Source organism: Acinetobacter sp. WCHAc060033 (assembly GCF_004209125.1).
Classification (GTDB): Bacteria; Pseudomonadota; Gammaproteobacteria; order Pseudomonadales; family Moraxellaceae; genus Acinetobacter; species Acinetobacter wuhouensis.
Genome location: NZ_SGSW01000030.1, coordinates 1 through 53,694 on the forward strand (window position 1 = coordinate 1; position 53,694 = coordinate 53,694).

37 protein-coding genes and 1 pseudogene are annotated in these 53,694 nt (G+C 38.4%); 28 read left to right on the forward strand and 10 right to left on the reverse strand.

Annotated elements, in window-relative coordinates:
- Positions 1-213: 213 nt before the first annotated feature.
- Positions 214-1,199, reverse strand: a pseudogene (locus tag EXE10_RS13620) (IS3 family transposase).
- 148 nt (positions 1,200-1,347) lie between these two features.
- On the opposite strand from EXE10_RS13620, the gene EXE10_RS13625 reads away from it, so the two are divergent.
- Positions 1,348-3,732 (forward strand): hypothetical protein, encoded by a 2,385-nt coding sequence (locus tag EXE10_RS13625; protein ID WP_130113732.1) that lies wholly within the window; start codon positions 1,348-1,350, stop codon positions 3,730-3,732.
- A gap of 138 nt (positions 3,733-3,870) precedes the next feature.
- On the opposite strand, the gene EXE10_RS13630 is transcribed toward EXE10_RS13625, so the two are convergent.
- The 3 genes from EXE10_RS13630 to EXE10_RS13640 all read right to left on the reverse strand — a co-directional run bounded on the left by EXE10_RS13630 (position 3,871) and on the right by EXE10_RS13640 (position 8,411).
- A complete protein-coding gene (locus EXE10_RS13630) occupies positions 3,871-5,154 on the reverse strand; it encodes a ribonucleotide-diphosphate reductase subunit beta (RefSeq protein ID WP_068974064.1) in 1,284 nt (427 codons plus the stop codon).
- A 142-nt stretch (positions 5,155-5,296) separates the two neighbouring features.
- On the reverse strand, positions 5,297-5,428 hold the full coding sequence (locus EXE10_RS13635; RefSeq protein ID WP_086322764.1) for a preprotein translocase subunit YajC: 132 nt from the start codon (positions 5,426-5,428) through the stop codon (positions 5,297-5,299).
- A 124-nt stretch (positions 5,429-5,552) separates the two neighbouring features.
- Positions 5,553-8,411: a ribonucleoside-diphosphate reductase subunit alpha gene (locus tag EXE10_RS13640; RefSeq protein WP_130113733.1), complete on the reverse strand. Its 2,859-nt coding sequence runs from the start codon at positions 8,409-8,411 to the stop codon at positions 5,553-5,555.
- A 557-nt stretch (positions 8,412-8,968) separates the two neighbouring features.
- Between EXE10_RS13640 and bfmR the strand changes: the two genes are divergently transcribed.
- A complete protein-coding gene (bfmR, locus tag EXE10_RS13645; RefSeq protein WP_068974062.1) occupies positions 8,969-9,682 on the forward strand; it encodes a response regulator transcription factor BfmR in 714 nt (237 codons plus the stop codon).
- A gap of 77 nt (positions 9,683-9,759) precedes the next feature.
- Positions 9,760-11,409 carry a sensor histidine kinase BfmS gene (gene bfmS, locus EXE10_RS13650; protein ID WP_068974061.1) on the forward strand — a complete coding sequence of 550 codons (1,650 nt, stop codon included), beginning with the start codon at positions 9,760-9,762 and terminating at the stop codon, positions 11,407-11,409.
- A 99-nt stretch (positions 11,410-11,508) separates the two neighbouring features.
- Here the strand turns inward: bfmS and EXE10_RS13655 are convergent, their stop codons facing one another.
- Positions 11,509-11,859 carry a hypothetical protein gene (locus EXE10_RS13655; protein WP_068974060.1) on the reverse strand — a complete coding sequence of 117 codons (351 nt, stop codon included), beginning with the start codon at positions 11,857-11,859 and terminating at the stop codon, positions 11,509-11,511.
- Positions 11,860-12,595: 736 nt separating this feature from the next.
- On the opposite strand from EXE10_RS13655, the gene EXE10_RS13660 reads away from it, so the two are divergent.
- The 17 genes from EXE10_RS13660 to EXE10_RS13740 all read left to right on the forward strand — a co-directional run bounded on the left by EXE10_RS13660 (position 12,596) and on the right by EXE10_RS13740 (position 30,821).
- The gene (locus tag EXE10_RS13660; RefSeq protein ID WP_068974059.1) at positions 12,596-13,144 is read left to right on the forward strand and encodes an NADH-quinone oxidoreductase subunit A; all 549 of its coding nucleotides are present in this window, start codon (positions 12,596-12,598) and stop codon (positions 13,142-13,144) included.
- 7 nt (positions 13,145-13,151) lie between these two features.
- On the forward strand, positions 13,152-13,829 hold the full coding sequence (locus tag EXE10_RS13665) for a NuoB/complex I 20 kDa subunit family protein (protein ID WP_010115110.1): 678 nt from the start codon (positions 13,152-13,154) through the stop codon (positions 13,827-13,829).
- Positions 13,830-13,915: 86 nt separating this feature from the next.
- A complete protein-coding gene (gene nuoC, locus EXE10_RS13670) occupies positions 13,916-15,703 on the forward strand; it encodes an NADH-quinone oxidoreductase subunit C/D (RefSeq protein ID WP_068974058.1) in 1,788 nt (595 codons plus the stop codon).
- A gap of 12 nt (positions 15,704-15,715) precedes the next feature.
- Positions 15,716-16,225: an NADH-quinone oxidoreductase subunit NuoE gene (gene nuoE, locus EXE10_RS13675; protein WP_068974057.1), complete on the forward strand. Its 510-nt coding sequence runs from the start codon at positions 15,716-15,718 to the stop codon at positions 16,223-16,225.
- The gene (nuoF, locus tag EXE10_RS13680; protein ID WP_068974056.1) at positions 16,222-17,553 is read left to right on the forward strand and encodes an NADH-quinone oxidoreductase subunit NuoF; all 1,332 of its coding nucleotides are present in this window, start codon (positions 16,222-16,224) and stop codon (positions 17,551-17,553) included. The genes nuoE and nuoF overlap by 4 nt, the downstream gene beginning before the upstream one ends.
- 11 nt (positions 17,554-17,564) lie before the next feature.
- Positions 17,565-20,246: an NADH-quinone oxidoreductase subunit NuoG gene (gene nuoG / locus EXE10_RS13685; RefSeq protein WP_130113734.1), complete on the forward strand. Its 2,682-nt coding sequence runs from the start codon at positions 17,565-17,567 to the stop codon at positions 20,244-20,246.
- A 2-nt stretch (positions 20,247-20,248) separates the two neighbouring features.
- A complete protein-coding gene (nuoH, locus tag EXE10_RS13690) occupies positions 20,249-21,262 on the forward strand; it encodes an NADH-quinone oxidoreductase subunit NuoH (RefSeq protein ID WP_068974054.1) in 1,014 nt (337 codons plus the stop codon).
- 18 nt (positions 21,263-21,280) lie between these two features.
- Entirely contained in the window at positions 21,281-21,823 is a 543-nt protein-coding gene (gene nuoI, locus EXE10_RS13695; RefSeq protein ID WP_068974053.1) for an NADH-quinone oxidoreductase subunit NuoI, read from the forward strand.
- Positions 21,823-22,341 carry an NADH-quinone oxidoreductase subunit J gene (gene nuoJ, locus EXE10_RS13700; RefSeq protein ID WP_171405010.1) on the forward strand — a complete coding sequence of 173 codons (519 nt, stop codon included), beginning with the start codon at positions 21,823-21,825 and terminating at the stop codon, positions 22,339-22,341. The genes nuoI and nuoJ overlap by 1 nt, the downstream gene beginning before the upstream one ends.
- On the forward strand, positions 22,341-22,649 hold the full coding sequence (gene nuoK, locus EXE10_RS13705) for an NADH-quinone oxidoreductase subunit NuoK (RefSeq protein WP_068974051.1): 309 nt from the start codon (positions 22,341-22,343) through the stop codon (positions 22,647-22,649). Before nuoJ ends, nuoK begins: the two co-directional genes overlap by 1 nt.
- Complete coding sequence (nuoL, locus tag EXE10_RS13710; protein ID WP_130113735.1) at positions 22,646-24,535, forward strand: NADH-quinone oxidoreductase subunit L; 1,890 nt, start codon at positions 22,646-22,648, stop codon at positions 24,533-24,535. The genes nuoK and nuoL overlap by 4 nt, the downstream gene beginning before the upstream one ends.
- 7 nt (positions 24,536-24,542) lie before the next feature.
- A complete protein-coding gene (nuoM, locus tag EXE10_RS13715) occupies positions 24,543-26,147 on the forward strand; it encodes an NADH-quinone oxidoreductase subunit M (RefSeq protein ID WP_171478475.1) in 1,605 nt (534 codons plus the stop codon).
- Positions 26,148-26,149: 2 nt separating this feature from the next.
- Entirely contained in the window at positions 26,150-27,652 is a 1,503-nt protein-coding gene (nuoN, locus tag EXE10_RS13720; protein WP_068974048.1) for an NADH-quinone oxidoreductase subunit NuoN, read from the forward strand.
- A 121-nt stretch (positions 27,653-27,773) separates the two neighbouring features.
- Positions 27,774-28,409 (forward strand): uracil phosphoribosyltransferase, encoded by a 636-nt coding sequence (gene upp, locus EXE10_RS13725; protein WP_130113737.1) that lies wholly within the window; start codon positions 27,774-27,776, stop codon positions 28,407-28,409.
- A gap of 68 nt (positions 28,410-28,477) precedes the next feature.
- A complete protein-coding gene (locus tag EXE10_RS13730; RefSeq protein WP_130113738.1) occupies positions 28,478-29,629 on the forward strand; it encodes a hypothetical protein in 1,152 nt (383 codons plus the stop codon).
- Between the two features lie 50 nt (positions 29,630-29,679).
- On the forward strand, positions 29,680-30,420 hold the full coding sequence (locus EXE10_RS13735; RefSeq protein ID WP_130113749.1) for an excalibur calcium-binding domain-containing protein: 741 nt from the start codon (positions 29,680-29,682) through the stop codon (positions 30,418-30,420).
- 107 nt (positions 30,421-30,527) lie between these two features.
- Positions 30,528-30,821 (forward strand): cold shock domain-containing protein, encoded by a 294-nt coding sequence (locus tag EXE10_RS13740; RefSeq protein ID WP_130113739.1) that lies wholly within the window; start codon positions 30,528-30,530, stop codon positions 30,819-30,821.
- Positions 30,822-31,203: 382 nt separating this feature from the next.
- Here EXE10_RS13740 and gigC read toward each other — a convergent pair whose 3' ends face one another.
- Positions 31,204-32,085 (reverse strand): LysR family transcriptional regulator GigC, encoded by an 882-nt coding sequence (gigC, locus tag EXE10_RS13745; protein ID WP_130113740.1) that lies wholly within the window; start codon positions 32,083-32,085, stop codon positions 31,204-31,206.
- An 82-nt stretch (positions 32,086-32,167) separates the two neighbouring features.
- Between gigC and EXE10_RS13750 the strand changes: the two genes are divergently transcribed.
- Both EXE10_RS13750 and EXE10_RS13755 read left to right on the forward strand, forming a co-directional pair.
- Positions 32,168-32,929 (forward strand): ferredoxin--NADP reductase, encoded by a 762-nt coding sequence (locus EXE10_RS13750; protein ID WP_087552351.1) that lies wholly within the window; start codon positions 32,168-32,170, stop codon positions 32,927-32,929.
- 55 nt (positions 32,930-32,984) lie between these two features.
- Entirely contained in the window at positions 32,985-33,302 is a 318-nt protein-coding gene (locus EXE10_RS13755) for a hypothetical protein (protein WP_130113741.1), read from the forward strand.
- Between the two features lie 30 nt (positions 33,303-33,332).
- Here EXE10_RS13755 and EXE10_RS13760 read toward each other — a convergent pair whose 3' ends face one another.
- Positions 33,333-33,755 (reverse strand): hypothetical protein, encoded by a 423-nt coding sequence (locus EXE10_RS13760; protein WP_068974069.1) that lies wholly within the window; start codon positions 33,753-33,755, stop codon positions 33,333-33,335.
- Positions 33,756-34,312: 557 nt separating this feature from the next.
- Between EXE10_RS13760 and EXE10_RS13765 the strand changes: the two genes are divergently transcribed.
- The 3 genes from EXE10_RS13765 to EXE10_RS21520 all read left to right on the forward strand — a co-directional run bounded on the left by EXE10_RS13765 (position 34,313) and on the right by EXE10_RS21520 (position 36,504).
- Entirely contained in the window at positions 34,313-35,929 is a 1,617-nt protein-coding gene (locus EXE10_RS13765) for a mechanosensitive ion channel (protein ID WP_130113742.1), read from the forward strand.
- Positions 35,930-36,011: 82 nt separating this feature from the next.
- The gene (locus tag EXE10_RS21515; RefSeq protein ID WP_162994950.1) at positions 36,012-36,170 is read left to right on the forward strand and encodes a hypothetical protein; all 159 of its coding nucleotides are present in this window, start codon (positions 36,012-36,014) and stop codon (positions 36,168-36,170) included.
- A gap of 190 nt (positions 36,171-36,360) precedes the next feature.
- A complete protein-coding gene (locus tag EXE10_RS21520) occupies positions 36,361-36,504 on the forward strand; it encodes a hypothetical protein (protein WP_165383021.1) in 144 nt (47 codons plus the stop codon).
- 13 nt (positions 36,505-36,517) lie between these two features.
- Here EXE10_RS21520 and EXE10_RS13770 read toward each other — a convergent pair whose 3' ends face one another.
- The gene (locus EXE10_RS13770; protein ID WP_130113743.1) at positions 36,518-37,717 is read right to left on the reverse strand and encodes an NAD(P)/FAD-dependent oxidoreductase; all 1,200 of its coding nucleotides are present in this window, start codon (positions 37,715-37,717) and stop codon (positions 36,518-36,520) included.
- Between the two features lie 403 nt (positions 37,718-38,120).
- On the opposite strand from EXE10_RS13770, the gene EXE10_RS13775 reads away from it, so the two are divergent.
- Genes EXE10_RS13775 through EXE10_RS13785 form a run of 3 tightly spaced genes read left to right on the forward strand, consistent with a single transcriptional unit; the run spans position 38,121 to position 51,453 of the window.
- Entirely contained in the window at positions 38,121-38,576 is a 456-nt protein-coding gene (locus EXE10_RS13775; RefSeq protein ID WP_165383022.1) for a ShlB/FhaC/HecB family hemolysin secretion/activation protein, read from the forward strand.
- Entirely contained in the window at positions 38,554-39,831 is a 1,278-nt protein-coding gene (locus EXE10_RS13780; protein ID WP_165383023.1) for a ShlB/FhaC/HecB family hemolysin secretion/activation protein, read from the forward strand. Before EXE10_RS13775 ends, EXE10_RS13780 begins: the two co-directional genes overlap by 23 nt.
- 12 nt (positions 39,832-39,843) lie before the next feature.
- Positions 39,844-51,453, forward strand: coding sequence for a hemagglutinin repeat-containing protein (locus tag EXE10_RS13785; protein WP_130113746.1), 11,610 nt, complete (start codon positions 39,844-39,846; stop codon positions 51,451-51,453).
- Positions 51,454-51,523: 70 nt separating this feature from the next.
- Here EXE10_RS13785 and EXE10_RS13790 read toward each other — a convergent pair whose 3' ends face one another.
- Both EXE10_RS13790 and EXE10_RS13795 read right to left on the reverse strand, forming a co-directional pair.
- The gene (locus EXE10_RS13790; RefSeq protein ID WP_130113747.1) at positions 51,524-52,393 is read right to left on the reverse strand and encodes a 1-aminocyclopropane-1-carboxylate deaminase/D-cysteine desulfhydrase; all 870 of its coding nucleotides are present in this window, start codon (positions 52,391-52,393) and stop codon (positions 51,524-51,526) included.
- A 103-nt stretch (positions 52,394-52,496) separates the two neighbouring features.
- The gene (locus tag EXE10_RS13795; protein ID WP_130113748.1) at positions 52,497-53,615 is read right to left on the reverse strand and encodes an HlyD family secretion protein; all 1,119 of its coding nucleotides are present in this window, start codon (positions 53,613-53,615) and stop codon (positions 52,497-52,499) included.
- Positions 53,616-53,694 lie beyond the last annotated feature (79 nt).

The window sequence follows — 53,694 nt, forward strand, 5'->3', positions numbered from 1 at the left end:
AAAACATATGTTTTATCTGCAATCGGTAAACAGTTTTTTGAGGAGCTTAAAGATTTGTATTGTGTGGATGAGTCTATAATTATTTAGTAAATTTTATAAAAATTACTGTAATGAAAGGTTTTTATAATGATAAGAAGCTTAAGGAAATGAATGTTTTGATTATGGAAATTATGATGTGTGCTGAAATAACAGGAGACTTCCACTTGGGAGATTTTAGGCAGCCAACTTGTAAAAGTCCTCTGCCATTTGATTTGGTGTCTTAAAATCCAGTCCTTTCTGAATCCTTTGTTGATTATAAAATAGCTCTATGTATTTTATAATATCTGCTTTAGCATCTTCCCTTGTTTTGTAGTTGCGATGGTGAACCAACTCATTTTTGAGTATGCCCCAGAAGCTCTCAATAGGTGCATTATCGTAACAGTCTCCTTTTTTGCTCATTGAACCCTGAAATCCATATTTTTCAATCATATTACGATATTCATGACTGCAATATTGACTACCTCTGTCCGAATGAACAATTAAGCCTTGAGATGGCTTATGATTGCGAATCGCCATACTCAGTGCATTGCAAACGAGATCTGCTGTCATACGTTCACTTAAGCTATAGCCAACCACTTGTTTGCTATAAAGGTCTTTTAAAGCAGCTAAATATAGCCATCCTTCATTTGTCCAAATGTAGGTAATGTCACTTACCCATGCAACATTTGGAGCAGTTACTGCAAAGTTTTGTTCTAACAAATTATTGTAAACTGAACGATTATGATCGCTATTTATTGTCCTTTTAAAACGCTTATGACGCTTACAGTACAACTGATTTAGTTTTTTAATACAACGGACTGCATACTCACTGATTTGAATGCCTTGTGACTGTAGATACTTCGCTAGACGAACATAACCATAGCTTTCATGGGTTTCCTGATATGCTATTTTGACTAGGATTGTCTGCTGGTTTCTTAGAACAACTCTTTTACTCATGCCTCGTTTCAACCAGTCATAAAATCGCGAAACTGACACTTTTAACAGCTTTGCCATCATAGTAATTGGATATGTATCTTTATACTGTTTCATACAGGCGTACCTCACTGACTTTCCTTGGCAAAGTACGCTGCTGTTTCCGAAACATTGCCTTTATTTTCTTCAATTTGTTTTATTGCTTCAGCTTTAAATTCTGCTGTATAAATCTTTTGCTTTTTGCTCATGGTAAACTCCTGATAAGTACGTTTAGTTTACCAAGTTAAAGTCTCCGCTTTTATCAGCACACATCAAATAGTTGTAGGTGTAGAAGCATTACCTCGTTCTCAAGTTGCTATATTTGAGAAATATTTTAAAAATGCAATTGACCGTATTGTGGCTTTATCTTCATCAAATCAAAGGCTATACCATGAGGATATTGAAGATGCTTTATTGAATATTGCTGAAGTGTTATGGAAAGAAAATTGTAGAACTTTAGAGTTTAGACAGGCTCGTAGAATTGCTAATGATATTGTTGATTGGGGGAGTAGTTTAATAAAAAGTCTTGAATCTGAAGGTGTTCTATTAAGATATAGATCGCAGAGTGGAAGGCAAGAGATTGGTTTTACTTATGATCTAATGGCGGGCTTTAAAATAGCTGAATACTTATTGAAAGGAGATTTTAATAGTTGGATAATGCAAAATAGTAATAAAATTCAGTATAACCAATCACATTCAAATACTTTAGCTTATGATGTTTTTAACTCATTGGTTGGCTTATATCCTAAATCTAATTCTAGAAAACAATTTTGGCAATTGTTGGATGGCGATTACAGGGAGCAGGCTCTTTTAAAAACTACGCAAGAGCAAGCGGCTCTTATCAATAGAGAAACAATAGAGCAATTTCAGACGTATTTATTATCCTCAGAAAAATTTGCTTCTAAAGCATTTGCAAAGCTGAAAACTACTCGTTCTGCATATGCCTATCCATTTGATGCAAATTTCTTAGATAAATCTTTAAGAAATATGAGCAATACATACCGTGATTTAACATGGTCTGAATGGATAAGAAAAAATTCTAGAGAACTTAAAAATGACCTAGAAGTCCTTGAAAAAAGATGGTCTGAAATACAAATTGGTTCTAATGAAAAAGGTCGAGCTATATGGGTCCAATGGTTATTAACAACTAACCATAGAGATTTAAGAGATCAAGCTACAAAAGTACTTTCTATATATGCGAAAAAAGATCCAAAAACATTTTTTGAGATGGCAATTAATTCATTAGATATTACGGATCCATATGTGCCTGAAAGAACTTTTGCTGCGGCGTATGGAGCTATTTTAAGTGCTGATTTTACTGATGGAAAAGAAATAAATAGTAATGTCTGTAATTTTGCGATACGAATAATTGAATCTTGTTTTTTGCCAAATGCCCGACACTTTACGACTCATACAATTTTGAGAGAATATTTCTTAGGTATTATTAATCATGCTTTAACTGTAGATCAAAATTTTGTCAGTCAAGAATATTTAAATTATTGTCAAAAGCCTTATAAGCATTTACCAAACTTGTTTGAGAGTCTTCCTGATGTTAGTGAAGAGAGAATAATTGAAGTCAAGAAAGTAGCTCTTCGTATGGACTTTAATAATTACACTATTGGAAGGCTAACTACTAATAGAGCTAATTATGATGATTCACATCCTGATTATATTCAAACAAGAAGAACTATTTTAAAGAGGATGATTCAGCTTGGATATGAACCTGAAAAATTTCAAGAGATTGATAGAGGTATTGGTTCAAGTTCTTATTATGATCGTGATGTAAAAATAGATAGATATGGGAAAAAATATAGTTGGATTGCTTTCTATGAAATGTATGGGTGGAAAGCTGATAGAGAGCTTTTAGATGATTGGCGTAGTAATGAAAGATGTAGCGATGTTAGCATCGATCCAACATTCCCTAACGTTACTAATTCTTGGAATCCAGCACTTACAGATATATTTACCGATGCTCCAAATGATATTGGTGAGTGGATTGTAAATGGACCAACCCCGAATTATTTGGATTTATTAGAGACTCAGCAGTTTACCCAAACGGATAGTTGGATTTTACTGAATGGATTTCTGGAAGAGGGCTCGAAAGCGGATTATCGCGAAATATTTACATTCATGAGAGGTTTTTTTATTTCTAATGAACACATTTCCACAATAAGTGATTTTATTTTAAATGAAGATGATATTAGTGGTATTACTTTGCCACAAATTCCTGAAAACCATTACAAATACGCAGGTGAAATGGTTTTGGGAAATACATTTTTGAAACTGAATTACAATGTAAGTAGTCGAATGAATTTTGATTCATGGGATGAATCTAGCTTTTTAATAGAAGTTCCTGTGCAATCTTATTCTTGGGAGTCTTATCATAGTACTTTAAATCAAGCTGGAGGAATAGATTTTCCAACCCCTGAACTATGCGAGAGACTAGGTTTAAAATATCATAATGGTGATCCAGACTTATATGATCCTGATGGGGTAGCATCTATTTTTAGAACTTTTAAATCTGATAATGATATTTTGCAAGGCAATTTATCATATTTAAGAAAAGATCTTTTTCAAAAATATCTTGCGGAAACTGAACAAACTTTTATGTGGGTATTGTGGGGGGAGAGGAGACAAAACTATAACGGTGGTGTAGAGGTATATGAATATTTCAGAACTAACCAATATCGGCATAAACAAGTTTATATTTGGAAGAATGATCAAATAGTTAGATTAGATTAACTTATGTGATTAAAATTCAATTTGGATTAAAGAAAAAACCGCCATTAATGGCGGTTTCTCAATGACAACTTATGTGTCGCGCAATGACATTTTATGCGTCGCAAATGACAACTTATGTGTCGCGTGACGATCAACATATTACCAGCTTAACGCACCACCAGTCTGATAGTCTGTTACGCGCGTTTCAAAGAAATTCTTCTCTTTACGCAAGTCCATCATTTCAGACATCCATTGGAATGGGTTGTTCACACCTGCAAATTGTTCAGGTAAGCCCAACTGAGCCAAACGACGGTTTGCAATGAATTTCAAATATTCTTCCATCATCGCTGCATTCATACCCAATACACCACGTGGCATTGTGTCACGCGCATATTCGATCTCAAGCATAGTACCTTCAAGAATCATCTGAACGATTTCTTCTTGGAATTCAGCAGTCCACAGGTTTGGATTTTCGATCTTGATTTGGTTAATCATGTCGATACCAAAGTTCAAGTGCATAGACTCATCACGTAAGATGTATTGGAATTGCTCAGCAACACCGTTCATCTTGTTACGACGACCCATTGACAAGATTTGGCTGAAACCACAGTAGAAGAAGATCCCTTCAAGTACACAATAGAAAGCGATCAAGTTACGTAGTAAGATTTGATCGTTTTCAGGTGTACCAGTTTTGAAAGTAGGATCACTTAAAGACTGCGTATATTTCAAGCCCCAAGCTGCTTTACGCGCTACTGATGGAACTTCACGGTACATGTTGAAGACTTCGCCTTCATCCATACCTAAAGATTCGATGCAGTATTGGTAAGCATGTGTGTGAATCGCTTCTTCAAATGCTTGACGTAAAATGTACTGACGGCATTCAGGGTTGGTAATGTGACGGTAAATCGCAAGTACCAAGTTATTTGCAACCAAGGAATCGGCAGTCGAGAAGAAACCTAAAGAACGCATTACAATCGTACGCTCATCTTCGGTTAAGCCATTTTCAGACTTCCAAAGTGCGATGTCATGGTTCATGTTGACTTCTTGTGGCATCCAGTGGTTTGCACATCCATCTAGGTATTTTTGCCAAGCCCATTCATATTTGAATGGTACAAGTTGGTTCAAGTCAGCGCGACAGTTGATCATTGCTTTATCATCAACTTGTACACGTTGTGCACCCATTTCAAGCTCTTCTAAGCCAGGTGCAACATCCAATGTTTCTAAGGCTGCAGATGCTCTTGCCAAGGAATCGGTTGAATGTTTTGTGGTTCTTTGATTGGTTCCAGCGGGTTGTGCAGTTGCCAAATTCTGCGATGATTGCTGTGCATCAGATACCACTTGCGAATCAGTCGTTTTCTTCGGTTCGACGGGCGCAGGCTGGTGAGCTTGTGCAGCTTGTTTCGGTTCATCATCTTCGAAATCGTCCCAACTTAGGATAGACATGTTTGTTCTCTCTTCGTTGCTTTATATCTGTTATGGACATCTTACAAACGAAGATGTCACTACTATACGCTCATTCTGTGTAAGCAAAATTAAGTTTTGCCGATAGTTGTCTTAATCTTGTTCGAAAGAACAGATACCCACACTACTTATTTTGCTTACGCTTTTGTTGCTTACGAATGGCAAAGAATGCGTATGCCATTGGTATATAAAAAATTAAAAAGGCTAAGATCAGTGCGATTACGCCTAACTCGTAGTTATGACTTAAATGGAACATTTCTTAGCCTCTGTTTAGATCCTCTCCCTAACCCTCTCCTTAAAAAGGAGAGGGAACTTGTCACTTGATTTGATTCAAAGGAAATCCCCCTCCTTTCAGGAGGGGTTAGGGGAGGTGGATTAAATTACTGACAAGCTTCGCAATCAGGATTGTCGATTGAACATGCTTGAGGAACTGGTGCTGCATTTGCAAAACCATCTTCTTCAGCAGGCACTGCAGGTTTAGTTTCAGTAACTGGAGCTGCAACAGTCGTTGGTTTAACCGCGTTCAATGCACCTGTATTGATTGTCGATTTCTCAGCAGAAGTCGCACCCAATGCACGGAGGTAATAAGTCGTTTTAAGACCACGTAACCAAGCCATCTTATAGGTGATGTCCAATTTCTTACCATTTGCACCAGAGATGTAAAGGTTAAGCGATTGCGCTTGGTCGATCCATTTTTGACGACGTGATGCAGCATCTACGATCCAACGAGTATCGACTTCAAACGCAGTGGCAAAGATTGCTTTTAATTCTTCAGGAATACGGGCAATTTTCTGTACTGAACCTTCGAAGTGTTTCAAGTCATTGACCATCACAGAGTCCCAAAGACCACGATCTTTTAACGCACGTACTAAGTACGGGTTGATCACTGTGAATTCACCAGAAAGGTTAGATTTCACATATAGGTTTTGGAATGTAGGCTCGATAGACTGAGAAACACCACAAATATTTGAAATGGTTGCAGTTGGTGCAATTGCCATCACGTTTGAGTTACGCATACCGTCTTTTTGAACTTTGGTACGTAAAGTATCCCAGTCCAAACGTTGTGTACGATCAACTTCGAACATACGTTCAGGACGTGATTTCGCCACGATTTCTAAAGAGTCGATTGGAAGAATACCTTGATCCCACAATGAACCTTTAAATGTTGAATAAACACCACGTTCAACAGCCAAGTTGCTTGACGTTTCAATCGCGTAGTAGCTGATCACTTCCATAGATTCATCAGCGAAGTCTACTGCTTCATCCGAACCATAACCCATGCCCAATTCATATAAAGCATCTTGGAAGCCCATGATACCCATACCGACTGGACGGTGTTTCAAGTTTGAATTACGTGCTTGTTCAACAGCATAGTAGTTAATGTCAATCACGTTATCGAGCATACGAACAGCAGTTTTCACTGTGCGAGCTAGTTTTTCACGATCTAACTTGCCACCTTGAACGTGTTGTACAAGGTTGATCGAACCTAAGTTACATACAGCGATTTCATCTTTATTGGTATTTAAAGTGATTTCTGTACATAAGTTAGAAGAATGAACTACGCCAACGTGTTGTTGTGGTGAACGTAAGTTACATACGTCTTTGAATGTGATCCAAGGATGACCCGTTTCAAACAACATTGACAACATTTTGCGCCATAAGTCTTTCGCACGGATTTTCTTATGCAGCATGTTTTGTTCTTTGGCAATGCCTTCGTAATACGCATAGCGTTCAGCGAATTCTGCACCAGTCAAATCATGTAGATCAGGTGTCTCTGATGGTGTGAATAAAGTCCATTCAGCATCTTCAAATACACGTTGCATGAACAAATCTGGAACCCAGTTTGCCGTGTTCATGTCATGGGTACGACGACGGTCATCACCTGTGTTTTTACGAAGCTCTAGGAATTCTTCAATATCCAAGTGCCAAGTTTCTAAGTATGCACACACCGCACCTTTACGTTTACCACCTTGGTTGACCGCAACAGCAGTATCATTGGCAACTTTAAGGAAAGGTACAACACCTTGAGATTTACCGTTTGTTCCTTTGATGTATGAATTCAAAGCACGAACTGGTGTCCAATCATTACCTAAACCGCCCGCCCATTTAGAAAGTAGGGCATTGTCACGCATCGCACCATAGATGTCATAAAGGTCATCTTGGATGGTGGTTAAATAACAGCTAGACAATTGTGGACGTAGAGTCCCTGAGTTAAACAATGTTGGTGTAGAAGCCATGTAGTCGAAGCTAGACAATAAGTCATAGAATTCAATTGCACGCTGTTCTTTATTATCTTCGTTTAACGCAAGACCCATCGAAACACGCATGAAGAACAATTGCGGAAGCTCGAAACGGACATCATTTGAATGAATAAAATAACGGTCAAATAATGTTTGTAGACCTAAATAAGTAAATTGGTTAGAACGTTCAGGTTTGATCGCTGCTGCCAATTGTGCAAGGTCAAAGTTTAAAAGCTCTGGTGAAAGTAACTCTAACTCGATCCCTTTTTTCAAATAGGTTTCAAGTGCGTCATTTTCTAAAGTATCTGATGCTAAACCTAAGAATTTAAGACCAGTTGCAACCAAGTCATCACGAAGTAAACGCGCGGTGACATAAGTATAGTTAGGTTCTTGCTCAATACGGGTACGTGTCGCCATCATCATGGTGGTTGAGATGTCTGACTGTTTTACACCGTTATATAAGTTTTTAACTGTTTCATCGACAATGGCTTGAACTTCAATGCCTTCTAAGCCTTCGCTGGCTTTTTGAATCGTGGCTTGAATTTTACCCAAATCAAGAGGCTGAAGCTGACCGTTCGCATCTGTGATTTGTAAGGTAGGGTGATGATGAGCACCTGTTTGTTTACGTGCTTCAGAACGTTGATCACGATAAATTACATAAGCACGTGCAACTTTTTGTTCGCCTGTACGCATCAAAGCCAATTCAACTTGGTCTTGAATCTCTTCAATATGAATTGTTCCGCCAGATGGTAAACGACGATTAAAAGTATTCATCACCATCTCAGTGAGCTGAGTGATGCGATCGTGAATACGGCTTGAATCAGCACTTTGTTGACCTTCTACAGCCAAAAAAGCTTTACCAATTGCTACAGAAATTTTATCTGCATCAAAAGCGGCAACATCACCAGTGCGTTTAATCACTTGAAGTAGACCGGGGGTTGTAATGGCGTTCATTGTCAGCGTAGCTCCATTGTCTTCATTGTTATGTTTATGGACCATTTGAATCGGACATACTGAAAAGGATAGTTGTCACGATATTTGAGGACTAAAACACAATACTTAGTGGTTTAATTTAATTTAGAACACAAGATACGGGAATTTTATGTGCATATCAATATTGACATTTTAAGAATGTTTTATCCCTAAACAGTAAATTTTTATGCCTGTCTTTTTTCCTAAAAGAACCGTTTTTGTTATATGCCTTATATGACAAGGGCATAGCATAGCAAAGACTGCAAAGAGTGCTTATAGATAACTGTGTGGATAACTCAAAAAGCGATGAACTGATGAGACAGAATATGTACAATGAAATATTTTGTATAGAAAATCACGTCTATATTGATTGTTATAAAGAAAAATTTTTAATCAAAGTTTTAAAAATTCAAAAGTGTCGACAATTCAACAGTTAATAAAAATATTACAAATTGATACGCTCATGTATCAGTTTGGTGAATAGGGTCTTGTTTACAATGTAAACGTGTGTATATTGCAAATCATAGTGTGTTGAATCTACGAGATTTGTAGCAGTCACCCAATTAAATATAGGGGCAAATTAAATGAGCCAAGAAGAAAAGTTACCAAAAATTCTGATTGTTGAAGATGATGAGCGTCTCGCTCGTTTAACTCAAGAATATTTAATCCGTAATGGACTTGAAGTTGGGGTAGAACCAGATGGCAACCGTGCCATTCGTCGTATTATTGCAGAACAACCTGATTTGGTTGTTCTAGACGTGATGTTACCAGGTGCAGACGGCTTAACGGTATGCCGTGAAGTGCGTCCACATTATCATCAACCGATTTTAATGTTGACAGCTCGTACCGAAGATATGGATCAAGTGCTTGGTTTGGAAATGGGTGCAGATGACTATGTCGCTAAACCTGTTCAGCCACGTGTTTTACTTGCACGTATTCGTGCTTTATTACGTCGTACAGATAAAGCGCCTGAAGATGAAGTTGCACAACGTATCGAGTTTGATGATCTTGTGATTGATAACGGTGGTCGTTCAGTTACCTTGAATAACGAATTGGTTGATTTCACTAGTGCTGAATATGACTTGCTCTGGTTACTTGCATCAAATGCGGGTCGTATCCTTTCTCGTGAAGATATTTTTGAACGCTTACGTGGTATCGAATACGACGGTCAAGACCGTTCAATTGATGTGCGTATTTCACGTATTCGTCCAAAAATTGGTGATGACCCTGAAAATCCAAAACGCATCAAAACCGTACGTAGTAAAGGTTATTTATTCGTAAAAGAAACAGGTTTATAAGCAATTCATTCTTTATCTAAGCTACTTATTTTTATCCTTGTAATAAAGATAAGTAGCAAGCAAGAAGGTTAGTTTGCGTGTCTAAACACAGCATATTCTTACGTATCTACGCGGGATTGGTCATTCTTGTCGTTTTGGTAGCATTATTTGGATATTTATTGGTTCAAATTATTAACTACCAACGTGCACAAGAATACCGTGAGTCTTTGACTGATGGAATTTCCTATGTCATCAGTGAGGGTGTGGCACGCCAACAAACTGAGCAACAGCGCTTAGATTGGATTTCAGATGCATCAGATTTACTTGAACTTCCAATTTATTATTTAGATTCAGCAAAAGTAGATTTATCTCGTACAGAAGAAAAACGGATCTCTGAGCAAAAAGCAGTTGTACGCTATGATGCAGAACAGGGGATTGCCTATTTGGTGTTGGGAATTCGTAGTGATCCCAAACATTATCTTTATATTAAAGTAGATCAAATTGGTGAGCGCCAAATGAAAGCGCTTCCAGTATTTATTTTAGATTATCTGGTCTATTATCCAGGTCAAGAGCAAGAATATCTCAAAAAAATTCAGCAACACTTTTCTTATAAAGTGGGTGTTGAAAAAATATCACAACTCAATTTAGATTCCGAACAAATTGGTCGATTGCGTTCAGATCAAAGTGTGATCTTATGGCGAGATAGTGCGACAGCACGTGGGACAACGATTTCTATTGTTTCACCCTTGCCAAACTCTCCAACTGATGTTCTGACCCTCGGTCCTGTCCCAATGTTTAATTGGATGCCTGTAAAACTTGCTGCGGGTATTACTTTATTGAGTATGTTTTTACTGTGCTTGGGCGTATACGGTTTGATTGTGCCAATGCAACGTAAATTACGTCAAGTCAATCAAGCTTTAGACGTGATGAAAACAGGGGATATGTCACAACGTGTACCTGTTGAAGGCTATGATGAAATGGCAAGTTTGGCATCTAGTTATAACAATATGTCTGATCATATTCAGCGTTTGATCGAAGCACAGCGTGAGCTAATGCGTGCAGTTTCACACGAATTACGTACGCCAGTGGCGCGAATCCGTTTTGGTATGGAAATGCTCGCAGATGAAGAAGATCATGAGTATCGTCTACAACAGGTTGAAATGATTGATAAAGATATTGAGGCTTTAAATACCTTGATTGATGAGATCATGACTTATGCGAAATTGGAGCAGGGCACACCATCACTCGATTTTGAGCAGATTGTATTGGTTGAATTGTTGCAACAGGTTGCAGTAGAAACTGAGGCATTGAAAACGCAGAAAACGATTCATTTAAATCCTTTGTCATCAGATGTCATGGTAGAGGCAGAGCGTCGTTATCTACACCGTGTTGTACAAAATTTAGTGGGCAATGCTGTGCGTTATTGTGATCAGCAAATTAATATTAGTGGTGGAATTAATTATCAGACAAAAATGGCTTATGTCTGTGTAGAAGATGATGGTCCTGGTATTCCTGAAGAGGATCGTAAGCGTGTTTTTGAGGCTTTTGCACGTTTAGATGATAGTCGTACTCGTGCATCAGGTGGTTATGGGCTTGGACTGTCTATTGTCAGTCGTATTGCTTATTGGTTTGGTGGAACGATTGAGGTTGATGAAAGCCCAGATTTGGGCGGTGCGCGTTTTACGATGTCATGGCCAATGGAGCGTTTTAAAAAGAAAAAAATCGGGACATTAAAAGACCAAGCTTAAATCATTATGCTGTCTTGTTCTAAAATGGATCGAGATAAAAAATATTGAAATAAAAAAGCTCAATCAAATTTGATCGGGCTTTTTTTATGAATGTCATATTTATTCTTGGATACTGGCATCTGGCTCAATAATAGCTTTGCCATCTTTTAATGATTGCAATGCATCCGCATTGAAATCAATCAGTAAACTATTTTGTTCTGCATCGATTTTATAACTGCTAATAATTTTTTGATCACCATTAATCGTGTCAATGCGATATTCATCAGCAATATTCAAAATGCCTTCTAAATTGGTTGTTGTTGCAGCTAAGTCTTGACGAAAAATTTCATAAACATCACGTAAATCAAAAATGGCATTTTGTGCATCTTGGTGTTTCTTGACGTAGTTTTCGATATGACGAATCAGTAATTGTGCAAATAAAAAGTAATTTGGTTTACTTGAAAATTCCATATTGTTGTATCCCTGATTTATAGGTTTAAAAGGTCTTGGTTTGATGTTGTTAATTCTTAGCATACACATCAAATAGTGTTGGTGTGTATAAAGTTAATTAACAGATGTTATTCATTTGAAAAATAATTGAATAAGCTTGAATGCTTATCAGGTAGGTTAAAAGTAGGCATAAGTGAATCTAATTTTAAACATAAAAATGGGTTTAATTTTGTAGTTGTATGAATTTGAGAATTAATTGGTGTTGGGTTGTTTGATTTTAATTTAAAATAATTATTTTCTCATAATGTGATATTTGTTTCTTAAAATAAGCAAGATGGAGTTTATTTTTTGGTATAGAATGTAACAAAATATTAAATTATTGATCGTGGTTGAAATCATAAATTTGTCAGGAAAAATGATAAAAAAAGTGTTGAACTCGGCTTTTTTATGGCTAGCTAAATAAGTTAAATTGCTGATTAATCATTCTTAATTCATCGATTAGAATCAAAGTTCGGAAAAAATAATAATAATCAGGAAAGGGATTAGATAAAGCGATAAGTGAATGCTATATAGCGTACAATCATGAAAAATTATGTGTTTTGCCTAAAAAATCATCCGAAAGACTTAGAGCTATTAACTAGCAAGTGATGACATCAATCGGGTACAATTGACCAGATTTATTTTGTGTTTGGTGTATTTGCAAGGCCAATACATACATTCTTTGTTAAATAATAGGCCTGCCAGGAGTTATCCCCGCATGAGTGCCATTACTCCATACGATTGGGCAATTATAGCCTTCGTGATCGGCGTGACATTTTTATGTGTCTTTATGCTCACCGTTCCTTTACTCCTAGGGGGTAAATCATGGGGACGTGCGAAGCAAGAGCAATTTGAATCAGGTGTGGTTAGTGCTGGTGGAGCACGTATCCGCTTGTCTGCTAAGTTCTATCTTGTTGCTATCTTTTTCGTGGTATTTGACCTCGAAGCTCTCTATCTATATGCATGGGCAACCTCTGTCCGTGAAGTAGGTTGGGTTGGATTCACAACAGCGGCAATATTTATTTTAGTTTTACTTGTTGGTTTGATTTATGAAATGTCGACTGGTGCGTTGAATTGGGCACCTTCGGATCGTCGTAAAGCAGCTGGTATTAAAGCTAAAATTGGTTCTCCAAATATGGATCTTGCAGAAATTACTCGCTTCAATTCAATTGAAGAGTTGGTGGTTGATCCTACAGGAACAATTCCAGCTCAATCTTCTGGTCGTGTGAAAGATAAAACACCGGCTAAGTCTCTGAATAAGGAGTAACTCGGGAATGAAATATACTTTAACCCGTGCGAACCCTGAAGCTGAACAATATCCGCTTCAAGATCGTCAAATCGTGACGGATCCACTTGAAGAAGAAGTGAATAAAAATGTGTTTATGACTCGTTTAGAGGATGTAGCACATACAGCTGTAAACTGGGGCCGTAAAAACTCATTATGGCCTTTTAACTTTGGTACTTCATGCTGTTACGTGGAATATGCAACGACTTTAACAGGCGTGCATGATTTATCACGTTTCGGTGCCGAAGTTATTCGTGCTTCACCGCGTCAGGCGGATTTGATGATCGTTGCAGGGACGTGTTTTGTAAAAATGGCGCCTGTAATTCAGCGTTTGTACGAGCAAATGCTTGAGCCTAAATGGGTGATCTCAATGGGTGCATGTGCAAACTCTGGTGGTATGTACGACATTTATTCAGTTGTACAAGGTGTGGATAAAATTATCCCTGTTGACGTGTACGTTCCAGGTTGTCCACCACGTCCAGAAGCATTGATCCAAGCATTAATGTTATTGCAAGACCAAATTCAATTAGAGCGTCGTCCGCTTTCTGCGGTAATCGGTGATGATCTTAAGCCAGTGTATAAGCCAAAGATGATGCCAGAACGTGACCGTAAGAACGCTGAACGTATTGCAGTGAAAAACTTACGCTCTATGGATGAGATTGAGTAATTTTTTCTGATGAATGTTTGACATATTCAAAGAGTATGATCATCAGAAAATTTGACAGAATTTGTATTAAATAGGAAGCCAAGCCAATGGCTGAAACTGAAATTGCTATGCCAGAATCGACTCCTGTTGATTCCCGCCCAGCATTTGCGATTGTAGAAGATCTCAAAGCCAAATTTGGCGAGAACTTTTACGTGCAAACGACCTTTGAAGATTTTCCAACGGTCTGGGTTGAGCGTGCTCGTGTACAAGACGTTTTAATGTACTTACGTACAGTACCACGTCCTTATGTGATGCTGTTTGACTTATCAGCAGTAGATGAGCGTTTGCGTAATCACCGTGATGGTTTACCTGCATCTGACTTTACTGTGTTCTATCATTTGTTATCGCTTGAGCGTAACAGTGATATTCGTATCAAAGTCGCGTTGAATGAGAATGATATTAACATTCCAACCGCAACGAACATTTGGCCGAATGCCAACTGGTACGAACGCGAAGCTTACGATATGTTTGGGATCAATTTCGAAGGGCATCCAATGCTCCGTCGTATTTTGTTACCAACCTATTGGGAAGGTCACCCACTTCGTAAAGAATATTCTGCACGTGCGACTGAATACACGCCGTATATGCAAGACAAAGCCAAACAAGATTTCGAACAAGAACACCTTCGTTTCGTTCCGGAAGACTGGGGGCTAACCCGTGGCAATGACGACGAAGACTTCATGTTCTTGAACTTGGGTCCTAACCATCCATCTGCGCACGGTGCGTTCCGTGTGATCTTGCAGTTGGACGGTGAAGAAGTGAAAGACTGTGTGCCTGATATCGGTTATCACCACCGTGGTGTGGAAAAGATGGCTGAACGTCAAACTTGGCACTCATTCATTCCGTATACAGACCGTGTGGACTACCTCGGTGGTTGTGCGCAAAACATGCCTTATGTGATGGGCGTTGAGCAAATGGCAGGAATCACTGTTCCTGACCGTGCACAATGTATCCGTGTGATGATGTCTGAATTGTTCCGTATCAATAACCACTTGTTGTATATCGGTACAGCGATTCAGGATGCGGGTGGTATGACTCCTGTATTCTATATGTTCGCAGACCGTCAAAAAATCTATGACGCGATTGAAGCGATCACAGGTTTCCGTATGCACCCAGCGTGGTTCCGTATCGGCGGTACAGCACACGATCTTCCAAACAACTGGCAAAAACTGATTCGTGACATTCTCGAATGGATGCCAAAACGTTTGAAGGAATACCATACTGCGGCGCTTAAAAACTCAGTATTTGTTGGTCGTACACGTAATGTTGCGCAATACGATGCAAAATCTGCATTGGCTTGGGGTGTGACAGGTACAGGTCTACGTGCAACAGGTATTGATTTTGACGTTCGTAAATATCGTCCATACAGTGGCTACGAAAACTATGATTTCGAAGTGCCATTAGAGTATGAAGGCGATGCGTATGCACGTGTAATGGTTCACTATCGTGAAATCGAAGAATCATTGAAAATCGTCAAGCAGTGTTTGGATAATATGCCGTCTGGTCCATATAAAGCGGATCATCCTTTGGCAGTTCCACCACCAAAAGACAAGACTTTACAAGATATTGAAACTTTGATTACGCACTTCTTGAGCGTGTCATGGGGTCCTGTAATGCCAGCAGGCGAAGCGTCTGTGATGGCAGAAGTTGTGAAAGGTGCATCGAACTATTACTTGACTTCTGATAAGTCAACGATGAGTTACCGTACCCGTATTCGTACACCAACTTTCACGCATTTACAGCAAATTCCTTCCGTGATTAACGGCAGTCTTGTATCTGACTTGATCATTTATTTAGCGACGATTGATGTCGTTATGGCTGACGTGGATCGCTAAGGGGTACGCATTATGATGATTTTGACTGATAAAAAGCCACGTGTGAATGTTGAAGGGATTTTAACTGCTGAAGAAATCCATGAAATTGAACATCACATTGGTCATTATCCATACCCACGCGCAGCATCTTTGGATGCGTTGAAGTGCGTACAACGCCGTAATGGTTGGGTGGATGATGCGCAGTTACATGCAATTGCTCAATTATTGACAATTACAACTGCGGATTTGGAAGGTGTTGCAACTTTCTATAACCGTATTTACCGTCAGCCTGTTGGTCGCCACGTGATTTTATTATGTGATTCGATTGCTTGCTTCTTGATGGGTGCGGAAACTTTAGCGGAAGCTTTCCAACGTGAATTGGGTATTCAATTTGGTCAAACGACAGCTGATGGTCGTTTTACTTTATTGCCGATCTGCTGTTTAGGGAATTGTGACAAAGGTCCAACCCTGATGATTGATGAAGATACTCACGGTTTAGTTGAAGTGACTTCTGTTAAACAGTTATTGGAGAAGTATGTATGAATACCGAACCAAAACCAATTTATGGCGAAGGAAATCCTGAAACTCACCCACTCACATGGCGTTTGAGCAAACAGGAATTCGTTCGCAGCGCGGACGATTACGAAGCACTTGAAGGTTATGCTGGCTTTAAAAAAGCATTGGGCATGAAACCTGCTGAAGTGTTAGATGTAATCAAAGCAGCGACTGTAAAAGGTCGTGGTGGTGCAGGTTTCCCAGCGGGGATTAAATGGTCATTGATGGCCCCAAATGATGGTGGTCCTCGATACCTGATCTGTAATGCTGATGAAATGGAACCAGGTACATTCAAAGACCGTTTGTTGATGGAGAAACTTCCACATCAATTGATCGAAGGGATGTTGATTGCAGGTTATACCCTTGAAGCTACACAAGGCTATATCTTCATTCGTGGTGAATACATCGAAGCTGCTGGCTACTTAAATGAAGCTTTAGAGCAAATTCGTGCTAAAGGTTATTTGGGCGATAACATCCTTGATTCAGGATGGAGCTTTGATTTACACGTCCATACTGGCGCGGGTCGTTATATCTGTGGTGAAGAAACTGCATTGATTAACTCGCTTGAAGGTCGTCGTGCAAATCCACGTACTAAACCACCGTTCCCGCAAGTTGCAGGTGCATGGGGTCGTCCTACGATTGTCAATAACGTAGAAACCTATAACAACTTACCAGCAATCATGTTACGTGGTGCTGAGTGGTATGTTGGTTTATCGCAAGGCAAATCGAAAGATCCAGGTACCAAGATTTTTGGCGCATCAGGTAAAGTTAAATTCCCTGGTCTTTGGGAATTACCATTCGGTACAACTGCGCGTGAAGTCATCGAAGACTACGCAGGCGGTATGCGTGATGGTTTAAAACTAAAAGCTTGGTTACCAGGTGGTGCATCTACAGACTTCTTGGCAGCTGAACATATTGATTTGCCAATGGATGCGGAAAGCATCATGAAAGCAGGTTCACGTTTAGGTACATGTTTGCTTATGGTTGTGGATGAAACCCAATGTATGGTTTCTGCTACCCGTAACTTAGAAGAATTCTTTGCACGTGAATCATGTGGATTCTGTACACCATGCCGTGATGGTTTACCTTGGGCTGTAAAAGCACTAAAAGCAATTGAGAATGGCGAAGGGAAGATGGAAGACATTCAACATCTTCAAGAGCTTACTCGTAAGTTGTGGATTGGTAAAACATTCTGTGCTCATGCACCGGGTGCGATGGAACCATTGATGGGTGCGCTCAAATATTTCCGTAGCGAGTTTGAAGCTAAAGTGACAGATCGTCCTGTAGCGCAAGCAAGCAACGTAGAACAAGTTTAAGGAATTCGACTATGGCTACAATTCATGTCGATGGAAAATCGTATGAAGTCAATGGCTCGGAAAACTTGCTACAAGCATGTTTGAGTCTCGGCATCGACATCCCATATTTTTGTTGGCATCCAGCTTTAGGTTCTGTCGGTTCTTGCCGTCAATGTGCTGTGACTCAATATGCGAACCCTGAGGATACTCGCGGTCGTTTAGTCATGTCATGTATGACGCCTGCATCTGACAATACCTATATCTCGATTGAAGATAAAGAAGCAAAGGATTTCCGCGAGTCGATCGTGGAATTCTTAATGACCAACCATCCACACGACTGTCCAGTCTGTGAAGAAGGTGGTCATTGTCATTTACAAGATATGACTGTGATGACACAACACGATCGTCGTCGCTATCGTTTTACTAAACGTACGCACCATAACCAAGAATTAGGTTCTTTCATTGCACATGAAATGAACCGTTGTATCGCGTGTTATCGTTGTGTTCGTTACTATAACGACTATGCAGGCGGTACAGATTTTGGTGTATATGCCAATGCATCACGTGTTTACTTCGGTCGTCCAGAATCAGGTACTTTAGAGTCTGAATTCTCGGGTAACTTAACTGAAGTATGTCCAACAGGTGTATTCACGGACAAAACTCACTCAGCACGTTATAACCGTAAATGGGACATGCAGTATGCGCCAAGCGTATGCCAAGGCTGTTCTTCAGGTTGTAATATTTCACCAGGTGAACGTTATGGTGAATTACGTCGTGTAGAGAACCGCTTCAATGGTGAAGTGAACCAATACTTCCTTTGCGATAAAGGTCGTTTCGGTACTGGTTATGTGAACCGTGAAGACCGTCCACGTCAGCCACAATTCCGTAAAGGTACTTCTGTAGAAACTGTTTCAGTCGATACAGCATTGGATACGGTGATTGCAAATGTTCAAGGCAAAAAAGTCTTGGGTATTGGTTCGCCGCGTGCATCACTTGAATCTAACTACGCACTACGTGAGTTAGTTGGTCAAGAGAACTATTCAACAGGTTTGTCTCAGAAAGAACAAAATCTTGTTGAATTGGCTGCTTCAATCATGCAAACCGAAGGTGTTTATAACCCTGGTATGCGTGAAATTGAAAGCTATGATGCTGTGTTAATTTTAGGTGAAGACTTAACACAAACTGCACCACGTATGGCATTGTCTGTTCGCCAAGCTGCGAAAAACAAAGCTAAACAAATGGCTGCAGACCGTCGTACTCAAGATTGGTTGGCTGAACCTGTGAAGCGTATTGGTCAGGATGAGAATTCTCCAATTTACATCTTAGCTGCAACTCAGACTCGTTTAGCCGATGTTGCTGCGGGTGAAGTTGTTGCATCTCCAAACGATATTGCACGTTTAGGTTTTGCAATTGCTGCGGGCGTGAAAGGCGAAACGATTCTTGGTTTAGATGATGATGCGAAAGCATTTGCCCAAACCATTGCGGATACGTTGAAAGCTGCGAAAAAACCGTTGATTATCTCTGGTACAAGCTTACAAGACCCTGCAATCATGGAAGCTGCTGCACAAGTTGCGCAAAATCTTGATAATGCTGGCTTGACATTAACTGTGCCTGAAGTGAACTCAATGGGCTTGGCATTGTTTGGTGGTTTAAGCTTAGAACAAGCTTTTGCACAAGATTATGATTCAATCATTGTGGTTGAAAATGATTTGTTCCGCCGTTTACCTGCAACTCAAGTACAAGCAGCTTTTGCTAAAGCACAAAGCGTGATTGTTCTTGACCATTCAGAAACTGAAACTGTAAAAGCTGCGAATGTTGTCTTATCTGCTGCAAGCTTTGCTGAAGGCGATGGTACGGTTGTTTCTCAAGAAGGTCGTGCGCAACGTTTCTACCAAGTTTATGATCCAAGTTACTACAAACCAGAACTTGCGATTAAAGAATCTTGGCGTTGGTTACATGCCATTGAAACTGGCGTGAAAGGCAAAGCGATTTCTTGGACATTGCTTGATGACGTAATCGAAAGCGTTGTGAAAAATGTACCTGTACTTGAAGCGATTCAAGATGTTGCACCAGATGCGGGCTACCGTGTTCATGGTTTGAAAATTGCACGTGAACCACGTCGTTATTCAGGTCGTACCGCGATTCGTGCACCATTAAACGTACATGAGCCAAAACAACCTATCGATAAAGACTCTGCACTAACATTCTCTATGGAAGGTTATGTAGGGAATCAAACACCTGCAGCATTGGTACCATTTGCATGGGCACCAGGTTGGAACTCTCCACAATCTTGGAATAAATACCAAGACGAAGTGGGCGGTCACTTAAAAGGTGGTGATTCAGGCGTTCGTTTATTTGATCGTTTAGCAAAACGTCCTGCACGTAGCTATGTTGCACCAACAGCAGTTGTGGCAAACCCAGACAGCTTCCGTCTTGTACCGATGCATCACATTTTCGCTTCTGGTGAATTCACTGTGAAAACACCTGCGATGGAATCTCGTATTCCAACTGCTGCTTTTGCAGTGGGTGAGCAAGATGCTGCACGCTTAAATGTTCAAGATGGTCAAAACATCACAATTAAAGCAGGCGAAACTTCAATTAGTTTGCCAGTGCAAGTGATTGAATATTTACCTACAGGCTATATCGGTTATCCAGTAGGTCAAGCGCCTACAGTTTCACTCGCTGAACCTGTATCTGTAGCGGTAGGAGTGTAATCATGAATGAATCTTTACGCGCCCTACCGACATGGGCACAAGATTGGCCAATCGCGTATAGCGTGATTCAAGCCATTGTGATCTTGTTGGTTGTAGTTTTACTTGCAGCATTGATGTCGTTCATTGAGCGTCGTTTGCTGGGTTTATGGCAAGACCGTTACGGTCCGAACCGTGTAGGTCCGGGTGGTATGTTCCAGATTGTTGCCGACATGTTGAAAATCATGTTCAAAGAAGACTGGACACCAAAATTCGTAGATAAACTGACTTTCCGTTTAGCACCAGGTGTTGCGATGGCAACAGCAGTGCTTTCGTTCATGGTTATTCCTGTTTCACCTTACTTAGGTGTGGCAGACATGAGCATTGGCTTATTGTTCTTTATGGCAATGGCAGGGATCGCAGTGTATGCCGTGTTATTTGGTGGTTGGGCATCGAATAACAAATATGCATTACTCGGTGGTTTACGTTCTGCTGCACAAACCATTTCTTATGAAGTGTTCTTGGGTATTTCATTGATGGGTGTAGTCGCAATTGCAGGCTCATTCAACTTACGTGAAATCGTAGAAGCACAACGTGATGTATGGTTCGTGATTCCACAATTTATTGGTTTCATGATCTTTGTGGTGGCTGGTGTTGCAGTTACGCATCGTCATCCATTTGACCAACCAGAAGCTGAACAAGAATTGGCTGAAGGTTACCACGTAGAATACGGTGGTATGAAATGGGGGATGTTCTTCGTTGCTGAATACGTCAACATCATCTTAATTTCTGCATTGATCGTGACTTTATTCTTTGGCGGTTGGTTAGCACCATTTAATTTAAACATTCCATTCATTCCAGATGCGTTCTGGTTCATTATCAAAACAGCATTCTTTGTAATGATGTTCGTCTTGGCTCGTGGTTCGTTAATGCGTCCGCGTTATGACCAAGTGATGAACTTTGGTTGGAAAGTGTGTTTACCACTTGCATTGGTTAACCTTTTGGTGACTGGTGCTGTGATTCTGATGAATCAAGCCTAGGACAGCAGGGAGTACAAAATGTATAAAATTCTAGCTGGCGTAGGAACTATTGTGCGTTCGTTGTGGATGGTGTTTAGCCATGCGACACGTAAACGTGACACAATTTTATATCCTGAAGTTCCAGCCGAACAAATCGTACCTCCGCGCTATCGTGGTCGTATCGTATTAACACGTGATCCAGATGGCGAAGAGCGCTGTGTTGCGTGTAACTTATGTGCTGTTGCATGTCCTGTTGGCTGTATCTCATTACAGAAAGCTGAAAAAGAAGATGGACGTTGGTATCCAGAATTTTTCCGCATCAACTTCTCACGCTGCATTTTCTGCGGTATGTGTGAAGAAGCATGTCCAACAACTGCAATCCAGTTAACACCTGATTTCGAATTAGGTGAATATGTACGTCAAGATCTTGTTTATGAGAAAGAAAACTTACTCATTTCTGGTCCAGGTAAATACCCAGACTACAATTTCTACCGTGTAACTGGTATGGCAATTGACGGTAAAGAAAAAGGTCAAGCGCAACGTGAAAGCGCACCTGTTGACGTACGGAGCTTATTACCATGATGTGGCCATTTTATTTAATGGCTCTCGTGGCCATCGTATCTACGGTTCGTGTTGTGACCAACGCGAATCCAGTACATGCATTATTAAGTTTGATCGTGTCTTTACTTGCTGTTGCAGGGATGTTCTTAACGATTGGTGCTCCATTTGCCGCAGCGCTTGAAATCATTGTCTATGCGGGTGCGATCATGGTGTTGTTCGTATTCGTCGTTATGATGCTGAATCTTGGTCAACATACTGTTGATCAAGAGCGCAAATGGTTGACTTCAGATGCTTGGGCTTATCCTGCACTTATGAGCTTCCTCGTGGGCTTATGTTTAGTGTGGATGTTGGGTTCAAGCTACACGACTGGTGGCGCAGTACTTGGTACTCAAGTTGTTGGGCCAAAAGCTGTTGGTCAATCGCTCTTTACCCACTATTTATTATTGGTTGAAGTTGCCGCGATGTTATTGCTTGCAGCACTTGTTGCGGCATACCACTTAGGCAAACGTGTACCAAGTGCAGAAGAGGATAAACAGTAATGGGCAACATTCCTTTAGAACATGGTTTAATCGTTGCAACCATCCTTTTTGCACTGGGTTTATACGGTGTAATGGTTCGTCGCAATATTTTATTTATGTTAATGAGCCTTGAGATCATGATGAATGCAGCAGCATTGGCATTCGTTGTGGCAGGAAGTGCATGGGCACAACCTGATGGTCAAATTATGTTTATTTTGATCCTTACTCTTGCTGCGGCAGAGGCTTGTATCGGTCTTGCGATCGTCCTTCAGTACTATCATCGCTTCCATCACTTGGATGTAGATGCTGCTAGTGAGATGCGCGGATGAGTTATTTATATTTAACGATTTTATTCCCGCTCATTGGTTTTATCCTTTTAGCGGCAGGGCGTAATAAACTTCCTGAAAATGTAGCAGCAATTATTGGCGCGGGTTCAGTTGGTCTTTCTGCATTATTTGCATTGATCGCTGGTATGGACTTTGTCAACAACGGCTCAGTTGCACAGACTCAACATCTTTGGACTTGGTTCAATGTGGGTGGTTTTGCGCCAGGTGTCAGCTTACATTTAGACGGCTTATCATTGTTAATGATGGGCATGATCACAGGTGTGGGTTTCTTGATTCACATTTTCGCTACGTGGTATATGCGTGGTGAAGAAGACTTCGCACGTTTCTTCTCATATTTCAACTTATTCGTTGCAAGCATGCTTGTGCTTGTATTGGGTGACAACTTAGCGTTGTTATTCTTAGGTTGGGAAGGCGTAGGTCTGTGTTCTTATCTATTGATTGGTTATTACTACCAAAATCCTGCAAATGGTTTTGCTGCACTTAAAGCTTTCACTGTAACACGTGTGGGTGATGTATTTTTACTGATCGCGTTGTTCTTGCTTTACCAACAATTTGGTACTTTACATATCGGTACGATTGTTGAAACAGCACCACAAGTTTTAGCACTTGATCATAATTTAGCGCTTTGGACTTCATTGATGTTGTTCTTGGGTGCTGCGGGTAAATCTGCACAAATCCCATTACAAACATGGTTGGCAGATGCGATGGCTGGTCCTACACCAGTATCAGCATTAATCCACGCTGCAACAATGGTAACAGCAGGTGTTTACTTGTGCTGCCGTATGTTCTCTGTGTTTGAAATGACACCAGAAGTAATGCAGTTCATCTCGATTACAGGTGCTGTAACATTATTGGTTGCTGGTTTTGCTGCATTGGTTCAAACCGACATCAAACGTATTCTTGCTTACTCAACTATGAGTCAGCTCGGTTATATGTTTATGGCTGTAGGTGCTGAAGCTTACCAAGCTGGTCTATTCCATATGCTTTCTCACGCATTCTTCAAGGCATTATTATTCTTGTCTTCTGGTGCGGTGATCTTGGCGTATCATCATGAACAAAACATCTTCAAAATGGGTGGTTTGCGTCATAAAAACAAATTCTTATTTGCGTGTTTCTTGATCGGTGGTGGTGCATTAGCTGCTATTCCATTTGCAACCATTGGCTTCTTCTCAAAAGATGCGATCTTGGGTGCTGTATGGGTTCAAGGTCAGTCAATTGCAACATTCGGTTGGTTGTATTGGGTCGGTGTAGCAGGTGCATTCTTAACTTCGATTTATACATTCCGTTTAATCTGGGTTGTATTCTTCGGTGAAGAAAAAACTCCTTATCACGAAATCAAAGGTGCAACTTACTGGTTACCTCTTGGTATTCTTGCGGTACTTTCAACAGGTTTGGCTTATTTCCTAAAAGCACCTGTGGAAAAAGCACTAACTGCTGCAAAAATTCCTGTATTTGAAGTGTCAGAAGCTTTAACACACGGTATGCATTCTGCTGAATATACAGCAGTCGGTATTGCACTTGTTGGTCTTGCTGTTGGTGTTGTGCTATTCGCTTTTGCTTATAAATCAGTTAAAGCATTCGCAGCAACAACTTTAGGCGCTGGTCTTGCCAATATCTGCCGTAATGCATTTGGTTTTGATTCTTTATACAACATTGTATTTGTTCAACCTTATTTATTGATTGCGAAAATTTTAGGTCGTGATCCAATTGATGGCTTGTGGCTTGTATTACCTGCGATTGTGAAAGGTGGTAACAAATTTACAAGTACCCGTCAAACAGGTTCATTACGTGAATATGCATCAAGTATGTCACTCGGTGTAGTGGTATTGCTGATGATCTTGATCGTGATTCAGGTAGTGGGGAAATAAGATGGAAATCACAAACAATTGGATTTTACCCGCACTGATTCTTGTACCTTTTATTGCAGGTTTTGCGTGTTGGTTAGTCGATAAACTTGATCAACATTTACCTCGTTATATCGCACTTGTGGGTATGCTCGTTACTTTGGGCTTGACTCTCATTTTGTGGCAACAAGGTGGATTTAGCTATGAGTTGGGACAAAAAGTCCCAGCTTGGGCTGCCGAATTTTATTTACCATGGATTAAAACCCTTGGTATTAATATTCATTTAGCTGTAGATGGTCTTTCACTTCTGATGGTTGGTTTGACTGCATTACTGGGTGTACTTGCAGTGGGCTGTTCATGGGGTGAAATTCAAAAGAATGTCGGTTTCTTCCACTTAAACCTTTTATGGTCTTTGGGTGGTGTAATCGGTGTTTTTCTTGCGATCGATATGTTCTTGTTCTTCTTCTTCTGGGAGATGATGCTGGTTCCGATCTACTTCTTGATCGCACTTTGGGGTCATAAAGGCGCAGATGGTAAATCACGTGTTTACGCAGCGACTAAGTTCTTCATCTATACGCAAGTTGCTGGTTTAATCATGCTCATCGGTATCCTAGGCTTAGTGGTCTACGGTTACATGATGACAGGCATGATCGGTTTTGATTACAACTATTTATTAGCTGTTGCCAATACTTTAGATCAACAAGCACCACACATTGCTTATGCATTGATGATCTGTTTGTTTATCGGTTTTGCGGTAAAACTTCCAGTTTTCCCATTACATGGTTGGTTACCAGATGCGCATGCGCAAGCACCTACAGCAGGTTCTGTAGACTTGGCAGGTATCTTGATTAAAACTGCGGCTTACGGTTTATTACGTTTCGTGATTCCGTTCTTCCCAGCAGCGTCTGCACAATTTGCTGATATTGCAATTATTCTTGGTTTAGTTGGTATTTTCTACGGCGCTTGGTGTGCTTTCCAACAAACAGATATGAAGCGTTTACTTGCGTATACATCTATTTCGCACATGGGCTTTGTATTACTCGCGCTTTATGCAGGTAATATCTTAACGTTCCAAGGCTTAATGATCATGATGTTAGCGCATGGTTTATCTTCTGCTGCATTGTTCATTATGTGTGGTCAAGTGTATGAGCGTTTACATACACGTGATTTACGTTTGATGGGTGGTATTCGTGGTCAATTCCAATATTTACCATTCTTCTTAATGTTCTTTGTATCAGCACTTGTAGGTATTCCTGGTCTAGGTAACTTTATTGGTGAATTCCTGATTCTTATGGGTTCATTTGCTAAGTTCCCTACATTTACTATCATTGCTGCGATTAGTTTAGTTTTTGCAGGTCTTTATGGTTTGATTTTGATCCATAAAGCATTATTTGGTACGCCAAATGAAGAGCAAAAACAGCATTATGCAAGCCCATTAAAAGACTTAAATGTTCGTGAAACAGTGATTTTATTGATTTGTGCATTCGGCCTAGTTTGGTTGGGTATTTACCCACAAAGCTTCCTTGATATTTCAAACTCAAGTATGGCGTGGATTGCAAATAGCTATATCCCTGTTCAAGATGTTGTAGATACAGTTCAACAAGTTGTATCTCAACAAAATGTGGAGATCCAATAGTCATGAATACCACTGTATCATTTTCGGATCTCATGCCTTTAGCACCAGTATTTATTGTTGCTTTAACGGCTGTTGTAGTGATGATTTTAACCGCGATCAAGCGTAATCATAATTTGATTGCGACTGCATCGGTGGTGGGTTTAAACCTTGCTGCAATTGATATTTTATTCATGATGTTTGGTGGGAGTTTTGCACCATCAAATGTAATGAATATGTTTATGGTTGATCCATTTACATTGTTTTACCAACTTACAATTCTGATTGCAGCATTGGCTTGTTCTACATTGTCTCATGCGTATATTGAAACGTATAAAGATAACCGTGAAGAACTTTATATCTTGATGTTGGCTTCAGTTGCTGGTGCGATGTTAATGGTGGCAAGTGCTCACTATGCTTCGTTCTTTATTAGCTTAGAGTTAATGTCGATTCCTGTTTACGGTTTATTGGCTTATACGTATCAACGTGAAAAATCTTTGGAAGCGGGTATTAAATATCTCGTGCTTTCAGCAACTGCTTCTGCAATGTTATTGATGGGTATGGCATATATCTATGCTTATACAGGTTCATTAACATTCTACGAATCTTTCCAAGGGTTGTTCCAAGCGATTCAAACGGGTCATGCAGCAGTGATTATCGGACTTGGTCTGATCATCTTTGCCATTGGTTTCAAATTGTCTCTTGCTCCATTCCACAAATGGACACCAGATGTTTACCAAGGTGCGCCTGCGCCAATCGCGACTTTCTTAGCAACTGTTGCTAAGGTTGCAACCATTGGTTTAATGGTTCGTTATTTACTTACTTCGGGTGCAATTTTAGTTCCTTCAATGATTACGATTTTGACTGTGATTGCAGTACTTTCGATCCTTGTAGGTAACTTCCTTGCAGTTCGTCAAGTGAACTTAAAACGTATCTTGGGTTATTCATCAATCGCACACTTCGGTTATTTATTGATTGCTTTAATTAGCATGACCTATGCAAGCCTTGGCAGTGTGAGCGTTTATGTGGTGACTTATACATTGACAACAATCGGTGCTTTTGGTGCGGTTGCGTTGATGTCTAGCCCATATAACAACGTTGATGAAGCTGAATCACTTGCGGATTACCGTGGTTTGTTCTGGCGTCGTCCTGTTCTTACTGCAACTTTGACTGTGATGATGTTATCTCTTGCAGGTATTCCATTAACAGCAGGTTTCATTGGTAAGTTCATGGTGGTGATGGCTGCTGTAACAACTCAACATTGGTTCCTTGCTGCAATGGTTGTTGTGGGTAGTGGTATTGGTTTGTACTATTACTTACGTGTCATGATCGTGATGTATATGACTCCACCAGAAAACCCACGTATCGACGCTGTTGATCATTGGGGACAAAAAGTGGGTGGTATCATGGTTCTTGGCGCTGCTGCATTAGTATTATTAATCGGTATTTACCCAGACCCAATCATCAATTTTGCATTGAAGTCTGAAATTTTATCTCCGTTGCACTTTTTAATGAGTCAACAACAGTAATCGCAAAAAACTATTGCGGTTAACAAAAAAAGCCCTCATTCATTGAGGGCTTTTCTTATCTCTTATATAAAAAACATTTATAATAGTGGAAATTTACTTTTATCCTTTTAGGTGTACTCCCGTGTCTATTCAAGAAATTCGTCATCCGCTTATTCGTCATAAATTAGGTTTATTACGTCGTGCTGATATAAGTACTAAGAATTTCCGTGAACTTGCCCAAGAAGTCACTATGCTTTTAACGTATGAAGCAACTAAGGATTTACCTGTATGTGACCATGAAATTGATGGTTGGAATGGTAAGGTGACTGTCGATCGTATTGCGGGTAAAAAAATTACGGTTGTACCTATTCTACGTGCAGGTATTGGCATGTTGGATGGTTTTTTAAATTTGATTCCAAGTGCTAAAGTGTCAGTGTTAGGTTTAGAGCGTGATGATGAAACGCTTGAAGCACGTACTTACTATAAAAAATTAGTCCCAGATGTACAAAACCGTTTAGCCATGATTATTGACCCAATGTTGGCAACAGGTTCTTCGCTTGTTGCAGCAATCGATGTATTAAAAGCTAGCGGTTGTAAAGATATTCGTGTCATGGTGTTGGTTGCTGCACCTGAAGGGATTAAACGAGTCGAAGAAGCGCATCCTGATGTGACGATTTTTACAGCATCGATTGACCAAGGTTTAAATGCAAATGGCTATATCGTACCTGGTTTAGGCGATGCTGGAGACAAGATCTTTGGTAGTGTGCAAAAAGATTAAAAATTTAGTATGATCAAAGGAGGCTATGGGGAGCCTCCTTTTTTTATTATAAATTTAAAGAGAAAAAAATGTTTCGTAAGGGGATAGTTACATTTTTTGATGATGCGTTGGGTAAGGGATTCATCGAAATAAATACAGATCAACAGTCAGTTGGTTTTTTACTTGAAGATTTTTCAAATGCATCACTTTTGCCACAAGTAGGTGAGAGGGTTAAATGTGTTGTGTTAGAACAAGATGGAGAATTATTGGCAAAATTTATTGTTCGCCTAGATCATAAAAACCATAATGGTGATGCAAAAAAACAGCCTGTAGTTAATGCGATTAATGATGATCATTCGTTTGAGAATATTCAAACTGTTCGAAAGATGCTGAAGAAAAGAAGAATTAATCTTGAAAATGAAAATACAGCGATAGACTCTAAGTTAAATGAGATAAAACCAGTTGAACACATAGATGCTATTCAGCCTGATGAGCATATTCAATTAGAAGATACACTCACACAGCGCGAAGTGATCTTAGATGACCTTGTTGAAGTTGAATTTAGTCAAGTTTCAGCAGAAGTTGAAAATACCCAAATATCTACTGAGGAAAATAACAAATCAGTTGATAATCAAATAGTTGAAATAGATGAAAATGAAGACCTTGAGAGAACGAGTTTAAAAGATTACAGCCCTGAAAGTATTGATCTGTCAGAAGTTCTAAATGAGCCAACTGCAACTAAAATTGCAGAAATTCAACCAATAGAAGTACAAACTCAGCCGAATGAAAATACATATGATCATGTAGACAATGAGCAATTAGAAAATGACCAAGTTGTATCAGCTGCTTGCGCTTCAACAGTCGCAGCTGAGATGGTTTTATCCGAACAAACGGATATTCAACAAAACCGTCAATATTTAAGCAATCAGGTTGATCAACAGTTACTTGAAAAAAATATGAACTTGAATTTTTTTCAAAGATTTATTCAAAAAATTAAAGTAAAATTTTTATATTCAAAAAGAAAGCAAGGCACCAAAGTGAAAATGGATAGTACACGTTTCCACTTAAATCCTTTGATTGTGGTGATGGGGGCATTTGTATTACTGTGTTTGGGGAGTGTTAAATATGCTTATGAGCGTTATCAGCAGTATAAAGTTGAAACGGAATTGAAACTTCAACAATATGAAAAGCAGCAACAGGACGTGATCAAAAAACAAAAACAAGAAGCACATGCGAGATAAGTTTAAAGACTTAAGCGATGTGTTTCAGTTTTCATGAGAAGAGAATGTTTATGTTTTATTTGGGGCAAGTGATTGAATACCATGAAGACAAGGGCTATGGGCTCTTGTTGGATCAGGATTCAGCAGAAACAGTTAAATTCTTGATTGATGATTTTCCTCGGCAAGGTGGTCAGCCGAAAAAAGGGGAAACGGTAAAGTATATTGTCATCAATCATAAGGGCGTGATTAAAGCACATCAAATGGTACGTTTAGATGTAGCGATGAGTAATGAGCTGTTAAATAAAAAGGTTGATATTTCAAAGCAAAAAAATATTCTGAAAAAAGGTAAACACAATGGCAGTAAATTTGGCATTGTATCAGTCGTTATTTCGGTTATTTTTGTTGGGTTGATTTATTTTGTTTTCGCAGCCTGGGGACAATATAAAACGTATCAAGATGAGCAAAGTGCGAAATTTGCCTTATTGGAGAGTCAGCAAAGGCAAATTGTAGAACAACAGCGTAAAGATGTTGGGCATGTGAAACCAGTGCATTTTAGTGAAAAGTCAAAAAATGCGCTGAATGAGCAGAGCCAGATGTTGGAATCAAAGGTGATTCAAAGTGATCGTACTCCACCACATAACACTACTGTAGCATCAGAAAGTGTACCGAAATTTACCTGTGATGGTCGAACCCATTGTAGCCAGATGCGATCTTATGAAGAGGCTGTATTTTTTATAAAAAACTGTCCAAATACTCAAATGGATGGCAATCATGATGGTCAACCCTGTGAAAAACAATTTCATATGCGATAAAGCTGTAGTTTACGAATAAAGTGAAATCATGGATTTTTGAGAGTAGATTCATTCAAGGCAAAACAAGGCTATAATACGATGAGTAAATCAAGTAATGAGACATTGTAATGAAATCTGAATATCAACAAGGGAAAATAAAGCAATACCATTCAGACAAAGGCTTTGGCTTTATTGGTGGGCTTGAGCAAGATATTTTCTTTCACATTTCGGATTTTCCTTTGGAAGAAGGTGAGCCTAAGCGCAATGAAAGAGTGAAATTTTTGGTGGTTGAAAACGGTGGTAAAGTGAAAGCCGTTAAAATCGAACGTGTAGAAGACAATTCTGCAAAAGCAAAAAAGACCAAAGTGGTTAAACACAATAACGCGATTACCGATAGTTTATTGTCTAATTTTAGAAAGTAAGTTATTGATAAGTGAAAATAAAAAGCTCCATGTGGAGCTTTTTACATTTGATTGAGTAGTAAGTAACGTCAGTTCGATAAATTATTTTAATAATTTCAGTAGGGTAAGGTTTTTGTAAGGTTCATTGTGACGGAGTCTTATCGGTTTTGTTCATATATTAGGATTAGCCTTCGGCTCGACCACACTTTTGTTTCGGCAAAAGTGGGCAAAACCATTGTCCTTCGCAGAACTCGTCAGCTACCGAAATATATCAAGATTATCGCAAAAACATTAACTTGCAAGTTAAGCCCTGCCTCAAACAATTGCGAAGGACGTTTTCGCGTATCAAATTTTTGGAAGAAATCAACTCCGAACCCAAGTTAAGTATATATGAGGTCAATAATTATTTTTCTTCGCAAAACTTCATAAAAGCTTTTAAGCCAGGCCCCTGATATTTTTGGCGGTGAACTAGCATAAATAAAGGACGAGTCAGTTGCCAGAATGGTGTGTTTAAAATCACCAATTGACCTTTATCAATCAATGGTTGAATGGCTAATTTAGAAATACATGACATGCCTAAACCACCAGCAACGATTTTAAGAATCGCTTCGTTATGTCCAAGTGTTAGACGGATATTGGCATCTTCTAAATCTTTCAATATTGCATTATCAAAGACTTCACGTGTTCCTGAACCTTCCTCACGTAAAATCCATTCTATATGTTGGAAATCAGATTGTCTGAGTTCACGGTGTAAATTGGCTAGAGGATGACTTGGTGCGCAACACACAGCCAGTTCATCATCACGCCAATGGATACATTGCAGTTGTGGTAGGAAACAAGAACCTTCAATTAACGCTAAATCAAGTTGAAATTGATTAACAGCTTCAATCATTTGACGGGTATTGCCTACTTGAAGTTGTAAATGCGCTTGAGGTTGTTCTTGTAAAAAATCAGCCATTAAATCAGGCATTAAGTAATCACTAATGGTCAGTGTTGCACCAATTCGAAGATCAATACTTTGTAACTCACCTTTGGCTGCTTGTTCAAAAGCTTCACAGCGCCCTAAAATCTCTAAAGCTTGAGGAAGCAAGAAGCGACCAAGATCGTTCAGTTGTAAGCGTTTACCAAGACGATCAAATAAAGGCGCACCTAAGCCATCTTCTAAATCTGCCAAAGCCATACTTGCCGCACTTTGAGTCAGCCGAACAGCATCACTCGCTTTGGTCACGGTGCCTTCTTGAGCAACGGCAACGAAAACAGCCAATTGGCGTAAAGTCATTCTCATGCGTATAGCCTTAACATTTTAAATTTTCATAGAATTGGAGTCATGCTACCATGAGCACTATCATCCATGCCACGAAGAAATCATGTCAATTGAAAAATTTAGCGTAGAAAAGGTTTTGTCTGTTCATCGCTGGACCAATACTCTTTTCAGTTTCACCATGACTCGTCCTGCTCATTTTAAATTTACTGCTGGTCAGTTCGCCCGTATCGGCTTAAAAGTGGGTGATGAATTGGTGGTGAGAGCCTATTCAGTTGTTTCCTCTCCATTTGATGAAACACTCGAGTTCTTTTCAATTGTTGTGCCAGATGGTGCATTTACTTCGAATCTACAGCATCTCCAAGTAGGTGATGAACTGTATTTAGAAAAAGTGCCATACGGTTTTTTAACTTTGGCTCGCTATCAATTACCATTACCTAAAGATTTATGGCTTTTGGCAACAGGTACAGGTTTAGCACCGTTTATTTCTATGCTTCAAGACTTCGAAACATGGTCTAAATATCAACATATTAACTTGGTTTATAGTGTAAGAACTGAGTCAGAACTCGCTTATGTCGAACGTATTCAAGAGATTGCTGAAACTTTTGGCGAAGGACATACAGGCTTTAAATTTATCCCCATTATTACTCGTGATCCACATGCGACTTTGCATGATCGCTTACCGATTTTGATCGAAAATGGTGAGCTAGAAAAAGTGGCAAATCTTCAATTCAATATAGATACAACACATGTAATGTTATGTGGTAATCCACAAATGGTGGATGATACCAAAGCAGCGTTAAAAGCACGTGGTTTGGTCATGAATCGTCGTGGTGAAGGGAATATTGCAGTAGAAAACTATTGGTAATCCAAAATTGAATGTGGCATGTTAAGCGCTATCCATAAAATTATAATTTGAATCGATGAAAAAAATTGGTTTAGCGCTTCAGATTGCTTACGTAGTTGGAGTATTCATCACCGTTGCGATGCTTTTATATAATGAAATGACATGGAGTGCCGACAGTTGGGGGAATTTAGGGAAAGCCTTAGTTTCTCTGGTTATCCTCATATATGCATCATTGTATACACTGATTTTATTGATCATTTCAATTTGTTTATGGGGATTCAACCGCAATAGCTTAGATAAAGATTTAACGACGCTCTATTGGGCAATGAAACTTTATGGGATCACTTTCGTTTTACAACTATTGTACTTGTTCTCAGTTGGAATAAAGCTTTAGGGATGTTTGTCGAGTGATTTAAAGCATGTATCAATGCACAAACATATCCATAAATTCACGTAACTCATGAATTGCTGTTTCAACATCCGTCGTTAACCAAGTCGGTTCAAATAAACCTGCATAATGTTCTAAGCGGTCAGCAGGTACAACCAAACGAATTGGACATTCTTCTTCGAGCAAACGCCAAGGAATAATTGGGACTTCATTATCCAAAAAAGTAACAACATCTCGAATATCAATGATCATGGCATTGATACATTCAGGAAATGGCATGACAGAAAGTTCATCTGTACGGCGACGAAAATATTCTAAGTCGCCCCATTTTAAAACATAGCTTGGCTTACTAAACTCAATAATTCCAACGAGATGTCCGTCTCTTGAAGTATGCAAAAAACATTGATGAGTGACGTCAGTGTCTAAGTCTAATGAGACACTTTGTCGTGGATAAGCCATATCGATCGTAGCCAAAAAATGGGGCATATAGTATAGCTCATTTCACTATCAAGTATTGCTTATCGCTAAAATTTACTTTTGTTTAAAATATTTTACACACAGCCGTTCAATTGCCTGATAGTATAAAAAATCATCAATATGATGGAGGTGGATGTTATGAGACACGATTTCAATAAACCATCTTATATAACCAGTCGTGAAGATATAGCACATAAGAATCGCTTACCTATTTACATGCTTATTCTTGTGGGGTTATTTCTTATTTCATTACTCGTTTATATGGCAGCCGACTGGCTTTAAATGGGTGAATTTTAAACGCCATTTAAAACTGAAAAATTATGTTAATGGTATGACAAAAACTCTAGCTTTTATGCTGGAGTTTTTTTGTGCCTTCTTGGCGCTTTTGTTGTATTTATGCAGTTAAAATTGAACATTAAATAATCAAATTATAAAGTGGTGTTGTTGTTTAAAAAATATTCAATTAAAACGCAAAAAGAGATCTAAGGAATCATTCGCGAACTCAACATTTTATAAATCAATATTGTGAGGGAATAAAAATGGATGAAATTTTACAAGCACGCGGTCGGTTTGATGCCATGTATTATTGGGATCAATTCCATCCAATTTTAGCTGCTGTGGCTATTCTAATTGTTGGATGGATTATTGCATTGATTGTTGCAGCAGGCATAAAAAAGCTTTTGGAAAAAATAGGAACGAACCAAAAGTTATCATCAGCAACAGGACATCGATCTAATATTGAAAGCATTCTTTCCAGAATCATTTTTTGGGTGGTGATGGTGATTGCGGTGATTGGGGCTCTCAATGTTCTCAATCTGAGTAGTGTAAGTAGCCCGTTCAGTGCCATGATTCAACAATTCCTATTGTTTATTCCAACATTATTGGCTGCTGTCGCAATTGGTTTTGTCGGATGGATTGTCGCTAATCTGGTTAAAGTTGGTTTGAAAAAGGTACTAGACCGCACCCAATTAGATGAAAAATTGAGCTCTGATGTTGGTGTTAGTCCCATCAGTCAAAATTTAGCAGATATTGTCTATTGGTTGATTTTGTTATTGTTCTTACCAATCGTTTTGTCAATTTTAGGCTTGGAAGGTCTATTGCTTCCTGTTCAAAATATGTTGAATGAAGCAATTTCTTATCTACCAAATATTTTCATCGCTGGCGTGATTATTTTTGTGGGTTATATTCTTGCAAAAATTGTCCGAGGCATCATTGAAGGGTTGATCAGTAGCTTAAATTTACAAACTCAAATCGAAAAAGTCGGACTATTTAAAAATTCTGAGCAGGGGCTTTCTCGGTTTTTAGGTTCTTTTGTCTTTGCAATCGTGATGATTACGGCATTGATCGTGGCATTCGAAGCATTGGGTATACAAGCGATTTCACAACCTGCAACGGCTATGCTCGGTGAAATTATGTATGCCATTCCACATATTATCGCTGCTGGACTGATTCTCATCGTGGCTTATGTGGTATCACGATTTGTCGGACGTTTAGTGGCAGAAGTGATTGCTGGCACAGGTGTTGATGACATTCCTAAAAAGCTAGATGTGCAACGTTTCTTAGGTGAAACCAAAGTTTCATGTGTTGTTGGCTATTTAATTGTATTTTTTACCATGTTATTTGCTGTTTCTGAAGCTGCGAATCGATTGGGCTTTGAACAAATTAGTGGTTTGATTTCCATGTTTATCCACTTTGGGGCAAATATCCTATTGGGTGCTGTTATTCTCGTGATCGGTTTTTGGCTCGCCAATATCGTTGCAAATGTGGTGCAACGAGGTGAATATAATAGCTCTCGGTGGTTGGGGAATTTAGTTCGAGTTTTAATCATGGGCTTAGTGATTGCCATGGGACTGCGTGCGATGGGGATTGCAGATTCGATCGTAAATCTTGCATTTGGTTTAACATTGGGTTCAGTTGCTGTTGCCTTTGCTTTGGCTTTTGGTTTAGGTGGTCGACAACCCGCAGAACGGGTCTTGAGCGATTTAATTGATCGGGCAAAGAAAGAGGCAAATCAGCCCAACCCATTGCGTCAAAATACTCATTTAGATACAAGTTCTGTGGATACTCAGCAAGTGACTTCAGATACTCCTACAATTGAAAGTGAGTATAAATCGATTACGGAACCATTAAATAAGGATAAAGATGACCTGAATTAACATTTAAATTTGCTGTAATATCGATCAGGATTAAGTCTTGATCGATTTTTATTTTTAGGTCGAATGCGAAAGAGGAAAGATGATGTCTAAGAAAAAGCCAAATAATTTTATCGCGCCAATTGTGATTGCTGGAATTACAGTTGGTTTTTTAGCGAGTGCTTATAAATTTGTTTTTGCAAAACCTAAAAATCAACAAAATCAAAAACAGGATCTAGAACAAAAGAAAGATAGTGAATCGTGACGCTTTGCACGCTAGAACTATTTGTCCATATTAAATTTTGTTTATGAAGATTACATAATTGTTACACAAAAGTTTTTTGTAAAATAAAGCTAGACAGATAAATCTAAATTGGCTAAATTCAAAGCATAAATAATGTATTTTTTAATTAATTATTAGATTAATAAGTGAACTATTTTCAAAGGGAATTAAAATGAAAATCATCTATTTTGTGCAAAAAATGCTATCCAATAAATCAACCGCTTCAGATGCAATGGATCTTGCTATTCAACGTGTGACGCAGAGACAGCAGACCCAAAGTCAGCTTATTTTATTCAAAACCGATTACTTAGAATAAGTCAGAAACTCATCTAAACATATTCAGATGCGGCATGTGCAGACGCCCATGCCCATTGAAAATTAAACCCACCTAGATGTCCTGTAACATCCAAGATTTCTCCAATAAAAAATAAACCTTTTTGTTTTTTACTTTCCATTGTTTTCGATGAAACTTCAGTTGTATCTACACCACCCAAAGTCACCTCGGCAGTACGGTAACCTTCTGTTCCAGAGGGTTTAACTTCAAATTGATGCAATTTATGGGCAATATTTTCAAGTTTTTCATCACTGAGTTGAGCAATCGCAGTTTCAGCCCAATCTGCCCAAATTAAGTTTTGTAGTTCTAAAACAACGCTTTTAGGTAAATGCTCAATCAGCAATGTTCTGAGTAAAACTTTAGGTTGGCTTTGCTTTTTAGCTTTAAAGAATTCAAATAATTCCAGGCTCGGTAAGAAATTGATATTGAAGGCTTGACCGACATTCCAATAATTCGATAATTGTAATGAGCTTGGGCCACTTAAACCACGATGGGTAAATAAAAGCGCTTCAGTAAAACTATTTAAATCATTGCTCAGTGTTGCTTCAACTGCATTCCCACTTAAACGTGTAGTCACTTCTTTAAACTGATCTGAGAAAGTGAAAGGCACTAAACCTGCACGTGTCGGGTAGATATGATGTCCAAATTGTTTGGCAATTTTATAGCCAATGTCTGAACCACCTAAAGTCGGAATCGACAAACCACCCGATGCAACGACAACCGACTCAGCTTCAAAGTAACCTATATTGGTCGCAACTTGAAAATTCTGTTCGTCTATAGCTGTTACTGCTTTGACTTCACATGAGGTTTTAATATCAACCCGTTGGGTCTTTTCACATTCATTCAGCAACATGGCTAAAATTTCTTTGGCACCATTGAGTGTGAAAAGTTGTCCATGCTTACGTTCTTCATATTCGATGCCATATTCGCAGACCATACCGATAAAGTCCCAGTTGGTATAACGCGTCAGTGCTGAAATGACAAAGTGTGGATTATGCGAGATGAAATTGTCAGGCTCGACATAGAGATTGGTGAAGTTGCATTTTCCGCCACCAGACATGAGGATTTTTTTACCAATTTTATTGGCTTTTTCAACCACCAAAACTTTACGACCACGTGCAGCCGCTTTTGCTGCAAGCATTAAACCTGAAGCACCTGCACCGAGGACAATCACATCGTATTGGTTGGAAGACATATCATACTCATGGAAACTTTGAGCAGGGGATTATAAGGAGATGCGGCATTTATCGCTATTAAATTCAAAAATGAATTTGATGAAACTATGTAATTACTGTTCTGCCTGCTAAAAATAGCCATTAAAAGCAATTAAAAATAATGTGATGAATTTAATAATATTAAAAGTGAAACATATACTTTTTATGTTTTTTTAGTATTTATTTTGTTTGAGTAATGTTAATTATAAATCGTTAAAAGCTATTAAATAATTAAAAAAATACCCAATTTCAGGTATATACAAACTTAATTCTTAGTCATAAATTGCAGGTAAATTAACTCATACTTACAATAAGTTTTATAAATTTTACAAAACGCATTTACTTATTGTGTACTCAAAGTGGATTTATAAACAAGGAATGGAAATGGAATTAAAAACTCAGAAATTATTGATATCTTCAATGATTTATTTTTTGAGCCACATGGCATATGCTGCTGAGACTCCTGCAGAGATTGCAGCAAGAGAAAATGATCGTATTCAACAACAATTGCAACAACGACAGAAATATGAACAAGAACAAATATTACAATCAACTAAACCGCCAACACGTATAGATGTTGCTCCCCCAGAAGTATCTGCAACTGATCAGGGCCCTTGTTTATCCATTCATCAAATTGATGTAAGTGGCTATCATTTACTTTCTAGCAAGAAAATAAGTCAATTGGTTGCACCTTATATCAATACATGTATGGGAACACGTGCAATTGAAGTGCTTATGGGGAAAATTACAGCAGCATATTTAAATAAAGGTTATGTGACTTCACGTGTTTATCTTCCTGAACAAGACTTAAAGTCTGGTGTACTTAAGTTTACAGGTTGAAGAAGGTAAACTGACTGAGTTAAAGGTAACAGATCGAGCACAGGGTACACTTTCTCTTGATACAGCATTGGGTGATGTCAAATCTAAGCCACTCAACCTGAGAGATTTAGAACAAGCAATTGACCAAATTAATCGCCTACAATCGAATAATACGAAAATGGAAATTATTCCTGGCAATCAGCCAGGAGAAAGTATTGTTGTATTTGATAATGACCCATCAAAGCGCTGGAATGGGTATTTTACCTATGACAATAAAGGTCAAGATAGTACTGGTCAAAATCAAGCAGCATTAGGTTTAAGTCTAGATAATCCATTAGGATTGAATGATTTATTCAGTGTGACTTATAACCGTTCATTGCCTTTTAAAATTAATCATACTGATTCTTATTCAGGCAGTGCGATGTATATCATCCCGTTGGGATACAACACTTTTAACTTTAGTGCTTCCCGTTCTGAATATGACACAACATTAGAAACAGATTTCAATCAATTGTTGTCGCATGGAGAAACCACAACTTTCTCAGGAAAAATTGATACTCTATTGCACCGTGGCCTAAACAACCAATTCCGTATGAATGCGGGGATTACTGCCAAAGATACAGAAGCTTTTCTTGAGGGCGTTAAGTTAGGAGTAAGTAGTCGCAAACTTAGTGTATTCGATCTTGGTTTTAGTTATAGCGACATGATTTTGTCAGGATTGGTCAATGTCAACGTGGGATATGCCAAAGGTCTAAAAATTTTCAATGCCTTAGAAGATCAATCAGATTTGTCAGCCGATGCACCTAAAGCACAGTTTGACAAAATGAGTTATGGCATTAGTTACTTCAAAGGCTTTAATTGGTTAGGGCAAAATTTCAGTATATCGAGTTCTTTTTCAGGTCAACAAGCTTTCGATACTTTATATGGTTCAGAACAGTTCTCAATCGGCAGTTTATATAGTGTACGTGGATTTAACCAAAATAGTTTAAGTGGTGACCATGGCTATGCTTTCAAAAATGATTTCTCACTTAGCAAAAATTACGATTTTAATGGAACGCCAATATTCGGGCGCCACACCCTCGGCTTGGATTACGGAAAAGTAGATAACAAAGAAAACTCAAATTATGTGGGAGAGCTCAGCAGCGTCAGTCTCAGTACGACATTTAATGTGAGCAATGTATCGCTTGAATTGATTGCCACACAGCCAATTCATCAATCGAACTTTATGAAGAAACAATCCGCAGATGTGTTCTTCTCTTCTACTTTTTCATTTTAAGGAATAATAATCATGAATCATATTTATAAAACTGTATGGAATAAATCAAAAAATGCTTTTGATGTTGTCTCTGAAGCTGTTAGTTCAAAGGGAAAAAGTACCTCTGGAAGTAAAGATGGAACTGGTAGTACAACGTCTAAATTAACGGCATTTTTTGCAGTACTTACACCGATTGCAGCAATGCTATTTGTACAGCAAACAGTTGCCAATGTTGATGTTGCGAGTGGGAATACACGCGTATTTAATGCGAATAATGGTGTTCAAGTTATTGATATTGCAACAGCAAATGCCGCAGGTATTTCACATAACCGCTATGTAAACTATAACGTAGATAAAACAGGTCAAATACTGAATAACGCAGTACAAACACCGAAAAACCTGTCGGTCATGACGCAACTTGCAGGCAATATTCAAACCAATAAAAACTTAGATAAAAGTGCGCGAGTTATTCTCAATGAAGTCACAGGGACAAATCGTTCGCAACTGAGTGGTCATGTTGAAGTCGCTGGAAATAAAGCAGATGTGGTAATTGCCAACCCGTATGGTATCACGTGTAATGGCTGTGGATTTATCAATACAGATAGAGCAACGCTTACCACAGGAACACCACAATTTAATACGGATGGTTCAATTAAAAACTATACCATCCGCCAAGGTGATATCACTGTGGATGGGAATGGGTTGAATGCTACAGGGCAAAATTTACTTCAGCTTTTATCCCGTAATCTGAATGTGAAAGGACAAATCAATGCGAAACAACTTGAAGTTGTAACCGGTGCAAATGAATACGACGTGACAAGTGGTATCGCAACTGCAATTCAAGGTGTTGGAGCTGTACCAACTTATGCGATTGACTCCAGTGAACTTGGGGGAATTTATGCAAATCGCATCAGCTTGATTGCTTCTGATCAAGGAGTCGGTGTAAAAATGTTGGGTAATGTCGCAGCAAGTGGCAGCGATTTCACATTATCAGCATCTGGAAAAATTGAGTTAAACAATAAAATTAGTGCTGCACAAAATTTATCAGTTCAGAATAATAACAATGTAGATAACAACTTAAATATCAATGGATCACTAACTGCTAAAAATATCGCGCTAGGTTCGGTTGATAATAATCATCTAAATATTGCGACTAGTAATGGTAGTATATATGCAGAAAATGGTTTAAATATTAATAGTAATCAGTTAGATATGGTTAATAGTGTTGTGCAGTCAGCGAGTGATGCTCAAATTAATAATGCGACACAAACAAATTTGACAAATTCTAAGCTGAATGTAAATAATACTTTAAATTTAAATAGTAATAGTTTAACTACACAAGGATTGAGTGAACTTTCTTCAATTGGAGGTGGTCTTAATATTACAATAGAACAAAACTTGTCAATTGGTGATGCTGTATCTGTTATTGCACAAAATAATATCAATTTAACTTCAAAAAATGCTGATGTAACAGTTGGAAAGGCTAAAGTCAAAAGTGAAATTGGTGATTTGAACATAAGTGCTTCAAATATAGGACTCAATGCTGAAAGCTCAGCACAAAGTACAAATTTAAACGCAAAGAACACTGTTCAAATTAATCATAATGCGCAAGTTTCATCTCAGAAAAATATTTCTATCTCTGCGAATAATGTTGGGGTTGATGGCAAGATATATTCAAACGATGCGAATATTAATGCCAATAACAATGCGACATTAAATGCGGGTTCAGTCGTTTCTTCAATAAATTCAAATAGTATAAAAGCGGGTCAAATATTATCATTAGTTGATAAATCAAATTTAACAGCAGGTAATACAACTGATTTGAATGCAGCGAATATAACTCTTGCAGGACAAATTCAGGCTCAAACAGCAAATATTAATGCAACGAATAGTTTGATAGCGACAAATAGTGGATTAGTTTTTGCAACGAATGTCGCAAATTTAAATGCATTAAATATTGATTTGGCTGGCAAACAGCTCGCACAGAATCTCAATATCACCGCGATTAAAAACTTAAACTCGACTGGTATGGTCTCTGTATCGAACATCGCACAATTAAATGCTGAAAATATTACAGTGCAAGGAGATATCACTGCTTCTAATGCTGTGCTTCAAGCTAAAAATTCATTAAGTGTGCAAAATGGCGGAAGTGTTGGCGCTGCGAATAATGTGGAGGCGAAAGCAAATACAATCAATATCGTTGGCAGTGTAAAGTCGAATAGTACTCAATTGACAGCAGATACTGATCTTTTATTAGACCAGAACAGTGCTGTGGAAAGCGTAGAAAATATTCAGCTTAACAGTTCAAATTTGACAGTAAAGGGTAACGTCAAAGCTAAACAATTGTCTGCACAAGTTCAAAACCAATTGAATTTAGATCAAGGTTCTGACATACAAGCAACAGAACTAGCACAACTCAATGCGCTGAATATCAATGCAAATGGTCAATTAACGGCAAAAGTTGCACAATTAAATGCTAAAGTTGCTACAAATGTTGGGAAGACAGGCTCGATAGCCACAATTCAAAATACTGACATTAAAGCTGATAAGATCAATGTTGATGGTAATTTAACGGCACAAAATTTAAATGCAGATGCAAAGTCTACTTTGAATGTGAACCAAACAGCAAATATTACAACTGCAAGCACAGCGCAACTTAAAGCCAATGATTTGATTGTTGCAGGTGCTATAAATACGCAAGATGCACAATTGAATGCCAATAATTCAGTAAATATCGCACAAACTGCAAATATTGGTACATCTAATAATTTGAATATTACTGCAAATGATGCAGTCATTATGGGTAAAGTCAAAGCATTAAATACAACGATTCAAGCTGCCAATGCTTTAAATCTTGAAAAAAATGCACAACTGCAAAGTGCGAACTTAGCACAATTGAATGCCAAAGATATAATGATTAATGGGCAACTATATACCAAACAAAGTAAAATCAATGCTCAAAATAAAGTTAATTTAAATCAAGGTGCAGAATTAGTATCATCTGATGGCATTGATTTGAATGCAGCTCAGGCGAATCTCAATGGCTTAGTGAATGCAACAAATGCCAACCTAACCGCGACTGGTGTATTAACAGTTGATAGCAATGCACAGCTTTCTGTGATAAATCAAGCAAATCTAAATGCAAATGATCTCATATTTAATGGTAAGTCAAACTCGAAAAATCTTAATTTACAAGTAAATAATGGTTTGAATATCAATGCATCATCTGATATTCGTGCGCAAGAAACAGCAAATATTAATGCTCAAAATATAGCCGTAAATAGCCAAATATTAGCCAATAATACTAATCTAACGGCTATCCAGCAGTTGGATGTTAATCAAGCAGGGACTTTACTTGCAAATAATAATTTAAGTTTGAAAGCGCAAAATATAAATATTAGTGGTACTTCCCAAGCGAATACAGTAGATATTAATGCTTCAAATAATCTGAATACCGCAATCGATTCTTTGATTATAAGTAATAATAATCTGGCATTAGGTGCAGGAAGCAACATTAATTTAAATGGGCAAACAAGTGCAGTAACAACCAATATTAAATCTACAAATGATTTAACTACAGGTGATAATTTTGTTGCAATCTCTGATGATAAGGCAACCTTAGAGAGCCAGAGCCTAAGTTTAGCAGGAAAGGTATATGCTAAAAACGCAGACATTACGACAAGCAATACTTTGGCGACTTTGCAAAACTCTCAGGTGAATATCACAGAAACGTTAAGCTTACTTTCAAAAAATAGTTCAATTGATTTGGCTGGAACCACTTCTGCTCAAAACCAAAATTTGACAGCAGTGACCACGATTACAACCCAACAAACAGCCTTGGTAAACGCTCTCAATGCTTTAATTTTTAAAGCAGATTCGCTTATACATGGTGGAGCTTTATACAACGCTACGGGTTTGACAACGACCAATATTAATAATCTAACCAATAATGGCACATTGCAAAGTTCAAGTTTTGCATTGAATGGATTGAAGAATTTTAATAACAATAAAAATTTTCTATCAGCCGAAAATTTGAATATTGTCACTGAAGCATTTAGCAATAAGCTAGGTAGCCAGTTGGCAAGTAATGCAGACTTAACTTTAACCGTTACAAAAGGCGCTTTAACAAACGATGGTACGATTGGAAGTGTAGGTAATTTAACGTTAAAGGCAACTCCTGTTGGTTCTTCGATTACCAATAACGCAACCTTACAAGCAAATAAGACTGTTTCACTCAATGCAAGCAATGTTTTAAATAATACAAATGGTGTTATTAATGCAGCTGAAAATATAGCGGTAACTGCTCAGCAAATAGAGAACAAAGGAAATGTTGCCTCTAAAAATGTCGTATTGAATGCAACAGGTGGAACAGCTTCAACTGTTAAAAACTCAGGAATTGTATTTGCCAATAAAGACATCTCTATTGATGCTGACGATACAATATTAAATACGGGGACTTTATATACCAAGAGTGCGACTGCAGGTGCTGTTGATGACACGATGCATTTAACGGCTAAAAATATTAAGAACTTAGTCGCTACTGATGGTAGTGGAAAGTATGGTGTGATCAGTACATCATGGGTACCATTTACAGTAGATTATTTGCTCAATGAGGGCTCTATACAAGCGCTTCGAGCGATTATTAATAATAAAACGTTAAATGTGAAAACAAATTTTGATAACTATGCACTCAATGGTACGAATGACTCAAAAGGGTTTTATGCCTTCTGGAATCTAGATGCTCAAAACCTAGGAACATTAAATAATACAGGTACATTGAGTGTTCATTTAGAAAATGATCCAAAGGATTCAGCAACCACTGTAACAGCGGATAAGTTTAACAACACTGCAGGTGCATCCGTTTATTTTGGTAAGTATTCTAATTTAACGGTAAATGGGCAAACGAATAATCAAGGAACACTGTATTTAGAAAAAGGGAATGCGACATTACAAAATCTAAATAATGATAATGGTATTTTGGTATTAGATGGTACAAATGCAACATTAAAATCAGATTTTACCAATAACGGTTCTTTAAGTTTACTTAATAGCTCAAACTTAGACCTGAAACAGAATAATTTAACAAATAGTGCTAATAAAAACATTTACTTAAGTGACTCTTCTATTACTACGGGAAATGGTATTGCCAATATGATAGGGGGGATTGTGAAGACTATAGGTAATAGTAATTTGGAATCAAATACTTTAGTAAATAATGGACTCATTCATAGTTTAGGAGGTATTTTAAATATTCAATCGAATACTTTGACTAATAATTATAATTCTGGAATTATAGGTTTGGGTGTTGTTAATATCAATAAAAAATTATTTAGTTCGAATGTGGTTAATAACTATGGTAATATTTATGCAAACAAAGAATTAAATATTGGTGTGGGAGATTCTAATGATAGATCAAATTCAGGAAAAGGTTATACGAATATAACGAATTATACGAATAACTCGACTCAGAAAAGTGGTATAAATAAGCCAACAGGAGGAGTGATTTCATCGGATAAAAATATAAATATATATGCAAATAATTTTATGAATAATTTTGCAATTATTTCCAATAGTGGTGATATTACTATTGATACTCAAGGTAAATTTATTAATGAAACTAATTTTTATGGGGAATCATTAAGAGTAGATTATTATAATTGGGAGGCGCCAAAGCATTTAAATGATTTTGATATCCGTCAGAGTGGTGATGAGAAAGACTCGTTTTATTATGATGTAAATGGGAATAAATTAACATCATCTACAGATGCCAATATTCGTGCAACTACTACACGAATTACTGCTGAACATAATCCTGCTGTTGGAAATGATCATCAAGGTTTTTCATCTTCGTTAGTTACTGAAATATGGAAACAAGCTACAGTTACAAAAAGTGGCACAGATAATGTCATAGCTAATAAATATTTAGCTTCAGCAGATCCAGCTAAAATTATTGCCAATAATGGTAATATTATTTTAAAAATTGGTGATAATGGCGAAAACTATGGAGGTAAAATTATTGCATTAGGAGATAGTAAAGCTGGAAAGGGTTCAGTTGATATTACTTTAAAAACTGGAAAAAAATTTACTAACCGATCTATAGATTTATATGATTTTTCTGATGATCATAATTATGAACTTCAATATTTACTGATGATAGATAAAAATAGTGGTGGTGATGTTGTCAGGACTGCTATAGCTTTTAAGAAAGATTTAAGTGTTGCTGGTTCTTTACCTATGGATATTGGTGAAAGTTGGGATAGTCCAACGCAATATTATAATGATCGTATTAAGCCGCTTTCTTCTTCAAATTCAACTTTATTTAATACTATTTATTGGTGGAGTGATAACTTTTTAACTCAACTAGATGGACAAGGTAATGTTGTCTACGATAATCAAGGTAAGACAGTCTATTTATTAGATGCTCAAAGTAATAAAATTACACCAACTTTAAATACAACAGCAGACATAGTTTCTAAATTAGTAAAAAACACATATAGTTCCACTGCTCTTAAACCTTTACCAAGTGGGCTAAGCTCAAATATAGATGTAGCAGGTTCTTCAGTGATTTCTGGGAGTGGAAATGTTTTTATTGATGGAGGAGTTATTGAAAATCTAGGTAATAATTCTATTAAACAACAGGGAGAAGATGGATCAAATATAAAGGGTGTGGGTTCTACTACCGCAGAAAATTGTGGTGTATTAGGTAAAGATTGTAAAACAAATATTACAGCATACACACCGTCAACTTATGTGAAAGAAAACAGAAATGCTCAGTCTATAAATAATTTGAATTCTACTTCACTGACAAGTTATCAATCTACGAAACCGTCAACTAAAGATTATTCTGTCAATATTATCGATGGGATAACTTATATTTCTGCTCCTGAAGGTTTTGTAATAAATCCATCAACTGTGCCTGAATTAAAAGAAGCAACTAAAGTTAATATTGCATATTATCAACCTTATCCTATTACAAAAATACCAACTGTAGATTTAGACATACCAACGACAAAATATAGCCAATATGTAGCGACACCAGACAGTCATTCAAAGTATTTGGTTGAATCTAATCCACTCTATGGTGCTAATTCAGATGTCCTAGGTTCAAACTATTTAACTGAACAACTCGGCATTGACCCAGACAAGCTGTTAAAAAGACTGGGGGATGATGGTTATGAAATGAATTTGGTGCAAAAGCAATTGATTCAAATGACAGGAACTGGCGTACTGTTTGCAAATGCTTCAGCTTCAGATCAAATGAAGATATTATTCGACAATGCGACATCATCAAGTAAAGACCTTGGTTTAGAGTATGGTAAGGCATTAACGATAGAACAACTATCAAAACTAGATAGTGATATTGTATGGATGGTTGAAGGAACTGTATCAGGTCAAAAAGTTTTAATTCCACAAGTATATTTAAGCCAAAAAACGGTTAATGGTATTAATACATCGGGTGCAGTCATTGATGGTAAAGTTGGGACTATATTAACAGTAGATTCCTTGACCAATCAAAATGGTACGATTGCGGGTGGCATTGTTTATGCAGATGTGAAAAAAGATATCAATAACATTGGTGGTAAAATCAAAGGTGATGATGTCATCTTAAAATCACAAGAAGGTTCGATCAATAACATTACCAAATCTTATAATTTTGGTAATAGTGCGAGTGATTCAACCACCTTTGGACAAACTGCAAGTATTGAAAGTAATGGAACTTTGATCTTAGATGCAGCAAAAGATATCAATAACATCGCTGCGACACTCAAAGCCAAAGGTGATGCATCGATAAAAGCGGGTAATGACATCAACATCAAATCGCTAGAAGATCATACCGCAACAACTTCCAGTTTGAAAAAAGGCGATAAGATCAATGAAGATACCAACAGTATTGGTAATGGTTCAATCAATACCAATACCACAACCCATGTTGGTTCAACTATAGATTTAGGTGGAAATGCTGCATTTGAAAGTGGCGGGAATACCCTTATTTCAGGTAGTGATGTCAACGTCAAAGGGCAAATGTACGCCAAAACGGGTGGTAACTTTACCCTTGAATCTGTACAAGATACCAAAGAAACCAAAACATCTTCATCTAGGTCTGGATTTGGTGTAGGTGGTGGTATTTATGGAACTCAAACTCAAGAAACAACAGATTTTGAAGGAAAAAATAAAGCCAGTAACTTGAATGTTGGTAGTTTGATCGTAGACTCTGATCAGAAAGTTGTGATCGCAGGTTCGAACGTAAACATCAAAGATAAAGACAGTTTTAGCTTGATCAGCGGTAAGCAAGGTGTCGATATTTTAGATGGTAAAGATGAAGAACGTCATGAAAAAACGACGACAACTACGACTTTCTTAAAAGTAACCAAAGGACCATCTGAAACAAGTACTTCTGCAAAAGCAGGGGCAAGTGCTGAGTCACATTCAGATAAAAACTCTAAATCCGCTTCAGCAGGCGCATCTGCAGAAGCAACTGCAAGTGTGGCAGCCTCAGCTTCGGGTAGCGCAAGTTTAAGGCTGATGGAACATACTGTAACCAAAGAAGTAAAAGGCTCAGATAAGAGTGTAAGTTCTAATATCAATTCAAATGGTAGCCTTCTCATCTCTTCTGAACAAGGCGATGTGACTGTTCGTGGTTCATCAGTAGATGTGAAAGGTGCCTTGGGTGTCGATGCTAAAAATATAAATATCTTAGCGGGTCAAAATAAAGATTATTCAAGTAAAGATACAACCCAAACTTCAATCGGCGTCTATGTCGATGGTAAAGCCAGTGCAGGTGCGAATGCTGAAGCAAAAGCGAGTGCCGATGCTAAGGCGGGTGTCAGTGCAATGCCTGTTTCGGCAAATGCAAATGCAAATGCAGGTGTAAGTGCTCGTGCAGGTGCTGAAGGCATGGCGACTTTCGGTGGTTTACATGAAACAAGTTCTGTATCTACCACAGACATTACTCATAACCTTTCTTCACTCAAATCTGGTGGAGATATGAGTTTAGTTGCCAAAGATAAAGCACTGTTCCAAGGTGCAAATATAAGTGCTGGACAAAATCTCGATATTCGTGGAACAGATATTGTAAATAAAGCTGTAGAAGATAAACATGAAACAACCAATTCTAATTCTAGTCATTTAGCGGGTTATTTTATTGGCGCTAAAGGTGAAGTTAGTGGTCAAGCAGAGGCACATGCAAATGCCACAACTGGCAAATTAAGTCCGAGTGGAAGTGCTGGTGTTACTGCGACTGGTTCAGTATCTGCTGAAATGAGTCAAGGACTTCGTACGACAAACTCACAGTCTACCGTAACCGATACTCAAACGACGCATACAGGAAATAGCTTCTCTGCTGGTGGTAATATGACACGCGTAGCAACCAATACCATTTATGATGAAGCGACTCAAGTCAATGTTGCTGGTGGTTTTGCACAAAAAGCAACGACTATTATTGACAATGCAGTACAAGATCGTCATACAGTGACGAAAGACTCTCAAACCCATAATGCGACTGTTGCATTTACTGCATCTGCAACAGGAACAGCAGGTATGGTGATGGAAGCGAAAGTGGGTAAAGAATCATCAACGTCTAATTCAACAACTGCTTCTAAAAATCCAAATTTGAGCTTTGGTGTTAGCGCCAAATATGAGGGAACAAAAGACCAAAGCCAAGATGATTCTACCGTGGCGAGAACGTCAAGTTTTAATGCTGGAGGAGACATTACTTCCATTTCTACAGGCAATACAACTTTGACTGGAACACAGTTTAATTCTGGAGGGAATGTTAATCTTGTTGCTGACAAATTGACATTTAATGCGGCTGCGGATACAACCAGTAAATCAGCTATAGGGCAAAAATTCGGTGCAGGAGCAGGAGCCGAATTTGATATTTCTGGTAAATTGAAATCTGCAAATCTTGATGGTTCATATGGCAATACAACAAGTCATTCACAAAGTTCTACAGCTGTTGTTGGTGGAATCAATGCAGCAGGAAATGTCAATGTTGTGACGAATCAAGGTGCTTCATTTGAAGGAACACAACTATTAAGTGGTGGTAACACTTCAATATCAGGTAAGGATGTTACTTTTAAAGCTGCTCAAAATACTGCAAGTTCTACCACAGAAGCCCACAAGGCTGGTGTAGCCCTTAAAGTCGAAACCTCTGGAGGTAAAGCAGATTCAGGAAGCGGTAGTTTAAGTTATAAAGGTGAAAAGGAAAATAGTTCATCTTCTCAAGCGGTGGTGAGCAATATATTGACAGGAGGTTCGTTAACCATCAATGCAGACAATGCGAGCTTTGAAGGAACGAATTTAGCAAGTTTGGGTAACACAAATATTTCAGCCAATACTTTAGATTTTAAAGCAGCAAGGGATAAAAGTAGCTCTGATACCATTGGTGGTGGTGTAGATATAAGTGCATCAGGCTCTGGAAAAACAGCCGATAAAACGGGTTCTGGAGGCGGTAGTCTCAGTGCTAATTTCAAAAAAGGAAATTCAGCATCAGATACAGCGGTTGTAGGTTCAATGAGCTCTGGTGGTGAATTAAATATCAATGCTGGTAATGCAAGTTTTGAAGGAACGAAATTTGCGAGTACTGGAGATACGAATATTTCAGCGGATACCGTGAGTTTTATGGCAGCAAAAAGTTCAAGCTCAGGTTCAAATTTAGGTTTAGGCGCTAATGTTGCTGTAAAAGTACCTTCAAAAACAGTACAAACGCCAACAACGACGACACCTGTGATTACTCCACCAACACCACAAGCTGCGCCTGCTGGAGCAATACCGATTGTGAAACCAACACCATCGTCAACGCCTGCAAGTACACCTGCTACCACAAGTACAACTCCTGCAACTACACCTGTAAAAACTGGTCCAGTGATTACACCACCGACGCCACAACCAGCACCTGCTGGAGCGATACCAATTGTGAGATCAACTACACCGACCTCATCAACACCTACAAATGCACCAGCTACAACACCAATAGCTGCTAATCCACCAAAAGAACCAGGTACAGCAGTAAACGGTGGATTAAATGTAGCAGTTGGAAAATCTAATGAAACAACTTATCAAGGCTCGAGCTTTGAAACGGGTACAGGCGGCCAGCTCAATATCAATGCAAATTCAATATTGATGCAAAATACGGATACGTCGAAAGTTGATGGTAATAAGAATTATTCTACTGGACCGACTATTGAAAAATTAAATGATTCAAGTTCTGGGTTTAATTTTAGCGGTGGAGTAAGTAATGTTGGAACAGATACGCTTCAAAAGCTTTCATCTGCTAAAGACAAGGTCTTAGATACAAAAAATAAAATCGCCAATAAGTTAGGTGTAGGTGATCAGAGTAATTCTGCAAATACATCAAATGGTACGACAAATACTGGTGGCACGGCTCCAACGGTGCCTACAAACCCAGTAACAACAGTAACGACAACGACTGGTGACACAACAACGACGACTAAAACGGCAAACACATTAGACTTATTAAAAGGTTTATTTAGTTCACAGCCTCAGACGCCAACACCTCCAGCAGTGATTACACCACCAACGCCACAAGCAGCCCCTGCTGGTGCTATACCGATTGTTAAACCTGAACCTAGGTTGCCGATCCCGCCAGTACCAACTACGCCACTAAGAAGTACTGGTAATTAAGGTTGTTAAGATAAACCTCAAAATAAAAGGAGCTTTCTAGAAGGCTCCTTTTTTTATTTGATATGTTTTTTTAGAGAGGGTTTTTCCCTTGCAAACCACCCGAATGAATCACCAAGATTCGACTATTTTTTGGGAAATATTGTTTTTGAATTAAATCAAAAATTCCCATCATCATTTTCCCTGTATAAATATGCTCTAAAGGAATTTGGTATTGTTTTTCAAATTTTTCAATAAATTCGAGTAATTCATCATTGGTTTTTGCATAACCACCACAACAATAGTCATCTAAAATTTCCCAGTTCCGCTTATTGGTAAGTTGGGCAACTTCATCAGTGAGAAAATCGCCTTTCAATGCTGAAAACCCCAAAACTTTTTGATGCTTTGCACTTGCTTCAATCAGTCCTGTAATTGTTCCACCAGTCCCTACAGCACAACAAATCACATCATAATTTTTTAAATCATCTTCGGTCACGATTTCGTGGCAACCTTGGATTGCAAGCTCATTGCTTCCACCCTCAGGAATGATATAGCTGTCAGAATAGTGTAGTTTTAATTCTTGTAGAAATTCATAGGTGTCTTTTAATCTATATTTTTCACGTGAAACAAATTGAAGTTGCATGCCAAATTGTTGCGCTGTGCTCAGGGTATGATTGAGTGCTTTATTCACCAGCTCTTCACCACGAATGATGCCGATACTGTCAAAACCAAAACGATGTGCAGCGTAAGCTGTTGCTGCAATATGATTGGAATACGCACCGCCAAAGGTGATAATTTTTTTATCCCCTAATCTTTGTGCTTCTAAAAAGTTGTATTTAAGTTTGAAAAACTTATTGCCTGAAATTTGTGGATGAATTTGATCAAGGCGCTTAATGGTCAGGTGTGTCGATGTATCAATCTGAATAGTTTGATAGGGAATAGCTTGGGCGATTTGATCAAACATAGAAAATATCAGTTATTGAAGTAAATCAAGATTGTTACATCTTACTCAAATCTGACGTTAAAATCAGATTTGAGTTTAGGTCTAATATGTTTGGGCAGTTTCACTATTTCGAATGAGTATCTACCGAAGTTACGACTGACATTCCTGGTCTTAAAAACTCAAGCCCTTTTTGATTTGGATCAATGGCAATACGGACAGAAATACGTTGCACCACTTTGGTAAAGTTTCCTGTGGTGTTATCCGGTTTTAGCACGCTAAATTCAGCACCAGCAGCAGGGGAGATTTGTTCAACTCGTCCTGTGAATTTTTGATGTTTCATTGCATCCACAGTGAAAGAAGCCTTTTGACCAATTTTCATATCGGCAATTTGGGTTTCTTTAAAGTTAGCAATCACCCATGTTTGTTGTGGAATCAAGTACATAAGCTGTGTCCCCGCAGCGACATATTGCCCGATACGCGGTGTGACTTCACCCAATTGTCCATCCATTGGTGCAGTAATCACACTATAGTCTTTGGTCGTCACTGCTTGATCAAATTGTGCTTTGGCATTGGTGACTTGTGCCTTAAGTCCTGATTCTGCAACTTGTGCTGTTTTTAAGGCTTCTTGCGCAACCAAGACATTGGCTTCAGCTTGTTTGAGTAGTGCTAAATTATTCTTTGCATCTGCTGCGGCTTTATCTTGCTCAGTTTTAGAAACTGCACCACTATTTCCCAATTGTTGATAACGATTTAACTGAGCAACAGAAAGTTCATAAGTCGCTTTGGCTTGATCCACTTTGGCTTGGGCGGCCACAATATCGGCTTTACGCTGTTCAATCGCTTGGGTTTGATTTGCCAAAGTGGTATTGGCTTGATCTACACCTGATTCCGCTTGAGTAATTTTTTGATCATAAGTCGTTGTATCAATATGCATTAAGGCTTGACCTTTTTTAACACGATCAAAATCAGTCACCAATACGTCTTTGATATAACCATTAATTTGAGAAGATAAAACCGTGGTTTTGCCTTTGACATAACTATTATCTGTAGACTCAATCGTGCTATCAAAAGGACCAATTTTCCAAGCTCGCATGATCACAGCGATACCGATCAATAAAACCAAGAACATCAGTACCAACGTACGTTTTGCCGTAGGGATTAGCTTACTTGATGGTGATGGCGTTGTTGGAGCATCATTTGTTGTAGGCACTTCTTTTTCAGTTGTATCTTGATCTTGTGACATAAAAATTCTCAAATCGTGTTAATGCATCATGTATTTTCATTCAGGTGTTCATTGATCAAATTTCATGTATCTAACTAAC

Bases quoted from the DNA above. Each gene is read 5' to 3' on its own strand.
- EXE10_RS13735 (WP_130113749.1), top strand. From the start codon at position 29,680: ATGTTTTATTTGGGGCAAGTGATTGAATACCATGAAGACAAGGGCTAT.
- EXE10_RS21520 (WP_165383021.1), top strand. From the start codon at position 36,361: ATGAAAATCATCTATTTTGTGCAAAAAATGCTATCCAATAAATCAACC.
- EXE10_RS13775 (WP_165383022.1), top strand. From the start codon at position 38,121: ATGGAATTAAAAACTCAGAAATTATTGATATCTTCAATGATTTATTTT.
- EXE10_RS13770 (WP_130113743.1), bottom strand. From the start codon at position 37,717: ATGTCTTCCAACCAATACGATGTGATTGTCCTCGGTGCAGGTGCTTCA.
- EXE10_RS13740 (WP_130113739.1), top strand. From the start codon at position 30,528: ATGAAATCTGAATATCAACAAGGGAAAATAAAGCAATACCATTCAGAC.
- bfmR (WP_068974062.1), top strand. From the start codon at position 8,969: ATGAGCCAAGAAGAAAAGTTACCAAAAATTCTGATTGTTGAAGATGAT.
- nuoN (WP_068974048.1), top strand. From the start codon at position 26,150: ATGAATACCACTGTATCATTTTCGGATCTCATGCCTTTAGCACCAGTA.
- gigC (WP_130113740.1), bottom strand. From the start codon at position 32,085: ATGAGAATGACTTTACGCCAATTGGCTGTTTTCGTTGCCGTTGCTCAA.
- EXE10_RS13795 (WP_130113748.1), bottom strand. From the start codon at position 53,615: ATGTCACAAGATCAAGATACAACTGAAAAAGAAGTGCCTACAACAAAT.
- EXE10_RS13750 (WP_087552351.1), top strand. From the start codon at position 32,168: ATGTCAATTGAAAAATTTAGCGTAGAAAAGGTTTTGTCTGTTCATCGC.
- nuoJ (WP_171405010.1), top strand. From the start codon at position 21,823: ATGTGGCCATTTTATTTAATGGCTCTCGTGGCCATCGTATCTACGGTT.
- nuoC (WP_068974058.1), top strand. From the start codon at position 13,916: ATGGCTGAAACTGAAATTGCTATGCCAGAATCGACTCCTGTTGATTCC.
- EXE10_RS13635 (WP_086322764.1), bottom strand. From the start codon at position 5,428: ATGTTCCATTTAAGTCATAACTACGAGTTAGGCGTAATCGCACTGATC.
- nuoK (WP_068974051.1), top strand. From the start codon at position 22,341: ATGGGCAACATTCCTTTAGAACATGGTTTAATCGTTGCAACCATCCTT.
- EXE10_RS13730 (WP_130113738.1), top strand. From the start codon at position 28,478: ATGTTTCGTAAGGGGATAGTTACATTTTTTGATGATGCGTTGGGTAAG.
- nuoI (WP_068974053.1), top strand. From the start codon at position 21,281: ATGTATAAAATTCTAGCTGGCGTAGGAACTATTGTGCGTTCGTTGTGG.
- EXE10_RS13660 (WP_068974059.1), top strand. From the start codon at position 12,596: ATGAGTGCCATTACTCCATACGATTGGGCAATTATAGCCTTCGTGATC.
- EXE10_RS13765 (WP_130113742.1), top strand. From the start codon at position 34,313: ATGGATGAAATTTTACAAGCACGCGGTCGGTTTGATGCCATGTATTAT.
- nuoF (WP_068974056.1), top strand. From the start codon at position 16,222: ATGAATACCGAACCAAAACCAATTTATGGCGAAGGAAATCCTGAAACT.
- EXE10_RS13630 (WP_068974064.1), bottom strand. From the start codon at position 5,154: ATGTCTATCCTAAGTTGGGACGATTTCGAAGATGATGAACCGAAACAA.
- EXE10_RS13665 (WP_010115110.1), top strand. From the start codon at position 13,152: ATGAAATATACTTTAACCCGTGCGAACCCTGAAGCTGAACAATATCCG.
- nuoG (WP_130113734.1), top strand. From the start codon at position 17,565: ATGGCTACAATTCATGTCGATGGAAAATCGTATGAAGTCAATGGCTCG.
- EXE10_RS13785 (WP_130113746.1), top strand. From the start codon at position 39,844: ATGAATCATATTTATAAAACTGTATGGAATAAATCAAAAAATGCTTTT.
- nuoL (WP_130113735.1), top strand. From the start codon at position 22,646: ATGAGTTATTTATATTTAACGATTTTATTCCCGCTCATTGGTTTTATC.
- EXE10_RS13755 (WP_130113741.1), top strand. From the start codon at position 32,985: ATGAAAAAAATTGGTTTAGCGCTTCAGATTGCTTACGTAGTTGGAGTA.
- EXE10_RS13790 (WP_130113747.1), bottom strand. From the start codon at position 52,393: ATGTTTGATCAAATCGCCCAAGCTATTCCCTATCAAACTATTCAGATT.
- nuoE (WP_068974057.1), top strand. From the start codon at position 15,716: ATGATGATTTTGACTGATAAAAAGCCACGTGTGAATGTTGAAGGGATT.
- EXE10_RS21515 (WP_162994950.1), top strand. From the start codon at position 36,012: ATGTCTAAGAAAAAGCCAAATAATTTTATCGCGCCAATTGTGATTGCT.
- nuoH (WP_068974054.1), top strand. From the start codon at position 20,249: ATGAATGAATCTTTACGCGCCCTACCGACATGGGCACAAGATTGGCCA.
- EXE10_RS13640 (WP_130113733.1), bottom strand. From the start codon at position 8,411: ATGGTCCATAAACATAACAATGAAGACAATGGAGCTACGCTGACAATG.
- EXE10_RS13760 (WP_068974069.1), bottom strand. From the start codon at position 33,755: ATGGCTTATCCACGACAAAGTGTCTCATTAGACTTAGACACTGACGTC.
- EXE10_RS13655 (WP_068974060.1), bottom strand. From the start codon at position 11,859: ATGGAATTTTCAAGTAAACCAAATTACTTTTTATTTGCACAATTACTG.